Annotated in this window: 72 protein-coding genes and 3 pseudogenes (1 of these 75 only partly in view); 36 read left to right on the top strand and 39 right to left on the bottom strand. The window is 67.2% G+C overall.

Annotated elements, in window-relative coordinates:
• Window positions 1–25 precede the first annotated feature (25 nt).
• Window positions 26–1343: pseudogene (locus ACFQE0_RS26420) on the bottom strand (ATP-binding protein).
• Complete coding sequence (locus ACFQE0_RS26415) at window positions 1340–2002, bottom strand: response regulator (RefSeq protein WP_147025466.1); 663 nt, start codon at window positions 2000–2002, stop codon at window positions 1340–1342. The pseudogene ACFQE0_RS26420 and the gene ACFQE0_RS26415 overlap by 4 nt, the downstream one beginning before the upstream one ends.
• Before the next feature lie 107 nt (window positions 2003–2109).
• Between ACFQE0_RS26415 and dsbD the strand changes: the two genes are divergently transcribed.
• The 4 genes from dsbD to ACFQE0_RS26395 are packed head-to-tail and all read left to right on the top strand — an operon-like array spanning window position 2110 to window position 5847.
• Entirely contained in the window at window positions 2110–3882 is a 1773-nt protein-coding gene (dsbD, locus tag ACFQE0_RS26410; RefSeq protein ID WP_147025467.1) for a protein-disulfide reductase DsbD, read from the top strand.
• 33 nt (window positions 3883–3915) lie between these two features.
• Window positions 3916–4551 (top strand): DsbA family protein, encoded by a 636-nt coding sequence (locus tag ACFQE0_RS26405; RefSeq protein ID WP_147025468.1) that lies wholly within the window; start codon window positions 3916–3918, stop codon window positions 4549–4551.
• The gene (locus ACFQE0_RS26400; RefSeq protein ID WP_147025469.1) at window positions 4551–5399 is read left to right on the top strand and encodes a L,D-transpeptidase; all 849 of its coding nucleotides are present in this window, start codon (window positions 4551–4553) and stop codon (window positions 5397–5399) included. Before ACFQE0_RS26405 ends, ACFQE0_RS26400 begins: the two co-directional genes overlap by 1 nt.
• Entirely contained in the window at window positions 5383–5847 is a 465-nt protein-coding gene (locus tag ACFQE0_RS26395) for a DsrE family protein (protein ID WP_147025470.1), read from the top strand. Before ACFQE0_RS26400 ends, ACFQE0_RS26395 begins: the two co-directional genes overlap by 17 nt.
• 35 nt (window positions 5848–5882) lie before the next feature.
• Here the strand turns inward: ACFQE0_RS26395 and ACFQE0_RS26390 are convergent, their stop codons facing one another.
• Window positions 5883–6341, bottom strand: a complete 459-nt coding sequence (locus ACFQE0_RS26390; RefSeq protein WP_147025471.1) for a DUF2892 domain-containing protein — start codon at window positions 6339–6341, stop codon at window positions 5883–5885.
• 163 nt (window positions 6342–6504) lie between these two features.
• Here ACFQE0_RS26390 and ACFQE0_RS26385 point away from each other — a divergent pair, with 163 nt between their 5' ends.
• The 6 genes and pseudogenes from ACFQE0_RS26385 to ACFQE0_RS26360 all read left to right on the top strand — a co-directional run bounded on the left by ACFQE0_RS26385 (window position 6505) and on the right by ACFQE0_RS26360 (window position 10394).
• A complete protein-coding gene (locus ACFQE0_RS26385) occupies window positions 6505–6930 on the top strand; it encodes a YeeE/YedE family protein (RefSeq protein WP_147025472.1) in 426 nt (141 codons plus the stop codon).
• A 3-nt stretch (window positions 6931–6933) separates the two neighbouring features.
• Window positions 6934–7383 (top strand): YeeE/YedE family protein, encoded by a 450-nt coding sequence (locus ACFQE0_RS26380; RefSeq protein WP_238233863.1) that lies wholly within the window; start codon window positions 6934–6936, stop codon window positions 7381–7383.
• Window positions 7383–8189, top strand: a complete 807-nt coding sequence (locus ACFQE0_RS26375) for a sulfite exporter TauE/SafE family protein (protein ID WP_147025474.1) — start codon at window positions 7383–7385, stop codon at window positions 8187–8189. The genes ACFQE0_RS26380 and ACFQE0_RS26375 overlap by 1 nt, the downstream gene beginning before the upstream one ends.
• A 19-nt stretch (window positions 8190–8208) precedes the next feature.
• Window positions 8209–9120, top strand: a complete 912-nt coding sequence (locus ACFQE0_RS26370) for an MBL fold metallo-hydrolase (RefSeq protein WP_147025475.1) — start codon at window positions 8209–8211, stop codon at window positions 9118–9120.
• A gap of 11 nt (window positions 9121–9131) precedes the next feature.
• Window positions 9132–9519, top strand: a pseudogene (locus tag ACFQE0_RS26365) (rhodanese-like domain-containing protein).
• 653 nt (window positions 9520–10172) lie between these two features.
• Window positions 10173–10394, top strand: coding sequence for a hypothetical protein (locus ACFQE0_RS26360; protein WP_378974979.1), 222 nt, complete (start codon window positions 10173–10175; stop codon window positions 10392–10394).
• Here the strand turns inward: ACFQE0_RS26360 and ACFQE0_RS26355 are convergent.
• The 6 genes and pseudogenes from ACFQE0_RS26355 to ACFQE0_RS26335 form a co-directional block, all read right to left on the bottom strand.
• Window positions 10391–10687 carry a hypothetical protein gene (locus ACFQE0_RS26355; protein WP_147025477.1) on the bottom strand — a complete coding sequence of 99 codons (297 nt, stop codon included), beginning with the start codon at window positions 10685–10687 and terminating at the stop codon, window positions 10391–10393. The genes ACFQE0_RS26360 and ACFQE0_RS26355 overlap by 4 nt on opposite strands.
• 1 nt (window position 10688) lies before the next feature.
• Window positions 10689–11519: a metallophosphoesterase gene (locus tag ACFQE0_RS26350; RefSeq protein WP_238179409.1), complete on the bottom strand. Its 831-nt coding sequence runs from the start codon at window positions 11517–11519 to the stop codon at window positions 10689–10691.
• Window positions 11520–11634: 115 nt separating this feature from the next.
• Window positions 11635–11847: pseudogene (locus tag ACFQE0_RS27705) on the bottom strand (hypothetical protein); the annotation flags it as partial.
• Window positions 11840–12457 (bottom strand): hypothetical protein, encoded by a 618-nt coding sequence (locus ACFQE0_RS26345; RefSeq protein ID WP_147025480.1) that lies wholly within the window; start codon window positions 12455–12457, stop codon window positions 11840–11842. The gene ACFQE0_RS26345 and the pseudogene ACFQE0_RS27705, both read right to left, overlap by 8 nt.
• Complete coding sequence (locus ACFQE0_RS26340) at window positions 12454–12681, bottom strand: hypothetical protein (protein WP_147025481.1); 228 nt, start codon at window positions 12679–12681, stop codon at window positions 12454–12456. The genes ACFQE0_RS26345 and ACFQE0_RS26340 overlap by 4 nt, the downstream gene beginning before the upstream one ends.
• A gap of 64 nt (window positions 12682–12745) precedes the next feature.
• Window positions 12746–14395 (bottom strand): AAA family ATPase, encoded by a 1650-nt coding sequence (locus ACFQE0_RS26335; protein ID WP_378974977.1) that lies wholly within the window; start codon window positions 14393–14395, stop codon window positions 12746–12748.
• Window positions 14396–14667: 272 nt separating this feature from the next.
• Between ACFQE0_RS26335 and ACFQE0_RS26330 the strand changes: the two genes are divergently transcribed.
• Window positions 14668–15078: a hypothetical protein gene (locus tag ACFQE0_RS26330; RefSeq protein ID WP_287741794.1), complete on the top strand. Its 411-nt coding sequence runs from the start codon at window positions 14668–14670 to the stop codon at window positions 15076–15078.
• A gap of 194 nt (window positions 15079–15272) precedes the next feature.
• On the opposite strand, the gene ACFQE0_RS26325 is transcribed toward ACFQE0_RS26330, so the two are convergent.
• From ACFQE0_RS26325 to ACFQE0_RS26300, 6 genes are all read right to left on the bottom strand, one after another.
• Window positions 15273–16337 (bottom strand): Shedu immune nuclease family protein, encoded by a 1065-nt coding sequence (locus ACFQE0_RS26325; protein WP_147025484.1) that lies wholly within the window; start codon window positions 16335–16337, stop codon window positions 15273–15275.
• 84 nt (window positions 16338–16421) lie between these two features.
• Window positions 16422–16580 carry a hypothetical protein gene (locus ACFQE0_RS26320; protein WP_378974974.1) on the bottom strand — a complete coding sequence of 53 codons (159 nt, stop codon included), beginning with the start codon at window positions 16578–16580 and terminating at the stop codon, window positions 16422–16424.
• 44 nt (window positions 16581–16624) lie between these two features.
• Window positions 16625–16789 (bottom strand): hypothetical protein, encoded by a 165-nt coding sequence (locus tag ACFQE0_RS26315; protein WP_170267760.1) that lies wholly within the window; start codon window positions 16787–16789, stop codon window positions 16625–16627.
• Window positions 16790–17260: 471 nt separating this feature from the next.
• Window positions 17261–19228 carry a hypothetical protein gene (locus tag ACFQE0_RS26310; protein WP_378974972.1) on the bottom strand — a complete coding sequence of 656 codons (1968 nt, stop codon included), beginning with the start codon at window positions 19226–19228 and terminating at the stop codon, window positions 17261–17263.
• A gap of 10 nt (window positions 19229–19238) precedes the next feature.
• Window positions 19239–21215, bottom strand: coding sequence for a hypothetical protein (locus ACFQE0_RS26305; RefSeq protein ID WP_378974970.1), 1977 nt, complete (start codon window positions 21213–21215; stop codon window positions 19239–19241).
• Window positions 21212–21889, bottom strand: coding sequence for a hypothetical protein (locus ACFQE0_RS26300; RefSeq protein ID WP_147025487.1), 678 nt, complete (start codon window positions 21887–21889; stop codon window positions 21212–21214). The genes ACFQE0_RS26305 and ACFQE0_RS26300 overlap by 4 nt, the downstream gene beginning before the upstream one ends.
• A gap of 827 nt (window positions 21890–22716) precedes the next feature.
• Here ACFQE0_RS26300 and ACFQE0_RS26295 point away from each other — a divergent pair.
• The gene (locus ACFQE0_RS26295; RefSeq protein ID WP_147025488.1) at window positions 22717–23151 is read left to right on the top strand and encodes a hypothetical protein; all 435 of its coding nucleotides are present in this window, start codon (window positions 22717–22719) and stop codon (window positions 23149–23151) included.
• Here ACFQE0_RS26295 and ACFQE0_RS26290 read toward each other — a convergent pair.
• The 6 genes from ACFQE0_RS26290 to ACFQE0_RS26265 all read right to left on the bottom strand — a co-directional run bounded on the left by ACFQE0_RS26290 (window position 23130) and on the right by ACFQE0_RS26265 (window position 26798).
• Window positions 23130–23327, bottom strand: a complete 198-nt coding sequence (locus ACFQE0_RS26290) for a hypothetical protein (protein ID WP_147025489.1) — start codon at window positions 23325–23327, stop codon at window positions 23130–23132. The two genes, ACFQE0_RS26295 and ACFQE0_RS26290, sit on opposite strands and share 22 nt — an antisense overlap.
• Window positions 23324–24250: a hypothetical protein gene (locus tag ACFQE0_RS26285; RefSeq protein ID WP_378974968.1), complete on the bottom strand. Its 927-nt coding sequence runs from the start codon at window positions 24248–24250 to the stop codon at window positions 23324–23326. Before ACFQE0_RS26285 ends, ACFQE0_RS26290 begins: the two co-directional genes overlap by 4 nt.
• Window positions 24247–24843 carry an integrase arm-type DNA-binding domain-containing protein gene (locus tag ACFQE0_RS26280; RefSeq protein WP_378974967.1) on the bottom strand — a complete coding sequence of 199 codons (597 nt, stop codon included), beginning with the start codon at window positions 24841–24843 and terminating at the stop codon, window positions 24247–24249. Before ACFQE0_RS26280 ends, ACFQE0_RS26285 begins: the two co-directional genes overlap by 4 nt.
• A 288-nt stretch (window positions 24844–25131) precedes the next feature.
• Window positions 25132–26355, bottom strand: a complete 1224-nt coding sequence (locus tag ACFQE0_RS26275; RefSeq protein ID WP_378974966.1) for an integrase — start codon at window positions 26353–26355, stop codon at window positions 25132–25134.
• Window positions 26345–26659: a hypothetical protein gene (locus ACFQE0_RS26270; RefSeq protein WP_378974964.1), complete on the bottom strand. Its 315-nt coding sequence runs from the start codon at window positions 26657–26659 to the stop codon at window positions 26345–26347. The genes ACFQE0_RS26275 and ACFQE0_RS26270 overlap by 11 nt, the downstream gene beginning before the upstream one ends.
• Window positions 26649–26798 carry a hypothetical protein gene (locus ACFQE0_RS26265; protein ID WP_378974962.1) on the bottom strand — a complete coding sequence of 50 codons (150 nt, stop codon included), beginning with the start codon at window positions 26796–26798 and terminating at the stop codon, window positions 26649–26651. Before ACFQE0_RS26265 ends, ACFQE0_RS26270 begins: the two co-directional genes overlap by 11 nt.
• Before the next feature lie 30 nt (window positions 26799–26828).
• Between ACFQE0_RS26265 and ACFQE0_RS26260 the strand changes: the two genes are divergently transcribed.
• Both ACFQE0_RS26260 and ACFQE0_RS26255 read left to right on the top strand, forming a co-directional pair.
• Complete coding sequence (locus ACFQE0_RS26260; RefSeq protein WP_378974960.1) at window positions 26829–27272, top strand: hypothetical protein; 444 nt, start codon at window positions 26829–26831, stop codon at window positions 27270–27272.
• Window positions 27245–28024, top strand: a complete 780-nt coding sequence (locus tag ACFQE0_RS26255; RefSeq protein ID WP_378974958.1) for a hypothetical protein — start codon at window positions 27245–27247, stop codon at window positions 28022–28024. Before ACFQE0_RS26260 ends, ACFQE0_RS26255 begins: the two co-directional genes overlap by 28 nt.
• A gap of 34 nt (window positions 28025–28058) precedes the next feature.
• Here ACFQE0_RS26255 and ACFQE0_RS26250 read toward each other — a convergent pair whose 3' ends face one another.
• The 15 genes from ACFQE0_RS26250 to ACFQE0_RS26180 all read right to left on the bottom strand — a co-directional run bounded on the left by ACFQE0_RS26250 (window position 28059) and on the right by ACFQE0_RS26180 (window position 35010).
• Entirely contained in the window at window positions 28059–28358 is a 300-nt protein-coding gene (locus tag ACFQE0_RS26250) for a hypothetical protein (RefSeq protein ID WP_378974956.1), read from the bottom strand.
• Entirely contained in the window at window positions 28351–28890 is a 540-nt protein-coding gene (locus tag ACFQE0_RS26245; protein ID WP_378975711.1) for an HNH endonuclease, read from the bottom strand. Before ACFQE0_RS26245 ends, ACFQE0_RS26250 begins: the two co-directional genes overlap by 8 nt.
• A 570-nt stretch (window positions 28891–29460) precedes the next feature.
• Window positions 29461–29631: a hypothetical protein gene (locus ACFQE0_RS26240; RefSeq protein ID WP_378974954.1), complete on the bottom strand. Its 171-nt coding sequence runs from the start codon at window positions 29629–29631 to the stop codon at window positions 29461–29463.
• Between the two features lie 11 nt (window positions 29632–29642).
• Window positions 29643–30092, bottom strand: coding sequence for a hypothetical protein (locus ACFQE0_RS26235; protein WP_378974952.1), 450 nt, complete (start codon window positions 30090–30092; stop codon window positions 29643–29645).
• Window positions 30092–30697 (bottom strand): hypothetical protein, encoded by a 606-nt coding sequence (locus ACFQE0_RS26230; RefSeq protein ID WP_378974950.1) that lies wholly within the window; start codon window positions 30695–30697, stop codon window positions 30092–30094. The genes ACFQE0_RS26235 and ACFQE0_RS26230 overlap by 1 nt, the downstream gene beginning before the upstream one ends.
• An 18-nt stretch (window positions 30698–30715) precedes the next feature.
• A complete protein-coding gene (locus tag ACFQE0_RS26225) occupies window positions 30716–31420 on the bottom strand; it encodes a lambda exonuclease family protein (RefSeq protein WP_378974948.1) in 705 nt (234 codons plus the stop codon).
• A gap of 5 nt (window positions 31421–31425) precedes the next feature.
• On the bottom strand, window positions 31426–31932 hold the full coding sequence (locus tag ACFQE0_RS26220) for a hypothetical protein (protein WP_378974946.1): 507 nt from the start codon (window positions 31930–31932) through the stop codon (window positions 31426–31428).
• A gap of 244 nt (window positions 31933–32176) precedes the next feature.
• Window positions 32177–32551: a hypothetical protein gene (locus tag ACFQE0_RS26215; protein WP_378974944.1), complete on the bottom strand. Its 375-nt coding sequence runs from the start codon at window positions 32549–32551 to the stop codon at window positions 32177–32179.
• On the bottom strand, window positions 32548–32676 hold the full coding sequence (locus ACFQE0_RS26210) for a hypothetical protein (protein ID WP_378974942.1): 129 nt from the start codon (window positions 32674–32676) through the stop codon (window positions 32548–32550). Before ACFQE0_RS26210 ends, ACFQE0_RS26215 begins: the two co-directional genes overlap by 4 nt.
• A gap of 10 nt (window positions 32677–32686) precedes the next feature.
• A complete protein-coding gene (locus ACFQE0_RS26205; protein ID WP_378974940.1) occupies window positions 32687–32974 on the bottom strand; it encodes a hypothetical protein in 288 nt (95 codons plus the stop codon).
• A complete protein-coding gene (locus tag ACFQE0_RS26200; protein ID WP_378974938.1) occupies window positions 32971–33189 on the bottom strand; it encodes a hypothetical protein in 219 nt (72 codons plus the stop codon). Before ACFQE0_RS26200 ends, ACFQE0_RS26205 begins: the two co-directional genes overlap by 4 nt.
• Window positions 33190–33248: 59 nt before the next feature.
• The gene (locus ACFQE0_RS26195) at window positions 33249–33584 is read right to left on the bottom strand and encodes a hypothetical protein (protein ID WP_378974936.1); all 336 of its coding nucleotides are present in this window, start codon (window positions 33582–33584) and stop codon (window positions 33249–33251) included.
• On the bottom strand, window positions 33584–33745 hold the full coding sequence (locus ACFQE0_RS26190; protein ID WP_378974934.1) for a hypothetical protein: 162 nt from the start codon (window positions 33743–33745) through the stop codon (window positions 33584–33586). The genes ACFQE0_RS26195 and ACFQE0_RS26190 overlap by 1 nt, the downstream gene beginning before the upstream one ends.
• Window positions 33746–33841: 96 nt before the next feature.
• On the bottom strand, window positions 33842–34102 hold the full coding sequence (locus ACFQE0_RS26185) for a hypothetical protein (protein WP_378974932.1): 261 nt from the start codon (window positions 34100–34102) through the stop codon (window positions 33842–33844).
• 86 nt (window positions 34103–34188) lie between these two features.
• Window positions 34189–35010 carry an XRE family transcriptional regulator gene (locus tag ACFQE0_RS26180; RefSeq protein WP_378974930.1) on the bottom strand — a complete coding sequence of 274 codons (822 nt, stop codon included), beginning with the start codon at window positions 35008–35010 and terminating at the stop codon, window positions 34189–34191.
• Between the two features lie 5 nt (window positions 35011–35015).
• Here ACFQE0_RS26180 and ACFQE0_RS26175 point away from each other — a divergent pair, with 5 nt between their 5' ends.
• The 22 genes from ACFQE0_RS26175 to ACFQE0_RS26070 all read left to right on the top strand — a co-directional run bounded on the left by ACFQE0_RS26175 (window position 35016) and on the right by ACFQE0_RS26070 (window position 47027).
• Window positions 35016–35216 (top strand): helix-turn-helix domain-containing protein, encoded by a 201-nt coding sequence (locus ACFQE0_RS26175; RefSeq protein WP_378974928.1) that lies wholly within the window; start codon window positions 35016–35018, stop codon window positions 35214–35216.
• A gap of 129 nt (window positions 35217–35345) precedes the next feature.
• On the top strand, window positions 35346–35528 hold the full coding sequence (locus ACFQE0_RS26170; protein ID WP_378974926.1) for a hypothetical protein: 183 nt from the start codon (window positions 35346–35348) through the stop codon (window positions 35526–35528).
• A gap of 148 nt (window positions 35529–35676) precedes the next feature.
• Window positions 35677–36144, top strand: a complete 468-nt coding sequence (locus ACFQE0_RS26165) for a hypothetical protein (protein ID WP_378974924.1) — start codon at window positions 35677–35679, stop codon at window positions 36142–36144.
• Between the two features lie 3 nt (window positions 36145–36147).
• The gene (locus tag ACFQE0_RS26160) at window positions 36148–36552 is read left to right on the top strand and encodes a LexA family protein (protein WP_378974922.1); all 405 of its coding nucleotides are present in this window, start codon (window positions 36148–36150) and stop codon (window positions 36550–36552) included.
• Window positions 36553–36598: 46 nt separating this feature from the next.
• On the top strand, window positions 36599–37018 hold the full coding sequence (locus ACFQE0_RS26155) for a hypothetical protein (protein ID WP_378974921.1): 420 nt from the start codon (window positions 36599–36601) through the stop codon (window positions 37016–37018).
• 247 nt (window positions 37019–37265) lie between these two features.
• Complete coding sequence (locus tag ACFQE0_RS26150; protein WP_378974919.1) at window positions 37266–37532, top strand: crossover junction endodeoxyribonuclease RuvC; 267 nt, start codon at window positions 37266–37268, stop codon at window positions 37530–37532.
• Window positions 37529–38797 (top strand): DNA-methyltransferase, encoded by a 1269-nt coding sequence (locus tag ACFQE0_RS26145; RefSeq protein ID WP_378974917.1) that lies wholly within the window; start codon window positions 37529–37531, stop codon window positions 38795–38797. Before ACFQE0_RS26150 ends, ACFQE0_RS26145 begins: the two co-directional genes overlap by 4 nt.
• A 4-nt stretch (window positions 38798–38801) precedes the next feature.
• Entirely contained in the window at window positions 38802–39038 is a 237-nt protein-coding gene (locus ACFQE0_RS26140; protein ID WP_378974915.1) for a hypothetical protein, read from the top strand.
• Window positions 39035–39244: a hypothetical protein gene (locus ACFQE0_RS26135; protein WP_378974913.1), complete on the top strand. Its 210-nt coding sequence runs from the start codon at window positions 39035–39037 to the stop codon at window positions 39242–39244. Before ACFQE0_RS26140 ends, ACFQE0_RS26135 begins: the two co-directional genes overlap by 4 nt.
• Window positions 39231–40700: a replicative DNA helicase gene (locus tag ACFQE0_RS26130; protein ID WP_378974911.1), complete on the top strand. Its 1470-nt coding sequence runs from the start codon at window positions 39231–39233 to the stop codon at window positions 40698–40700. The genes ACFQE0_RS26135 and ACFQE0_RS26130 overlap by 14 nt, the downstream gene beginning before the upstream one ends.
• Window positions 40701–40702: 2 nt before the next feature.
• A complete protein-coding gene (locus tag ACFQE0_RS26125) occupies window positions 40703–41329 on the top strand; it encodes a hypothetical protein (RefSeq protein WP_378974909.1) in 627 nt (208 codons plus the stop codon).
• The gene (locus tag ACFQE0_RS26120; protein ID WP_378974907.1) at window positions 41326–41631 is read left to right on the top strand and encodes a hypothetical protein; all 306 of its coding nucleotides are present in this window, start codon (window positions 41326–41328) and stop codon (window positions 41629–41631) included. Before ACFQE0_RS26125 ends, ACFQE0_RS26120 begins: the two co-directional genes overlap by 4 nt.
• 195 nt (window positions 41632–41826) lie before the next feature.
• A complete protein-coding gene (locus ACFQE0_RS26115; RefSeq protein ID WP_378974905.1) occupies window positions 41827–42183 on the top strand; it encodes a hypothetical protein in 357 nt (118 codons plus the stop codon).
• 57 nt (window positions 42184–42240) lie between these two features.
• Window positions 42241–43077: a transcription termination/antitermination protein NusG gene (nusG, locus tag ACFQE0_RS26110; protein ID WP_378974903.1), complete on the top strand. Its 837-nt coding sequence runs from the start codon at window positions 42241–42243 to the stop codon at window positions 43075–43077.
• Between the two features lie 86 nt (window positions 43078–43163).
• Window positions 43164–43751, top strand: coding sequence for a hypothetical protein (locus ACFQE0_RS26105; RefSeq protein WP_378974901.1), 588 nt, complete (start codon window positions 43164–43166; stop codon window positions 43749–43751).
• Window positions 43752–43965: 214 nt separating this feature from the next.
• Window positions 43966–44343, top strand: coding sequence for an HNH endonuclease (locus ACFQE0_RS26100; RefSeq protein WP_378974899.1), 378 nt, complete (start codon window positions 43966–43968; stop codon window positions 44341–44343).
• Window positions 44344–44948: 605 nt separating this feature from the next.
• Window positions 44949–45158, top strand: coding sequence for a hypothetical protein (locus ACFQE0_RS26095; protein ID WP_378974897.1), 210 nt, complete (start codon window positions 44949–44951; stop codon window positions 45156–45158).
• 7 nt (window positions 45159–45165) lie between these two features.
• The gene (locus tag ACFQE0_RS26090) at window positions 45166–45651 is read left to right on the top strand and encodes a terminase large subunit domain-containing protein (protein ID WP_378974895.1); all 486 of its coding nucleotides are present in this window, start codon (window positions 45166–45168) and stop codon (window positions 45649–45651) included.
• Between the two features lie 98 nt (window positions 45652–45749).
• Window positions 45750–46100 carry a hypothetical protein gene (locus ACFQE0_RS26085; RefSeq protein WP_378974893.1) on the top strand — a complete coding sequence of 117 codons (351 nt, stop codon included), beginning with the start codon at window positions 45750–45752 and terminating at the stop codon, window positions 46098–46100.
• 17 nt (window positions 46101–46117) lie between these two features.
• Entirely contained in the window at window positions 46118–46336 is a 219-nt protein-coding gene (locus tag ACFQE0_RS26080; protein ID WP_378974891.1) for a hypothetical protein, read from the top strand.
• Window positions 46333–46854: a hypothetical protein gene (locus tag ACFQE0_RS26075; protein WP_378974889.1), complete on the top strand. Its 522-nt coding sequence runs from the start codon at window positions 46333–46335 to the stop codon at window positions 46852–46854. The genes ACFQE0_RS26080 and ACFQE0_RS26075 overlap by 4 nt, the downstream gene beginning before the upstream one ends.
• A 23-nt stretch (window positions 46855–46877) precedes the next feature.
• Entirely contained in the window at window positions 46878–47027 is a 150-nt protein-coding gene (locus tag ACFQE0_RS26070) for a hypothetical protein (RefSeq protein ID WP_378974887.1), read from the top strand.
• Window positions 47028–47078: 51 nt separating this feature from the next.
• On the opposite strand, the gene ACFQE0_RS26065 is transcribed toward ACFQE0_RS26070, so the two are convergent.
• The 3 genes from ACFQE0_RS26065 to ACFQE0_RS26055 all read right to left on the bottom strand — a co-directional run.
• Window positions 47079–50279 (bottom strand): hypothetical protein, encoded by a 3201-nt coding sequence (locus ACFQE0_RS26065; RefSeq protein ID WP_378974885.1) that lies wholly within the window; start codon window positions 50277–50279, stop codon window positions 47079–47081.
• Between the two features lie 47 nt (window positions 50280–50326).
• Window positions 50327–50629, bottom strand: coding sequence for a hypothetical protein (locus ACFQE0_RS26060; protein ID WP_378974883.1), 303 nt, complete (start codon window positions 50627–50629; stop codon window positions 50327–50329).
• 368 nt (window positions 50630–50997) lie between these two features.
• A protein-coding gene (locus ACFQE0_RS26055) for a putative nucleotide-diphospho-sugar transferase (RefSeq protein WP_378974881.1) crosses the window boundary here: on the bottom strand, window positions 50998–51484 show its 3' portion. Its footprint extends 737 nt past the window's final position; only the last 487 of its 1224 coding nucleotides appear in the window; its start codon lies off the right edge, out of view — the gene reads right to left on this strand; it ends in the stop codon at window positions 50998–51000.

The following is a 51484-nucleotide window of genomic DNA, read 5'->3' as shown; positions in this document are numbered from 1 at the left end:
TGTCGGTCGGATAGCCGGGGCGGCGTCAGCCTCGCAGGATCTCCGCCTCTAGCCCTCGCCGGTCCGATCGATTGCGGAGGTGCAGGCTCAACCCGCTCCGACGGGAGGCCATCTCCGCGATGGCCAGTCCGAGCCCGCTTCCCGTCGCGCTCTTGTGGCGTCCTCGGAAGAAGCGCTTCGTGACCTGCGGCAACTCCTCCTCGGGGATGCCGGGTCCTTCGTCGCGCACGACGATGCCCCCACCGCCCGGCCGCGCGGCCCATTCCACGAGCCCGGCCTGCATGTGCTGCACGGCGTTCTCGTGCAGGTTGCGGACGGCGAGACGCAGGCTCTCGGGGTCGGCCCGCATCGTGTAGCCATGCAGCTCGGGATCGACGACGGTTCGGATTTCCGCTGGCACGCGCATGCCCGCCACGGTCTCGGCCACCAGCGCGCCCACGTCGATCTCCGTCAGAGGCCGGGTCTCCTCGGCGGCGTCGAGCCGGGCAGCGTCGAGGAGCTGGCGGACGAGGCGTGTCGTACGATCCACGGCTGCGAGAATCTGGCGAAGTGCGGCTCTCGTGATGTCAGGGTCGGTCGCGGCCATGGCGACCTGGGCCTGCGTCTTCAAACCGGCGAGCGGGGTGCGCAGCTCGTGCGCGGCGAACGCCGTCACCTCCCGTTCGTGCCGCCGCGCCGCCTCGACCTTGAGGAACAGCCCGTTGAGGGCATCCGCCAAGGGGCGGACCTCCGTCGGCGCCTGGCCGGCGTCGATGGCGCTCATGTCGTCGGCGTCGCGCGCCGCGAGGTTCCGGGCCATCAGCCGTAAGGGTCGCAGGCCGCGCCCGAGGCTCGCCCAGATCAGCATCCCGAGGAGCGGCACAATGAGGAGCGCGGGGGTGAGCAGGCCCATGATGAGGTCGGTGACGAGGCGCTCGCGCAGGCTGAGACGGTCGCCGACCAGGACACGCACCCCCTTCTCGGCATCCTCCGCCGTGAAAACCCGCCAGGTCTCGCCGTCGACCTCACGCTCGGAGAAGCCCGCCGGCGCGTCGGTCAGGCGTCGCTCCGGGGCTCCGCTCGACCGCGCGACCATGCGACCGTCCAGCGACCAGATCTGGCAGGAGAGCTGCCGCTCGTAGGCCGTCGGCGCCGGAAACGTGCGCGGCGTCCCGTCCGGGGCCGTGCCGCCGACCGCACCCACCAGGGAGCTCGACCATGCGCGCGGCTTCCTGGAGGCGGTTGTCGAGGACCTGCTCCACCTCGCGCTTCGACCCCAGGTAGATCCAGGCGACCGCGCTGAGCCAGATCAGGCCGGTAGCGAGGAGCAGGATGGCGAAGAGCCTGACGCGTAGTGACATCATGCGGTTGCCCTCATGCGGTAGCCGAGGCCGCGCACCGTCTCGATGGCATGCTTGCCGATCTTGGCGCGCAGATTGTGCACGTGCACCTCGACCGTGTTGCTCTCGACCTCCTCCTGCCAGCCGTAGAGGCGCTCCTCCAGCTCCGCCTTCGAGCGCAGCACGTTCGGCCGTTCCATCAGCGCCGTCAGCACCATGAACTCGCGCCGCGACACCGGGACCGGTTCCCCATGGAGCGTGACGGCGAGCTCGGCCGGGTCGAGGCGAATGCCGGCATGCTCCAGGCAGGCCGAGGCCCGCCCTGACGCCCGCCGGACGACGGCGCGGATGCGGGCCGAGAGCTCGTCGAGGTCGAAGGGCTTGCCGAGGTAGTCGTCGGCTCCGCCGTCGAGCCCTGCGATTCGGTCCGCTACCGCATCCCGGGCCGTGAGCAGGACCACCGGCGTGCGGTCGCCCCGCTCGCGTAGCCCACGCAGCACGTCGAGCCCGGAGCCGTCGGGCAGCATCAGGTCGAGCACCACGGCGCCGAAGCCGCTTGCGGCGAGGGCGGCATCGGCGTCCGCGCAGGTCGCGACGCACTCGACGGTCGCGCCGGACAGCCCGAGCCCGGCCCTGAGGCCGTCCGAGAGGATGGGGTCGTCCTCGACGACGAGGATGCGCATGCGTGTCTCCGTTGGCTGCCTGGCATCCTCCGGGCCAGGCTTAAGCCTGGCTTAAGCTACGTTTCCGACCGGCGGCGGACCGATCCGAGCCCGGACCCCGCCCGCTCATGCCGAACGTTCTCGCCAACGTCATCCTCGCCGTCCTGGTCTGGGCGGGGTCATCGCTGTGGTCGCCGGGTCATTGCCGCGAGCCCGCCGCACGGCAGGCGCCGTTCACTCTCGACGTGACCCGCGACGAGGACCTCTCGCTTCGCCTGAGATGGACCACCGCCCCCGGCACCTACCTCTACCGAGACAAGATCGGCGCGTCGGACGGTAGCGGTCGGGAGCTTCCCGTGACGACCGCTGCGGGCGAAACCAAGGACGACCCGAACTTCGGGGCGACCGAGGTCTACCACGGCGCGGCCGAGGCCGTCGTGCCGGGCGCGGCGCTTGTGGGGGTACGCGACGTGCGCGTCACCTACCAGGGCTGTGCCGAGAGGGGCATCTGCTACCCGCCGGTCACCCGGGTCGTCGAGGTGCCTGCGCCCGGTCCACAAGCGGCGGCCGTGCCGGCGAACCCAGCGGTGCCCGCGAGTGCGCCCCCGGTCGATACGAAGGCCGAGACCGGGAGCGGTCTGCTCTCCGGCCATCTCGCGGGCGTCCTGGCGACCTTCCTCGGGCTCGGCCTGCTCCTGGCCTTCACGCCGTGCGTGCTCCCGATGGTTCCGGTGCTAGCCGGCATGCTGACCCGCTCCGGAGAGCAGCTCTCGGCCGGGCGCGGTTTCGTCCTGTCCGGCACCTACGCGCTCGCGATGGCGCTGGCCTACGGCACGCTCGGCGTGGCCGCGGCCTGGTCTGGACGCAACCTCCAGGTCGCGCTCCAGACGCCCGTGGCGCTGGGCCTGCTCGCCGCGACCTTCGCCGCCCTGGCGCTGTCGATGTTCGGTGCGTTCGACCTCGCGCTGCCGACCGGTGCCGCCGCCCGCCTGTCCCGCCTGAGCGGGCGCAGGCTCGGCGCCCTCGGCGGCGCCGCGGTCATGGGCTTCACCTCCGCCCTGATCGTCGGCCCCTGCGTGACGCCGCCGCTCGCCGCGGCCCTGCTCTACGTCGCCCAGACCGGGGACGTGGCGCGCGGCGCCTCGGCCCTGTTCGCGCTTGGCCTCGGCATGGGCTTGCCGCTGGTCGCGTTCGGGACATTTGGGGCGGGGATCCTGCCGAAGTCCGGCCCTTGGCTCGTTTCCGCCAAGCAGGCCTTCGGTGTCGTGTTTCTCGGGTTGACCATCACGATGGTCTCCCGCCTCGTGCCACCCGAGGTTACGCTCGCGCTCTGGGGCCTGTTGGCCGTCGGCGTCGGCGTGTTCGTCGGGGCCTTCGACGCCCTCCCGGCCGGTGCCGGTGCCGTGGGCCGGCTGGGCAAGAGCGTCGGCATCGTCGCGGTGACCTATGGCTGCGCCCTCGTCGTCGGCGCCTCGGCGGGTGGGACCGACCCGCTCCGGCCGCTCGCCGGCTTCGGTCAGGCCCAAGCCGTGCACGCCGCCGACACCCGCGCCGTGGCCTCGCTGCCTGCCTTCGAGACCGCCCTTCAGGCCGCCCGCGCCGCGGGCAAGCCGGTGCTCGTCGAGTTCGCCGCCGACTGGTGCACCGTCTGCAAGACGAACGAGCGGACGGTCCTGGCGGACGCCGGCATCCGGGAGCGCCTGAAGGCCGTCTCCGTCATCAAGGCCGACGTCACCCGCGACGACGCCGACACCCGGGCTCTGATGCAGCGGTTCGGGGTCGTCGGTCCGCCGACCCTCATCCTGATGCGCCCCGACGGTGACGAGGTCCGGGAGGCCCGCACCGAGGGAGAGCTCACGGTCGAGGACCTGACGCGCCGCCTTGCCCTGGTCGGCGCCTGAGCCACCCCCTTCGATAACCCCACGGAGACCGTCATGGACCGCAGGACCCTGCTCGCCCTTCTGCCCGCCGTCGCGCTCGCGCCCGCCCTGCTCTCGCTGGCGCCGCATACGGAGGAGGCCTTCGCTCAAGGCATCGATGCGAACGCCATCCTCAACGACCCGGAAGCGCCGATCTCCGGCAACCCGAAGGGCGACCTGACCATCGTCGCCTTCCTCGATTACAACTGCCCCTTCTGCAAGAAGGCTGAGCCCGACCTCACCCGCCTGGTGAAGGAGGACGGGCGCATCCGCGTCGTCCACAAGGACTGGCCGATCCTCGGCGACGCTTCCGTCTACGGCGCCCAGCTCGCCCTCGCGGCGAAATACCAGGGCCGCTACGACGCCGTGCACAGGGCGCTTATGGGCATCCCCGGCCGCAAGATCCCGAAGGAGCGGATGCTGGAGGCGGTGGCCGCCTCGGGCGTCGACATGGGCCGCCTGGAGGAGGACCGGCGGGCTCACCAAGCCGAGATCGGCGCCTTGCTCCAGCGCAACCTCGACCAGGCCGATGCCCTCGGCCTGCAGGGCACGCCGGTCTTCCTGATCGGCCCGCTGAAGGTCGCCGCGGCGCTTGACTACGACGGCTTCAAGCAGGCTGTGGCCCAGGCGCGCGCCAAGGGTCGCTCGTGATGCGGCGGGTCTCACGTCTATCGGCGCTGGTGGCGCTCGCCTCGGCGCTTGGCGCCTGCACGGCCTCGATGGGGGCGCCGGCCCCGGTCGCGGAGGCCCGGCCGCAGATCGCCCCGGATGCCCTGCGCCGATACGCGGCCATCACGGACGAGCTCTTCCCCGTCGAGGCGATCGATCCGCGCGACCTCAAGGCCCGAAATGTCCGCCAGGTCGTCGATTACCCGACGAAGGAGCCACCCGGCACCCTCGTGGTCGACCCCTACAGGCGCTTCCTCTACCTCGTCATGGAGGGCGGCAAGGCGATGCGCTACGGCGTCGGGGTCGGCAAGGCCGGCTTCGAGTTCACCGGCGAGGCGACGGTCGCCCGCAAGGCATCCTGGCCGCGCTGGACGCCGACGCCCGACATGATCCGGCGTGACCCGGCCCGCAACGGACGCTGGGCCGGCGGCATGCCCGGCGGCGACAGGAACCCGCTCGGGGCGCGTGCGCTCTACCTGTTCAAGGACGGCAAGGACACGCTCTACCGCATCCACGGCACCACGGAGCCCTGGAGCATCGGCGAGGCGGTCTCCTCGGGGTGCATCCGCATGCTGAACCAGGACGTGATCGACCTGCACCGGCGCGTGCCCACCGGCACCAAGGTCGTGGTGCTCGGGTCACGAGGCACCAGCCACGCCACGCGGCAAGTCGCGCCGGAGACGACCGGCAGCCTCGGGAGCGGCGCGTCGGCCGGACCGGAGCCGGACGACGGCCTCGACCATGCGCGGCTCGATAGCCTGTCCGCCCGCGCCTCGGAGGCGCCGGAGCCATTCACCGACGACGGAGAGCCGGATGACGACGGTCTTTAGGAGCCTGGCGCTCGCGGTCCTTCTCGCAACCCTCGGCATGGGGGCCGCCCACGCCGGCTCGAAAGCCCCGGCCGGGTACTACGCCAACCAGAAGGTGATCTATCATAACGGCGGCGGCCCCGACGGAGCCGCCTACTTCAAGCGCCTGCTCGGCAACCTGCGGAACCACGTCGACGCCGTGGGCAAGGATCACGTCGAGATCCGCGTGGTGAGCCTCGGCGACGGGTTGGCTCTGTTCCAGGCCGCCGCCGAGGACAAGGAACTCGCCGGACGCATCGACGCCCTCAAGGCCGCGGGCGTCAGGTTCCTGGTCTGCGCCAATACCTTGAGGGAGCGGAAGATCGACCGCGGCGCTCTCTATGCGGTGGGCGAGGACGACATCGTGCCGAGCGGCGTCGCCGAGTTGGCGCGCCTGCAGGGCATGGGTTTCGCCTACATCCACCCGTAGCGCGGGGAACGGGAAGCCGTTCCGGCGCCCTCTCGTCAGAGCCTAGCTGCCATGAGGGCGTGGCTTGCCCGGCTGTCGTGGTCACCCGGACCCGGTCCGATAGGGCCGAAATCACCTCTGAGCGCCTTCAGGGCGTTGCGCTCGACCTCGATCTCACGAGCCGTACGGAAGCCGAGGCGCCGAAGGACCGGCAAGGGCGGGCACCAGCCCTGCACTGCGTGCTGGAGGAGGAACGCGGTCACCGCCAGGGGCAGGGCAAGCCACCGTCGGTCCGTGGTCAGGCCCAACACCGTTCCGGTGAGCGCCAGCGTCGCGGCGTTGGCCTCCAGCGTCCGCTCGATGTCCCACTCCGCGTCAAGCTCGCGCAGGCGGCGACCGATGTCTTGCGGGCGCTCGGCATGCCAGCGGACGCTCGCATCGAGGTCGGCAGCGATGCGCCGGTTGTCGCGCACGCCTGTGTGAAGCGAAACCCGCTCCGCTGTTCCAGGGATCATCGATCGCCTCCTCTTGACGTTACATTAGATGTCACTAATTAAGCATCATCTAATTCTAGCGCGGTTCGGGGATGGACCCCGTCCATGACAACCCCAGTGGCGGCGTGTGGATCATGCATCGCCCACGGGTGTGCCCCTTGCCGCGCGTCGGGAGTGACTGACCATGGACAGCTTCACGCCATTGAGCGCCCTCCTCGGCGGCGGCCTGATCGGCGCTTCCGCAGCCCTGCTCCTGCTCCTCAACGGACGCATCGCCGGCATCAGCGGCATCCTCGGCGGCCTGCTCGCCTCGCCTTCGCGCGAGACCGGCTGGCGAGCCGCCTTCCTGGCCGGGCTGGTCCTGGCACCGCTAGTCTACGCCGGCTTGGGCGGGAGCCTGCCGGCGGTGACGGTCAGCGCCTCGTTTCCGCTCATCGTGGTCGCAGGTCTGCTCGTCGGCTTCGGTGCACGCCTCGGGGCCGGCTGTACCAGCGGTCACGGCGTCTGCGGCATCGGTCGCGGCTCGCCCCGCTCGCTGATCGCGACCGGCACCTTCATGGCCGTCGCCATCCTGACCGTCCTCGTCACCCGTCACCTGCTCGGAGCCTGAGCCATGGCCAAGACCGTCTCCGCCTTCACCGTCGGCCTGTTGTTCGGGATCGGGCTGCTCGTTTCCGGCATGGCCAACCCGGCGAAAGTCCTGGCCTTCCTCGACGTGACCGGACGCTGGGATCCGAGCCTCGCCTTTGTCATGGCGGGCGCCGTCGCTGTCTCGGCCGCCGGCTACCGCGTCGCGCGACGGCGCGGCCGGCCGGTGCTCGCGCCCCGGTTGGAGATCCCGACCCGGCGCGACCTCGACCCGCGCCTGCTCGTCGGCGCCGCGCTCTTCGGCGTCGGCTGGGGTCTGGTCGGCCTCTGCCCCGGACCCGCCCTGACCATCCTCTCGGTGGTGCCGGCCCCCGCCGCGACCTTCGTGGCCGCCATGGCCGTGGGCATGCTGATGTTCCGCCTCGTGCCATCGTCGACCTCGAACCCGAAGGCAGTCCGGGGAGCCGACGCTTGATGCCCGGCTTGCTCACATCCGGTCTCGCGACCGGCTCGGGCGGGGTCGTCGGCGTGATCCTCGGCCTCGTCGGCGGGGGCGGCTCGATCCTGGCGGTCCCGCTCCTGACCTACGTGGTCGGGGTGAGCTCGCCCCATGTGGCGATCGGCACCAGTGCCCTGGCGGTCTCGGTCAGCGCGGCCGGCAACCTTGTCCCGCAATGGCGGGCCGGGAACGTGAAGTGGCGCTGCGCGGCGGTGTTCTCGGCGGCCGGCGTCCTCGGTGCGCTCGCCGGCTCGACGGCAGCCAAGGCGGTCGATGGGCAGAGCCTGCTGGCGCTGTTCGGGGTGGTGATGCTCGTGGTCGGGGGGCTGATGCTGCGCAAGCGGCGCGGCGAGGGCGACCCGGAGGTGCGCCTGACCAAGGCCAGCGCCCCGGTGCTCCTGCCCTGGCTGCTCGGCATCGGCTTCGCTGTGGGCCTGTTCTCCGGTTTCTTCGGCATCGGCGGGGGATTCCTGATCGTGCCGGGCCTGATGCTGGCGACCTCGATGCCGCTGCCGATGGCCATCGGCACCTCGCTGGTGGCGGTCAGCGCCTTCGGAGCCGCCACCGCGGCAAGCTACGCCGTCTCAGGCCTGATCGACTGGCCGTTGGCCGGCCTGTTCGTCCTGGGCGGCGTGCTCGGCGGCCTCGTCGGTGCCGGCCTCGGCCGACGGCTCAGCCAGCACAAGCGCGCCCTGACCCTCACCTTCGCCGGCCTCGTGATCCTGGTCGGCCTCTACGTGGTCGCCCGCGGAGCCCTGCCGCTCCTCGGAGCCACAACCTGAACTCGGAAGGAGGAGATCCATGTCCGACCAGACCATCCCGTCGTTGCGCGGTCGACCCATCGTGACCGGCTTCCACGATGAGACGACCGGCAGCATCCAGTACGTCGTCGCCGATCCCGAGACGAAGCGCTGCGCCATCATCGACCCGGTGCTCGACTTCGACCCGAAGTCCGGGGCGACCGCCACCCGCTCCGCCGACGCCCTGCTCGCCCATATCGAGCGCGAGGGCTACGAGTTGGAGTGGATCCTCGACACCCACCCGCACGCCGACCACTTCTCGGCGGCCGGCCACCTGCACGACAAGACCGGCGTCCCGACCGCCATCGGCGAGAAGGTGGTCGAGGTGCAGCGGCTCTGGAAGGGGCTCTACAACCTACCCGACACGTTCCGGACGGACGGCTCGCAGTGGGACCGGCTCTTCGCCGACGGCGAGCGCTTCCGGATCGGCAACCTCGACGCCGAGGTGATGTTCACGCCGGGCCATACCCTGGCCTCCATCGCCTACCGGGTGGGCGACGCCGCCTTCATCCACGACACCCTGTTCATGCCCGACAGCGGCTCGGCGCGGGCCGACTTCCCGGGCGGCAGCGCGCACGCACTCTGGCGCAGCATCCAGCGCATCCTGGCTCTGCCGGAGGAGACCCGGCTGTTCACCGGGCACGATTACCGCCCGGGTGGGCGCGAGGCGGCCTGGGAGAGCACGGTCGCCCGGCAACGGGCGGAGAACCCACACCTCGTCGAGACCCCGAGCGAGGAGGCGTTCGTCCGCATGCGCGAGGCCCGCGACCGCGAACTGCCGATGCCCAAGCTCATCCTGCATTCCCTGCAGGTAAACATCCGTGGCGGCCGCCTGCCCGAGCCCGAGGCGAACGGCCGGCGTTACCTGAAGATCCCGCTGGACGCCCTCGACGGCGCGGCCTGGGGCGCGTGACGGAGATGACCATGACCACGAAGAGCGCGAAGGACTTGGTGGCGGAAGCCAACCGCGAGGTGGAGACTCTATCGGCCGAGGAGGCGCTCGCACGCCTCGGCCAGACCGACACGGTGCTCGTCGACGTTCGGGAAGGCGAAGAATTGGCCAAGACCGGCAGGATCGCCGGCGCGGTCCATGTGCCGCGCGGCTTCCTAGAGTTCCAGGCCGATCCGAAGAGCCCGACCCACAAGGCCGAGTCTCGGGGATGGCAGGAGGCTGGTTCTCTACTGCGGCTCGGGCAACCGATCGGCCTTGGCCGCCAAGACCCTCAAGGACATGGGGCTCAGGTCCGTCGCCCATGTCGCCGGGGGCTTCACCGCATTGGAGAAGGCGGGCGCGCCAGTCGACCGGGGGTGAAAAAGGCCGCCACGACCGGCGCCTGATCTACCGGAACGGATCAAGCTGGGGCGAAAGCGGCTCCTTACACGGGCAAGCTGATCGGATTTTCCCTCATCGCCCCGGAGACCTGTGTTCGCCCGACCGCGGCTATACCTTGACCGCATCGGTCGGGTGTTTCCCTTGACCAGTCGGCACCCTTACCGGATGCCTATCGTTCCGCCCCTGCGCGCCGCCATGCATGCTGCCCGGACAAACCTCGTTGCGGATGCGATCTGATTAGCCGCCGCGCCGTCGCGGCGCCCTTCACCGAAGACCGTACCAAGCCGCCCGCGAAGGATGACTTGACCGCGCACGGCAGTCCAAGGTGTCTCGGATGATCCTGCGATCGGCCCGGATCGAGCCGCACCCGGTCAAGTCATCCTTCGCGGGCTTGATAACCGTGTCCCAAATTATGGGGTCTGACAGGGCTTCGCTTGCCGCTTTATGGGTTTGCATCGTCGCGAATTATGGGGCCAGAGGGGCTCGAAAAAGGCAATCGCATCTGGAGTGCCAGCTCATTTTATGGGTATCTGCACAGCGAACGCCGGATCGCGCGGGCCCGGGCCGAGGCGCGCCCGACTGCGCAGGCCCTCGTCGGGCAGGCGGCCGTACTGGCAACGGGGGGCCAACCCATGCTCGCGGCCGTCGCCGAGATCCGGGCGATCGGCGAGCCGCTCTACGGGACCCGGTGGACCGCGGAGCTCGCCTGGGACGTCGGCAAGGACACCCGTCAGGTCCGACGCTGGCTCTCCGGCGAAGCCGCCGTCTCGGAGCGGGCGCTCTCGTGGGCACGCAAGCTGGCCCGGCGCCGGGCCCGCCAGATCGACGCCCTCGGCGGCCGGGACGACGACTAGCGGCAGCGCCGGAAGACCGCGCCGTCGTGCTCCAGGCTGCCGTCGGGGCACACGACGAGGTCGGTGTCGTACGGGACCTCCGCGCCGCCCATGCCGAAACACCTCGGGGCCCGGACGCGGCCGTCGGCGATCGTGGCGGTCGCGCAGTCCATCAAATCGATGCCGACCCCGCGCCCGGGCCCGATTGAGATGTCGGGGAGGTCCTGGCCGACCGCGCAGTAGCGGCCCGGCGCGGGCCGGGGCTCCGCAGCCGCCGGGGCGACGGCGAGGACGAGGGCGAGGAAGGTGCGCATCTCAGATCTCCATGACGAGGAAGGGGTCGAAGGCGGGGTTCTCCAGCTCGACGGCCCACATGCCGTCCCGGCGCCGGTGCGAGGTGTCGTGCCCGCGGGCGTTGGCGATCACCCTCGTGCGCCCGATGCGGTAGTCGGCCGACCGATGCACGTGCCCATGGATCCAGATGTTCGGGGCGCCGGGGCCCTCCATCAGCGGCGTCAGGTCGCTCGCGTAGGCGGCGTCGATCGGCTCGCGGACCTCGCCGTGCAGGAGGCTGCGCGGGTGTGGAGCGTGGTGCGTGACGACGATCCGTGGTCCGTTCCAAGGCTCCGCGAGCCGCCCCTCGATGCACGCCCGGTGCTGCCGGTGCAGCGCGAGCGCGGCCGGCGGCCGGAACGGCGCGGGGGTGCCGTTTCGATCCCGGATCTGCACCAGCCTGTGATCCCTCATGCCGACTTGGCGGTCCCCGGCGACGCGCATCGCGAGCTCGCGACGCTCCTCGCCCGCGATCGCGTAGTCCGTCCAGAGCGTCGCCCCGGTGATCTCGACGCCGTCGACGAGGCAGGCCTGCCCGCTGTCGAGGAGCGTGATCCCTGCGGCCTCGGCGAGGTCCCGGGCGCTGGCGAGCTCGTCCGGGTAGCGCGCGCGCCACATGTCGTGATTGCCCGGCACATAGACGACCTCCCGCGCCCGGGGGACGACGTGCTCCGCCAGCCACGGGAGCGCCCTCCGGGTGAGGCCGTCGGCCACATCTCCGGCGACGATCGCAATGTCCACGCGCGGGCCCGGCGGCGGCGTCCACGGCGTCGCGTCGACGTGCAGGTCGGACAGGATCCAGACCGTGACCATCACTCTCCCCCTCGCACCAGGCGGTGCCGTCTGCCTCGAACCACGCGGCCGCCGCTCGTACGACGACCCGCCCCTCGATCCGGAAGCCGCTCTCCGTGAGCCGGTACCTGAGCCGGCGCGCGCCCGGCGGCCGGGGCAGGTCGGCGAGTTCGCCGGAGGCCCACGCATGGACGTCGCGCGCGCCCGCCCGCAGGCACCGGAGGCGGGCCACCTCGGATGCCCGGAAGGCGACACCGATGAGGACGACCCCGAGCCGGTGGCCGACCACGCGTCCGGAAATGCGGACGCTCCACCGGCAGCGGGTGCGGTTGCGGTAGACGTCAGCCACCGCCGACCACCCGCCTGCCGTTGGCGTGCTCCGGGCACAGGCACCGGAGCCAGCCTCCCTGGCGTACGCGGCCGGGCTTCCCGCATTCCTCGCAGATGTAGGCGGATAGATGCTCGACGGCATCGACAGTATTCGCCGTGTATTCGCAGTCTTCGTTGGCGTCGTAGTACCAGCGCGCCGAGCCGAACTTCTCCTTCATCTGCGTGGTGTGGAAGCCGTCGGCGATGCCGTGCTCGCGCAGGAGTTCGGCCGCGCCTTCCCACAGCCACTTCCATCCCGGGCCGCACTCGAAGCAGCCCTGGCCGAACACGCGCCGGTGCCGCCTGGCCAGGCGCTGCTGCCAGTCCGGCGGGCACCGGGGCGCGCCGTCTCGCCATCGGCACGCGAGGACGCGTGCGAGCAGGTCGAGCAGGAAGGGCCTCGGAAGGGGACCGACGAACGTGCTGGGTCCGTCGGCCCTGCGCTCCCGCTCGACGGCGAGGAGCGGCCCCTGCCACCGGACGAGCGGCCCGTGCGGCGAAGGCTCGACCGCGAGGACGGTGACGCTGTCGGCGCCCCGGTGGTGGCGCAGGGCGGGCCCGGCGATGCTCAGAAATTCCTCGGCGATCACGGCATGGGCTCCGGCGGCAGGGGGGCGAAACAGAAAGCCAGGGCCTCGACCTCGCGGGCAAGCCGCAGGCCGAGGGCGGGATCGAGCCGGCCGGCCTCGACGAGCCGGCCGATGCGGACGACGCGGGCGCGGCAGCCGCGGCCGACGAGGGAGCAGACCCGGCCGCTCTCCCAGGCGGCGCGGATCCGCGACGCGATGACGTCGAGCGTGTCGGAGCTCTCCACGGCACGCCCCCTCAGTTCGGGAGGCGGCGCGCGAAGAGCTCGCGGCTGGCCACCACCGCCTCGATCATCCGGCGCAGGGGGCGCAGGCTGCCGCCGCGCCATGCCGAGAGGACGTCGGCTCGCCCCCATCGAGGGCGGGGCACCACGCCTCGTCGAAGCCGCGCTCGCGCCGGAGCTCGTCGAGGATCGCCGCGGCGACGACCGGCAGGTCCTCCGCGCGCGGAGCCTTCCACTCCAGGGCCTGGCAACGGTCGCGCAGCGGGGCGGAGAGCCCGTCGAGCGAGTTGGCGGTCAGGACATAGGAGACGGGCGAGAGGTCGAGGGCGCACTCGAACGCTGGATCGTGGATCGCCCGGGCCGTGCTGCCCCTCTCCAGGAACGGGAGGAGCGTCTCGTCGAGGCGGCCCCATCGGCGGCTGTCGCCCGCCTTCTCGACCTCGTCGACGACGATGCCGTGGGAGGCCTTCCCGAAGCGGAGGCATGCCTGGGCCGGCACGGACGGGCGCCAGGATCCCCACATTCTGCTGGTACCAGCCCAGCTGCCGCCATCCATCTGGCCTGCACCGGCGTAGACGGTGACGTCGAGCCCGGCCGCCTCAAGCACGGCCCGCGCGAACGCCGTCTTCCCGCAGCCGGCTGGGCCGACGAGGATCCGCGGGGAAAACCGGGCGTAGGGGGCACCGACAAGGTCGGCCGCGTAGGCCTCGACCGCCTCGACCGCCCACGGGAAGCGGGCGCGCAGGCGCTTGACGAAGGCTGCCGGATCCGGCGCCGACACGAGCGGCATGGGCTTGCCGGCCCACGGCTCGGCGAGCGCGCGCGGGCTGTCGCCCCGGTCGCGGATGCTCTTCGACGGCTCCGGCAGGTGCGTCATCACGGGGAAGACGACGAGCGACAGGGCTGGCCGGGCCGCCCGACGGCGTGCGCCCTCGTCGAGGATCCGGCGCGCGTTAGCAACGGCGAGGATCTCTTCCGCGGAGAGCTGCCCCGGCGGCACATCCGGCAGATCGAGGGCGAGGTCGCCGTCCTGCACGACGGGGGGCTCGACCCGCTGCCCGGCGCCCCCGCGCAGGATCGTGTCCTCGTCCTCTACCATGCGGAGCGCCGACCCGAACGTCGTCCAAGCCTGCACCCACGCGGCCGCCTCCACGTCGAAGCTCTCAAGCCTCGGATAGCTGGGGCCGGGCACGTATGGCACGTCCCGGAACGTGGCTTGGGCGTCCTCGGCGCGCAGCAGCGCGTGCCGCACGACAAGGAAGGCGCGGTCGAGCTGGGCGGCCCGGACTTGCGCGGCCGCAGTCGAGAGGAGCTCGGCCGCCAGCCTGGCCGAGGCGAGCTCGCAGCCCAGCTCGGCGAGGTGGAACACGAGCACCCCGCCCACGTCCCGCACGAGCGCGAGCGTCGGCGTCGGCAGGCTGTTGCGGAGGGCCTCGCTCGCGAGCATGCGCTCCAGCGTGGAGATCCTGCCGACGGTGGCCTCCTCGAATGCGGCGGTCAGCGCGGCGTGCGTGCGGTCGCGCAGGCCCGGCGCGCCGAGGAGCGGCTGAAGGCGGGCGCGCAGATCCGTGACGGCGTCGTGGCCGAGCATCCCTCCGCCGTAGAGAAGCTGCACGCGGGTGCGGGTGCCCTGACCGTCACGGGGCCCGGCGAACGGGCGCGGGTCGAGGATGGCGGCGCGCACGGCGGCGGCCGACGAGGCAGCATGCTTGGTCACGGGAGGAGCTCGCAGGTACGGGATCAGGATGCGCGAAGAGGCGCGCCGAGCAGGGCTCAGGCGGCGGCTATCCGTTTCCGTAACAAGCGAGCTGCGAACACGAGGGCGATCCCTGCGGTGAGGCGGTTACCCTGGCAGGCGGGGACTCCCGAGGCAACGCGCGATCGGGGGGCGTGGTGAAGATATCCCTGGACGTTGGGGGCCGGCCCCTTCCCATCGCGAATCGTTCGCCGATGCTACACTTGGTCGGAGGGGTAGCGGAGGGGCGAACGATGGCGAGCGCGAGCGAAGAGCACCGGGCGGCGTGGGATTTCTATCGGCTCCCAAAACCGGCGCAGACGGTGTTCCGGGGCCGGGTCGTCGGCGCCAGGTGCGGAGAGCCCGACGTCGTCGCCGCCTTTGCGGCAGTCGGGGTGACGAACTCAATGAGGCCCCCCGTCATGGTCTACGACGACGTAGCGGCCGCGCTCGTCGCACTGCCGGTGGACGGCCGCCCGGCGATCGAGGTCGCCATGTTCGGGCAGGCTCTCACCCCACAGGAACCGGCCGCCCTCGTCCAGGAGACCCTCGCCCGCGGGCGCGCCATCGGCCACGACGACCGCCAGCTCGCCGGGGCGATCACGGTCGTCCTGAAGAGCCATGGGCACCTCGCGAGCAAAGCGGCCTTGTGGACATGCTCTTGATCTAAGGCGCCTGCGGGCCTCGTCGCGACCGCGACGTTCGTCTCTGCCACGGCAGTCCTCGGGACCCTGGCCCGGGCCGACCGGGCGCTTGCCGACCTGCGCGACACCGTGCACCCCGGGCGCCGCTGATCTCTGCGTCAGCGCTTGGTCCCGCTCCTCTTCCCCTTGGGCTCTGTGCTGTGCCGGGCGCAACCTCAGACTTTCTGGGCTTCCTCGAAGTGCCGCAGAACCCGCCGGGCGATCGCGAGCAGCGCGTCAAAGGTCAGGATCTCGATGCGATGGAGGTGGCCGTTGTGCCGCCGCAGGGCCGACCGCTGGTCGTCGTTCAGGTCTCTGCCGATGATGATGCGGGCCCGCATCTTGGTAACGTCCTCCCCGTCGTTGGCGAGGATCGAGTCCCGGTTCCGGTCGAGCTTTTCCAAATAGTTTTCGGCCTGGGCCACCACCCGCGTCAGGTCGCTGCCGGGCGCCCAGACCTTGTGCGAGGTGTCGAAGGTGAAGAGTGCCTTCCCCTTCAGGGGGGTCTTGATCTCGATGAGCTCGACCCGGCCGTCCGTCGTCCGCCGCGGCACGAAGTCGGCGATCTCGTCGCGCGTCCACCGGCGCCGGTCGAGGATGCAGCTGTACTCGCTCCCGAACAGCCAGGGGTGCCGTTCGAGCAGCGCCTGGAAGTCGCCTTCGCTCGTGTCGGGAGCCTCGATCATAGCCTCGAACCGGTCGACCACCTCACGGTAGACGGCGAGGTTCATGGCGGCGGCCGCCTTCTCGATGAACCCATCGTCCCGGGCGAGCCGGGAGACGAGAGCGCCGAGGACGTCGGGCTTCTCCGAGGCCTCCCGCAGGAGCATGGTCAGCGCGTCGAGCCGATCCGGCGCGGCGAGGTCGCGCAGCGCCTGCATCACGTCCTTGGGCCCGCCTCGCGTCGGCATCACGATGTAGCCGCCGGTGGAGGGCGGGAGGGCCCCGCTGCGCGCCGCCGCGAGGAAGTCCGCGAGCCGATTGGTCTCCTCACCATCGAGTTGGACGGAGCGGGTCAGGTCGACCGTGCACGCCTCCTTCGAGAGGGCGATCGTCTTGATGCTCAGCGCGTCGTGATGGTGCTCACCGGTGTGCCGGTCGCGGACGCTCGTCAGGCGCGCGATCCGTCGAACCTTCGAGCGATCCTTCTGCCCGTCTTTGAGGACGACCTCCTTGCGGCCGAGAACGTTTGGATTGATCGTGGGGTCGCGCTCATCGACGTAAACCTTCGTGGGCTCCACGATCCGCTCCGGCGGCATGCTGCCCAGCTAACCTGGACCAAACCAAGAACGTCGTCCAGGGATTCCGAAGCACCACGTACGCCCTCATCCGCGCCCCTGTGCCTGCAGGGCTTCCTCGACGAGTTCGGCGACCCGCTGCCCCGCGGCGCGGCCCCGCGCTTCGCCCGTATGGCGACGACCCGGTGCAGATGCATCCCAGGCGACGCGACGACCAGGCTCGCTGTCGGCGCTCAGGCGGACCATCAGCACCAAGTCCTCCTCGTGGCAGGCCGGCCGCCGTGGCGGGGTCATCCCCGCAAGACGCGCAGGGCGGTCTCGGCATCGTAGCCTGCCCCGTCCGCGAGCGCCTCCGCGCGAGCGGGCTCCCACGCCTCGGGATCGCCGAGGGCATGCCGGCGCTCCCGCAGCGCGCGGGACAGCGCGGGCTCGGGGTGGTCGTGATAGTCGGGCATGCCGAGAGGGTCGCGCAGGCCCCACCCGCGGGCAAGCCCGCGTGCAGAGGCGTATAACGAGAAGAGCCCCGGCATCGCCCCGGGGCCCTCTGAACACCTCGCCCACTAGGGCGGGTAAATCTCGATCACTTGAAGGCTGTAAAAGACACGCTGTCATCCCTGCGCACGAGGACAGGGGCTAGGTCATCTCACCGGCAGTATCGCTCACGATGTGTCATCCCTGAGTACTAGGTCAGGGGGCGTCTTGTGCACGCCCTGAAAATTAGGCCCAGGCACCAGCCGAGGGAAGGCCCGATTGGAGGCATGGTAAACGGTCGGCGTTTGCCTCTGTCAGCTTTGGTTGAGACGTTGGTGATGATAGCCGGAGCCATTGTTTTGCTCCCACGCATCGAAGCTCCGCACTGAAGCAACCTAGAGTGATTAGGGGCCGCCATATCGGTTTGCGCTACCCAATACCTCATGCACGAGCGGCTACTCGTCGCTCGCTTGGTTGGCCCCTGATGGTGTTAGGGCGGCTTCCGGGACATCCGACGGGGTATGCCGCTTCCCTTGAACCCGGAAAAGGACGACTGCGGTCTCCACCGAGCTGTCCGCAACGGTTCGATGATGGACGCCAATCTGGTCGCGTATGTCGGGCTGGGCTCCGGCTCGGTCATGCAGGTCGAGGACCATCAGCATGGAAAGCGCGATGTTCGTGCCCTGATACGAGATGGCTTGCGGGCCGTATCGGTCGACCAAGTCGCTAAGCGTCAGCTTCGGGAAGGAGCGCTTCAGTTCGGACGTCGTCTTCATCCATCTGTAGGTGAACAGGACATCAACGCGCCCGCCGCCGAGGTCCCGGGCCTCGGGTCGGCAGATCTCCGCGAGCCGCGAACCCATGAGGAAGTTGACGAAGTCATGCTGGAGATCGGCTTCCAGCGGCGGGTTGTCCGCGTCACGATTGAAGAGATAGGCGACGCCGGGATACGTTGCCTTGCTGAGGTTGTACCGCGAGACGACGAAGCGTGTGACCTCTAGGAGCAGTACATCGACGAAGCTCCGGACATCCTCTCGCCCCCCGTAGTCGACATTCCCGGCGAGGGCGGCAAGGGCTGTCCCAAGCACCTCGTCGACGGTCCTGGATACGGTCTCGTCGTACAGGATGACGGCATCGGCCTCGATGCGGGCCGAGACGGTCTCGCGTACCTGCGCCGGGAGGTGCTCAATGATGGCGGCGGTCGGTGAGCTCCCGTCCGCCGCCCCGGAAGGGCGGTGGGTGACGAGGTCTACCCGGGCTTGGCCCACGAGGTCCCCGAGGGACATCGCCTCCGGCAGGTAAGCGGACCCGGCGTTCTCCTCTATCCAGTGCTCCAGGATGTCCAGGGAACGAAGCTCGCGCTGCATCGCGCCCACGATCATCGGGCGCACGACCTGCTCTAGCCCGCCGTCGGACCCTCGCCGGAACATGGTACGGCTCGCGGCATAGACGGACAGAAGCTCCTCCTCCATGACCGCGGCGACTTTGAGCCACGCCGAGCGGGAGATCTTGTCCGTGACCGCCCCGAGGCGGAGCGCGAGCGAAGTCCAGTGGACGCGTTCGAGGTCCTTCGCCGTGAGCCAGGACGACGTCTCGGGCTCGCGGTCATTCGCGGTGAGGTAGGCGGTGTACTCGAAGGCCGATCGCGTGACGGTGTCGATCCGCTCTGGGAGATCCTCGCCGGTACGGCCTTCCTGGAAGGCCACCAGCATGTCGAGGCAGTTCCGGTAAAGCCGGGCATCGAGGCGCGTCTCGGTCGCGTCCTCGGCACGCGCAAACCAGCCCCGGGCCCGCCCGAAGGCGTCGAGCGCCGTTTTCGGCGTGGTGGCGCCGAGCCCCGTTCTCAGCGCATCGAGGCCGAGCTCGACCGCGGCTTCGTCCTCCGCGTCCTCGACATCCGCGAGTTCCGTCAGCTTGTGGCGCAAGTCGTCGGCGGGCTCGTGGGCCAGCACGGCCCCGGCAACCCTGGCCGCATGGCGGAGATAGATGCCGTCGTCCGACGGGTCGAGATCGAGGAGGTCGGCTTGGAGGCGCCGGAGCAGCGACCGCTCCGACTGGGCCATGATCATCGCCGCCTTCAGCGCCTGGGAGCGGGTGCCATAGTGGGCCGACCTGTCGGCGGCCCGTTCCAGGAAAACCCGGCCGAGCCCTTGGCGGTGCGTCGGCGGAACCTGCCCGCCGCGCCCAAGCCAAGACGCAATCTCCATCATGGCGAGCACGTCGGCGTTCTCCGCCACCGCGACCAGGGCCTTCGTGGTTGCCTCGGCTCGCGGATGTTCGGCGAGGATGACGAAGAGGCGCGCGCCCTCGACTTCCGCCGCATGATCGGCGGCCGCCGCGGCGAGCTCGTCGACCGGGATGTCGCCGAGGTCTTGCGCGTCGCCGTCGTCGAGAAGGCGTCTGATCAGGTCGGACGGCGCCACGGAGCCAGGCTCAGAAAAGGAATCGCTCGCCATGAGCGTGGGTCACGTGATCGCATGGGACAACGTCGAGGAGCGTCGGGTCCGCACGGGCGCCGACGATGATCTGGATGTCCCCCGCGCTCTGGATAGCCTCGTGCACGCGCGACAGCAACGCGGCGAAGTCGGCGGGCGCCATCTCCTGCGCGCCCGGGCTATCCAGGACCAGCAGGCCCGGGTGCCGGCCGTACATGCGTTGCCGGGCCACCTCGATCACGGCGAGCGCCGCCGCGATGCGCACGCGCAGGTTCTCTCCCGGGGACAGCCTCCCGAAGCTGGTCGGAGCCTTGCCCTGCACGATCCGCATCGCCCCCCCGGTGCCCCAGTCCATGCTCTCGATGTTCTGGACGCCGAACGAACGGGACAGCGTGGTGATCTCCCTCGACACGTCGGCGAGGATCTCGCGCGCGAGCCCGTCGTAGAGATCCTTGGTCACCTCCTCGGCGGCCTGGAGCACTGCCTCGTCATGAGCGCCGGTGGCAGCCTCTTCCTTCTCCTCCTCTTCCTCCTCGGCCGCGATCAGCGCGAGGAGTTGCTCGCGCTGGGCCTCAAGGCCCCGGATCTCCATCTCTAGGTCGGCGGAGCCCTCGGCCCGCAAGGCGGCTTCGGTGGCGCGCGACGCCTCGATGGCCTTGGAAAGCTCCGCCTCGGCCCCCCGCTGCGACGCCTGCGCCTTGGTCGCCTGGGCGCTCAGCTCCGCGACATTGACCTCAACGTCGTCGACGTCCCGCTGCAACTCCTCCAGCCGCAACGCGTCCTCGTCCTCGTCCGGTGCCTGGCGCGTGCCGCATAAGGCGCAGGTAGAACCCTCGTCCGCCCGCGAATGCCGGTTGTGGTCGATGCCGGCATCGCACGAGGGGCAGCAGACGGGGCGCAAGGTCCGGAGCACCACGCCGGCTGCCCGCTCGTCCCTGAGTTGCTGCAAGGCCCTCCGCGTTTCGAGGAGCAGGGTCGTCGCGCCCTGCAACTGGCGGTCCACCCTGACCGCCTCCTGCCGCGTCTCCTCGATCCCCTCGCGCAGGGCCAGCAGCCGACGGTCCTGCTCAAGCATCGTGGCCCGCAGGACGGCACGGTCGGGCCCGGGGCGGACCCGGCCGCGCGCGGACGAAAGGGAGGCGTCGACCGCTTCGAGCCTAGTCCGGAGCCTGTCCCCGAGGCCGCGGGAGGCGGTGGGACGCTCGGCCTTCGTCGCCCTCAGCCGCTTCAGCGCCGTTGCGGCAGCCGTGTAGGTGCTGACCCACGGCAGGCCCATGAACATCTGCAGCAGCCTCAGCGGGATGGCATCGACCAGCAGCTCGCCGAACACGGCCTTGCCCGGACCGTCGACGAACAGCGCCGACGCGATGACCGGCCAGCCATGGGTATGGCTGCCGTCCTTCTCGTTGTGGGCATGGAACCTGGCGAAGCCGAACTCCGCCAGCATGGCGTCCTCGACGGCCCGTTCGAGAGGCTTCCCGACCGTGCCCTCGTACAGGGTGAACCACCCGCCCTCCTGTTCGCGGCTGAAGCTGCCGGCCGCGCCCTTGTCGGGGTCGCCCGCCTCCTTCGTGACGAGGAGCCGGTGGCCGATGCCGTTAGCCTCGAAGACGACCTCCGCCTTGCTCAGCCATCGCCACACGTCCGGCTTCACGCGTTCGTGGATGTCGCCGCGGATGCCCCCCTGGATCACGCCCAGCAGGGTCGACTTGCCCCTGAAGTTCTGGTCCGAAACGATGGCCCAGAGCCCGGGACCGAAAGTGAAAGTCTGGCCGAACGGGCCGTCGGCGACGGTGCCCTCCTTGATACCCTTCAGCGTGACAGAGCGGATGCGGAGGCTCTTCCTACGGGGCAAGGTGGATTGAGGCTCGACGGCGTGCCGGTCGAGCACCTCCTGCACGACCGGCATCGGCAGGGATGCCTTGCCGGCGATGGCCTCGATCCACTCCGCTGCCGTGGCTTGCGTGCTCATCATCGTCCCCTGAGGCTCCGGAGCCGGGCCAGGACGCGCTCCTTGATGGACGGGATTTCGGTCCCGTGGCGGGCGTCGCGGTACTCGGGATGGAGATACTGGTCGCCCTTCAGGTCAGAGCCGCTCCGGAAGCCGGCCAGCGTCATCACGAGCTCGACCCGCGACCTATACCAGCCAAGGCTCGGCTGCTCGCGCTCGATCCGCTCGATGAACGCGAACGAGGTCGGAAGGACGATGAAGTCGTGCCGGCGCTGGCCGGTGGTCTGCTTCAGCGGACGCACCAGGCCATGCGCCGCGAGGATCGAGAGCGGCATCTCGATGTTCTGGAAGGCCCCGCGGCGCCAGCGGACCATCGCGACCGTGCGAAGGTCCGGCTCGTCGGCGTCGAAGATGTCGGACGCAGCATCCAGGGCGGCAGGATCGCCCTCGGTCTCGAAGCGGGTCAGGAGTTCGTCGGCCAAGTAATCCGGGTAGCGGACGAGGAAGTCGATAGCCATCGCCCGCTTCTCGCCGCGGAAGATGCGCCCATCGTGTGCGGCCTCCTCGCTCCCGAGTGCCAGGATGTACAGGAGGCGCACCGCGTCGCGATGGTGGAACCCGATCTGCGGCTTGGCCGGTCCGCCCCGCGCAGGACGGGTCGTGTCAGGGCTCGTGGTCGTCTCGGGCTGCCCGTCCATCGTGGTCGCTCAAGGTCGTGGAGGCCAAGTCACGTCGGTGACGAGGCGTGCGCCGGCCGGCGCCGAGTTCGTGTCGCCGGAAGGCTAGCCCGCCGAAGCACCGGCTTCCAAGCCGCCTCGCGGCCATCGACGCTCGACGGGGTCAGACCGGGCCGGTGACATAACGGCTTGGCAGTGGCCCGGTTCGTTCGCGCGCAGGGTATTGGGTTAGCGCTACCCGATACCCTGCCGCCGAGTTGTGTTTCCCGGCCCCCAGGGGTCACCCGGTCGGGACGGCCTCTGGCGCCGTTTTGGATCCGGGCACCTCGGGCTTGCGCAGGCTTCCAGGCCGGGACAGGTTCGCGGCCGCTCAGGAGATACCGTCATGAAACCCGTCGGCGAGCACCCAACCAACTGACGGCCGGAGTGCCGCCATGGCCGAGCCTCCGCGCCCTTAGGGATAGGGCGAGCCACGTCGGGTCCGGGACGTCCTCGACGTGCCTAGCGGGCCGGGGCCGGGACTGCTCCCTCCCAGTGAGGACGCGCAGGATCGTGGCGGGATCGTAGGCGTTGTTGGGCATGCCGGGATGCTCCCGCCGGCAGGCCTCGTTAGCCGCCCCAGTTCAAAAAATTCTCGTCCGCCGGCGATGATCGCGGACGTCCAGGCCACGATGGTCTGGCTACCACATGAAAAAAACGGGAATGTTCAAACCCGAAAATTTGTCGATCCAGACAATTTGTGGCCGCCCGCTAAGCTATTATGAACCAAATCTGATTCAGGTTCCAACAGGTATTTGCGATTACATCAACAGGCCTCCCGGCGATGGCGTCGGCATGAGGCAGGACAGATGGCTCCTTACACCACGCAGACCGCGCTTGAGCTCGTAAAGGAACTCCAGGGGAAGGCCCGCTGGTCCGACAAGAGTTTATCGATGCGGCTTCGCCGCGGCGAGCCGCTAAGAATCTTCATCGAGCGGAGCATGATGGGCGGAAGCGTCGTCTATGCAATCTGGAGGGACGACGGCGCCATCGGCGGCTTCGCTCACCGCATTGTGTCGGGCCTAGCTACGGCTGAGGCCCAGGCTGTCAGCGTCGAGGACAGCCTCGTCTACAGAGTCCCAGACGAGAGAGGGGCGCGGTTCCTCGCGGCCGGGTTTGGTGACGGCCGGGTACCCGGTCCGGAGGAGGAATACGTCATCTCCATGGAAATCTGGGATCCGGACGGCCGCCTGGACGAGAATGGCCGACTAGTGGCGACGACCTATCTGGAAGTCGGTCCCTGACGGGCATGGTCACGGGTCTGCAGGGCCTCTTCGACGAGCTCGGCGACCCGCTGCCCCGCGGCCCGGGCGCGCTTCTCGCGGATGGCGACGATGCGGGTCGGGGGCGTCCCCGGCGACGAGACGACGAGCTCGCCGTCGGCGTGGAGGCGGACTGTAATCGTGATGGGGTCGCTCATGGCAGGGGAAGGGGCTTGAAGCGGGCGCGCTCGCGCTCGTAGTGCTCCAGGACGTGGTCGACCCAGGGGGCCATGCCGCTCGCCTTAAGCTTCAGGCGCTGAGCCCGAGCGTACACCTTGCGGGTCACGTCCTCGATGCGTGCCTCCTCGCGGTTCTCGGTCTTGTCCCGCGCGTGCGCCAGGATCGCCGAGCCAGCGCCCCCGAGCTGCTCCTCGTCGAGGAAGGTCCCGAGCGTGCGCCGGGCATCGTGCGGGGTCCAGACCCTGATGCCGTAGCGCTCGAACAGGTTGCCGTGGGGACGCTTGAACAGCGGCCCCTTCTTGCCCTTCCTCGTCTTGCCGGCCTTCGTCTTGCCCTCCAACCGATGGAAGAGGCCGGTGAACCCGGCCGGGGTCACGTGCTTACCGTCGACCCGACTGGGGAAGCGCCACGGCGATGACGGGTCCGCCCCGAGCCGATCGATCGCCGCGATCGCGGCCGGCGGGATCGGCAGGGCGTGCGGGCGGCCTCCCTTCCGGCCGCTCTTCATTTCCTTCGCGGTCCAAGTCCAAACCTCCCAGCCGGGCATGTCGGGCATGGGGATGATGCCGTCGCGCCGGGTGCGTCCGAGGCTGCCCGTCCTCTGCCCGGTCAGGACGACTGCCCAGACGGCTGCCAGCATGCCGTTCTCGGTCTCCTGGTCAGTCGAGCTGAGGGTACGGTGATGCTCGATGACGAGCAGCGTTCGGACGAGCTCCTGGATCGTCGGCGTGTGCTCGCGAGCCTTCGAGCTGTACTCGATGTGCCAGCGCTCCTGCCACCACGCGTGCTTTTCGTCCGCGAGCCCCGAGCGCGTCGCATGACTGCGCCACCCCCAGGTCAGCGCTTCCTTGCACTGCGCGACGACGCGGGCCGCGGCGGAGAGGGTGCGGGATTCAATCACGCGGTCGCGCAACTCCTCCAGATCCGAGATCTCAATCGAGGCCAGCCCAGCCTCTCGATTGGCTCGAACTCGGGGCCGGTGTGGTAGGCCGAGTAGCTGCGCCGGTAGCTCTCCTTTAGGTCAGGCAGCTTCGATGCGAGGAACTCGGCCATGAGGTCCTGCCACTGCCATGGCCCGCGCCGGCGGCGGTCCTCGTCGGACTGCACCTCGACAGTCTCCGCGAACGCGGCGTCCGCGGCGAGCTCGACCGGCTTGCCCTTGGCCAGCACCGCCTCGAACACGTGCAGATCCTCGCGCGGGTTGACCCCGGCCTCGACGTCCCGGCGCGCGCGGTCGGCGGCGAGCCGGGCCGCCGGCAGGGTCAGGGCGTCCATGGAGCCGAGGCGGAACGTCCCCTTGCGGTGGCGGAGGTACCACGTGCCCGCCGCACGCGTGATCCGCAGGGTGAGGCCCGGGGTGTCCGCGTCGGCGATCTCCGCGCCGCGGCCGACGAGCTTCCCCTCCTGGATCATGCGGGCCGCGCGCTCGACGGTCGCCGCCGTCATTCTCACGCGCTCGCGCTCGTAGCTGCCCCTGCCTGCCGCCTTCGCCATGGCCCATCCCCCGGGATACAACGGGGATACAACATGGGTATTCGGGCCGTGGCAACGAAGATGTCACCCCTCTAAACGAGGAAAACCACGCAACATCAATGGCTTCTGAGGAGATGGTTAACTGAATATCGGGAGGGGTTCACTTGGGCCATATAGCTTCCCAAGCTGAATGTCGTCGGTTCGATCCCGATCGCCCGCTCCACTTATCTCATTGAAGCGTCAGTCGGTTTGGCGCTCTACCGCAGATCTCGCGTTCCCCACGTTCCCCAGGACGTTCCTTAAGCCCGTTCAGGCCTCGTTCCGCGGCGTCCGGTGGGCCTGCCGCGCGGATGCGACTGCCCGGGACTTTCCGACCGCTCCGCGCGAGTAGCGCAACGTGGTCGATAGCTGCGCATGCGCGGCCGACGAGCGGATGTGATCAAGGTCAGCCCCCGCGTCCTCGGCTTCGGTAATGGCGCCCGCCCGGGCATCCATGTTCCAGACCGCATCGGGTATACCGGCGGCCCGGGCGATGATTCGCCACTCCCGTCCGTAAGCGGATTCGGCGTATGGGCGCCCGGCCGTCTCGTCGAGGATTAACGGGCCGATCCGACGAGAGGCCGGCACCCTGGCGATCAGCGAGACGACGAGCGGTGAGAGCTTGAGATCGTGGGCCACGAACGCCCCGGTCTTCGTCGTCGCCTTCCGCACAATGAGGTCGGCCGACAGATCGGACCAGGTGAGGCCGTTCTTCCAGCGGCGGCCGTTGAGTACGATCCCGGTCGCCTCCTCGCCTTCCGGGATCGGCTCCCATTCCCCAATGACGTCCTTCTGTCGGAGCACGGCCTCGAACTGGATTGCCGTGCCTAGGGCGAGCGACAGCCGATCACGCTCCAGCGCAGTCGCGACGAACGCCTCGACGTGGGCGAGCTCCATGGCGATCCGGCGCCGCTCGGGCTGCTTGAACTTGGCCCGCTGAAGGATCTCGTAGAGCCGGGCGCATTCCGGCAGTTCGGCCATGACACCGAAGGCGAACAGCTCCCGGAGCTTCTTGATGATGCCGTAGGCGCGGCGCACGCGCTCGGGACCGCCTGGGGTCTTCGGCTTCTTGGCCGCATCGTACCAGCGATAGAAGTCGGCGATCTTGAGCGCCGCCAGCGAGCGCGAGCCGAACGCTTTCTCGATCAGCACGAGGGTGTAGGTGTCCTTCCGGCGGGTCGTGTGCTTGAGACGCTGGTAGGGGCTGGCCTCGTCAATCTGGTAGCGGCGCGACAGGCTGAGGATCGTGCCGTCGAACCGCGCCTCCGGCCGTTTGAGCCGGCCGGACCATTCCAGCATCTCGGCCTGAAGCCGCATGCATGCCGCCTTGATCAGGATGCGCTGCGAGGGCTCGTCAAGAGAGTAGGGGAGGCGGACCGTCTCCGGCCGGTAGCCGGCCTTCACTAAGTCCGTGCGGGCGCACCAGTAGAGGCGCCGCGTCCCGTCGCGATTCGGCCTTGTCTTGAGACCGGGGGCGTTGAGGTCAGAGGGCATTGAGGTTCTCCACCCCATCGAGCGCGGACGCCTCGATGGTGGAGAGACCGTAGCGCCTGTGCCAGAATGCTTCGACTGCCGGCCAGAAGCGACCGCCCATCACCGGGTCGATCCGAGGTAGGCCGTCCCGTTCGAGCACCAGGGCCTTCGCGGGCCACTCGACGGGCGACTGGCTTAATCGGCGGGCGACCTCCGACTCGCAGGGGAAGAGGCCCTGGCGTCGGTGAACGTCGCGACGGGCCGGAGGCGCGGTGGCCGGGGGGCTGCTCTGAGCCCGCTCGGGGATTCGCGCGCTACGGGGCATCGGCGCCTCCCCCGGCATTCTCGCCTCCATGCAGGGCGGCTTGGGTTTTTCCGGCGGCGATGATGGCCATGTAATCGGGGCCACCCAATTCGATGCTGAGCGCCTTCGCGGCGGCAGAACAGATGTCGGCGGCATCCATCTCCGGCTCGGTCGGCGCGGCGAGGTAGACGTGTCCTTCGCCAGCGGCGTGATTCACAAAAGGCAGGAGGAGGCAGACCGCAGCGGTAAGGCGGGCGATCTCGACGCACTGCTCGCGCCGTATGCCGGTCTGGCCGACAACCTCGCGGACCGCCTCGCCCGCAGCTGCGACCGCGACCGGCTCGCCGTGCTCGAACATCGCGTGATGCGCTTCGACGGCGAAGACTGGACGCGTGTAAGGGCCCATGCGGTGGCCCCACGCGACAAGGAGCTGGTTCAGGTCAGCGCGGCTGATGGCGTCGATGTGGAGGATGGGGGCGACGAGCATCAGGCGACGAGCTCCATCTGCTCGGGCCAGATCGCCCAGGCGCCGGGCGTCTGCGTCGCATTCCACTGGTTGGCCATCGCACTTGCGGAGTGGCGCAGCTTCTGGCCAGAGATCTGCACATGGATTGGCGATTCTCTTCCTTTTTGATCTTTCTTTTTGCGCTGCTCTTCGCGGTGCCATGGGCCACTTCGGACACCGGACTCTGCGGGATCGCGATTGCTCAGAAAGCCATGACAGGTGAAGACGCAACGACATGCTTTGAGTTTTGGCTCAATCGCTACCAGACTCTCGTCGGAACGCTGATTGCCCTCTCTGCAGCTCTTTTGGCCCTGCTCCCAGCAAGGGGCCAGCTTCAAGAGATGAGAAGGCAATCTGCTATTTCTGCCCGACAATCTAGCATCGAAGTCGCCAAAGACTTGGAAGCTGAAATCTCGACATATAAGAGCCTCGAATGGATAAAATTCAGATTGATGCGCCTTCTGAAAGAATACGATGAGGAATCTTTCGAAAGGATATATCAACACTGGCCAGATCAAATCTGGGAGCTTCACCACGATCTCAAGATCGGATGTGAAAAAGCATTCTTCTTCTTTGACCGTTATCCAGGCACGAGTGATTTGTTCTTCGTGCGTCAGACTTTCAAAGCCGCTGCTATCGACCTTGATAATTGCTTTTGGGCACTTCAGGACTCTTTCCGGAGACAAACCTTTGGGGCCGATTATGAAGAAGGCGAGGAAGACATTACCACGTCGGAAGCCGAAATCATTCGGCGCAAAGTAGAGGGATCCATTCTGCTTTTTGAAGAATGTCGTCAGAAGGCCTCTAAAGAAGTTAATCTCGCAAAAGATGAAGCCTGGAGGAGCGCCCGCCATTTTGAAGGTCGCGCTATTCGGTATTGAATGCGTGTGAATAACAAGCGCAGCCATCACACCCTCACTGCACCCGAGCCGGCGCGGGATGCGCCCCGGCCGCCGCGACACCGTTCATCGTCATCTGCCGCAGGGCCGTCGCCTCATCGATCTCGGCCACCACCCGGCGGAAGCGGTCGATCTTGCGGGCCGTGTCGAGGCCGAGCGCGGCGTTCACCGCGTCGTTGATCCGCCGCCAGTCGCGCGGGTCGATCTGCTCGCCCGCCGCCATCAGGAGCGCGTAGAGCACCGCCAGCGACCGGGCCGTGGCCTTGCCGCACTCGGCCTCGGCCAGGAACAGCGAGAGGCTTGGGTGCTCAGCCATGACGATCCTCCTGACGAAGCTGATCCCGAAGGCGGATCTTCTCGGCGAGCGACATGTGCCCAGCGCGCCGGTTGCACGGGCCGCAGGCGAGCGCTTGGTTCGCGATGTGGTCAGGGCCACCGTGCGTGCGGCTCAGCAGATGCTCGCGCGTCGGCGGCAAGGCTTCGCAGAACGGAGAGCCGCAGTAGAAGCAGGCGCCGCCATCGCGGTCGATCAGGGTCCGAACAACCGGCTCGTATTTCGCCTGGATCTGGACCGCCTGTGTGAAGCGCATGTTGCGCCCCTGACAGAACGCAGCCCAAGCATCTCCGGCCTGCCCGGTCATCTTGTGCGGCCGCGCGCCGTCGTTCCGGTAGACGATCGACACCCCCGCATCGCCGCGGAAGCGGACGACCTCGTAAGGGTTGGTCGTGACCAGAACCTCGGCGCCATTGGCGGTGAGCCACTTCTGGAAGGCCGTGATGCTGGCAGGCTGCCGAAGGGAATGAGACGCCCGGCGCTGCTTCTTCGTCGGAGGCGAGACGGCGATCATCACGAGCGCCCTCCAACTTCACGCAGGAGCCAGCCAGCGTCTCGGTCGACCCACTTTTGGGCTCGACCTTCGCATGCCCGGCAACCTTCTCGTGCGGGGCGGCCTGATAGCCGGGCACGTAGGTCGCGACGAACTCGGGCGACATGATCGCGATCTGCGCGCGATGCCGTGTCACCTGCCGGATCGCCACCGTTCCAGCAGCGACGTCACGCTTCAGAGACGGGCAATGTCGCAGACTGACCGCCGCGCACTCGCGATGCAGCAGCGGCTCGACCTGCAGGACGGCAATGCCCTCGGCCGCATTCATGCGGGGCCGCGCGTGAGAGAGCGAAACTTTCGTCCGGTTGCGCAGAGTGCGTCCGCACAGGTCGCACAGGTTGTCGGAGATGGCTTCGCGTTGGCGCTGGCTATGCGGCTTGCCGAACTGCGGCTTGCCCTGCCCTGGAGCGACCTCCTGGCAGATAGCCGGGCCCCCGGCATATTGGCAGCGATCAACGCGGAATACTTCTTCCGCCGACCACGACACGGTGTAGGGGACGGGCACGCCGCCGTAGGTATGAGCCGCCGCCATCACGAGTGCCCTCCCGAATCCTGCGTCTTCGCCATCCCCCGCAGCTGCACCAGCGTGACGGGCCGCTGCCGCCGCTTGGCCCCGGCGAGGGCTTCGCGCAGGTCGCGCTGGAACTGCGTGGTCTTCGGAGCGGCCGCGGCCGGGCGGAATGGAGAGCGGTGGACGATCATCGGCTCGGCCCTCAGAACGGGATGGGGTCGGCGTCATCTTCCTCACGACGCGGCAGGGCGAGCAGAGCGGGCCGCTCGTAGGGCTTGTTCGTCTTCAGTGCGGCCTCACGGGTGCAGGGCGAGACGCTGAACAGTGCCGACCCGGCGTAGAAGTGCGTGCGCCAGCCTTTCGCGACCGGGTCGCCGTCAATCGGCACGTCCACCCGGATCATCTTGGCGCCGAAGCGCTCCTCCTCTCGGATGCGGCCGACGTGGCGGCGGTGGCCCATCACCTCGACGATGGCCCATTCCCAGCCGTCGGATTGCTCCTCGGCCTGGTAGGCGGCTTCCATCGCTGCGATCGCACGGGTGGCCGCCAGTTCGGCGGGCTTCATCGCTTGCTCGGCCTCGGTCAGGGTCGAGCGGTCCTCGTAGGCATCGAAGATCGCCTCGGCGGCGGCTTGCTGCGGGGTGCGAGTCATCAGACGACCTCCCCTTCGAGATCGGCGCCGCTGTTGCCGCCCGCGTTGTCCGCCTCGGCATCTGCGGCCTCGGCAGTGGCCTGGAGTTCGGCGGCGATCTCATCCAGGGCGGCGCGAGCGCGATCCGGCAGGCCAGCGCGCCACTCGTCGAGCGCAAATGACCCCTCGCGCGCCTTGGCTCGGGCATCGGCGAACAAGTCGGCCTTGGTCCGCTTCGGCGCGGCCGCCTGCTCGACGCGAAGCGGCTTCACCACGTAAGGGGCGCGCCGGGCCTTTGTGACCGTCAGCGCCAGCGTCATCTCGCGCTCGAGGTCGGTCATGTGGCTGATGCGGATGCCGCCGACCGCGATGCCGCCGAACAGGACCTTGTCGTCCCGATAGAGCGTCATGCTGCGGCCGACGTAGGCGTTGCCGTCGTTGCCCCACACCGTCACGAGGACGCGGCGCATCGACTTGCACGGCAGGTACGGCTTGCCGCCGTCGCCCTCGAAGTTGATCGCGATCGGCTGGTCCGGTTCGGTGGACCGCGCGACCTTCGTGATCCGGATCGTGCGGGGGCCGCCGATCAGGTCGTCGGCGTTCGAGCTGCGTGCTCTTGGGAGCAATGGTCTGGGATAGGTCGGTCACAGGATGATCTCGCGGTTGATGCGCTTGGTGGGGACGGCGCGGGTGTTGGCGAGCACGAGCTCGTAGCGGTCGCGCGCCTCGGCCAGCCGCTCCTCGAAAGCGGTGGCGGCGGTGATGATCGCGTCCTGCACGGCGGCGTCGGGGAAGACCCGGATGACGGCCATCGGCAGGCCGCCCGAGTACGAGACGAAGTCGCACCACTTCCGCTCGGACACGAGCAGGCCGGTCTGGATCTGGATGACGAAGTCGCTCGGAATCGTGCCCGCGACCGCGTGGGTGACGAAGGTCTCGATCTGGAATTTCTGGCGCCGGGATTTCACCTCGACGAGGCCATCGCGGCCGACGAGCGCGTCCGGCGAGTAGCCGATCCGGAAGCCCCACTTGTCGTTGACGATGAAGCCGACGTGCTCGGTCGGCGCGTAGTGCTGGGCGTAGATGCCGAGGGCTTCGACCTCGTCGTCGTGCCCGCGCAGCATGTCGTCGCTGATGTAATGGGGCTCGACAAAACCGGTGATGCGCTGGGCCAGAAGCTCGTAGAGGTGCGCACGCTCCTTCTCGTTCTTCGCCGCTTTGAAGGTCGGCGTGACGATCAGGTGCATCTCGCTCGCGGTGAGCATCCCGCACCGGGCGGCGACCCACTCGTCGCTGCCCTGGTACAGGTCCTCGTGAATCTGGATGTTGGAGGCGATTGCGGTCTGCATGACGGTCACTCCGCCGACGCGACCGGCGTCGGGAAGCGCTTCAGCACCTCAGCGCGCCAGAACTCGCGGGCCTCGGTCCAGCTGCGACCGCCGATCTGAAAATCGCCGAGCACTGCCGTGCCGTCGTCCTTACGGACGGCATGACAGCGGTCGTCGAATTGCAGCAGGACCATCTGCGTGGTCCGCTCGCCATCATCGCCGCGAACCGATCGAAGGACTCTGACGTCCTTCTCGCGCAGCGTCTCATTGATGCGCCAAACCTCATCAACGTGGTGGGCGCGGCGCGTCAGTTCGTACTCGGCTTCCGCCATCTGCTTAGCGAGGCGATCAAGCGCTGCGCCGTGAACCGCTTCCTGAACGCGGGCGAGAAAGGCCCGACGATCTTTGTCATCAATGCCGCCCTCGCACCAACGGTCAGCGAGGCAGTCCATGAAGGCCGCCTTGACCTCGTCGTTCGCCCAAAGCGCCCGAGCGATTTCGGCGGGCTCGATGCGCGACAGAACGGTGTCCACCAGATCGGAAATCGGAAACCGGGCTCGCCGTCGCAGACCTCCATGTTCGGGAAGGTGTGGCGCGGATCGCGACCGCGATTGTCGGTTGGCACGCGGTACGTGACGGCGGGCTCGTCCTCCTCGGAGGCGACCGGAACCGTGACCTCGTACTTTCCGATCGTGTAGACCACCGCAGGCGCAACGCCGGCTATGTGGTGGCGGACGTCGGCCTTGGTCGGGCGCTCAAACCAGTTGTACATCTCGATTACTCCGCGGCTTCGGCAGGCCGCGCCTGCGTCTGGAACCGCGCGGACTCGGCGCGCACGTCGTCGATGTGCTCTGGGTCGAGCTTGTCCTCGACGGCGACGAACCCGCAGAGCCGGTTCAGGGCGAGCGCCGTGATCTCGGCCGCCTCCCGCCGCGCCGGGCCTCCGCTGATCGTCGGCATGACGTGCTCGATGGGATGCCGGGCCCGGTCGAGGATGAGGCCGGGATTGCTCGGGCTGGACTGGTAGGGGCCGGGATGGCCGAGCAGCGCCATGCGCGCCGCGAACGAGTTGGGAGCCTGCACAAGCGCCTCCTGGGCACGCAGCGCCGCGATGGGTGCGAGTTGATCGGGATCGAAGGGGCAGAGGATCACAGCCGCCTCCGCTGCTCGGCGCGCCGGGCGCGGATCGCGTGGCCTTCACGGATGTCCGTGACACCGGTCGGCAGATCGCGGGCGGGCAGGAAGGCGGACCAGAAGGCGGCGCAGAGCCGAACCAAAGGAAGGGGCTCACGCGCGCCTCCCGGGCCGGTTGGCCAGTTCGGCGAGCCCGGCATCGATCTTGAGAGTGGCCTCGCGCAGCAGTTCGCGATGGCGCTCGACGCGCTCGACGTCGCTGGCGTATCCGCCACCGCGCTGGGCGGCGCGCTCGAAGAAGTAGGCGGCCGAGCGCATGGCCTCGACGGCATGCCCGAAGGCGTCGGCGGCGACCGTCAGTTCACCGTGAGCGATCAGGCGCTCGGTGGGCGAATGCGGTTCGGTCGGGGCCGGGACGAAGGAGAGGACAGGCGCGTTCACAACGAGCCCCCGGTGAGACAGGCAGGACGCGATCCGGCCGACAGGTCGAGGCGCGTATCGCGGACAGGGGCCGGGCCACCGATCCCCAGAGCTTCGACGCGAGCGGCCACCCAGCGCCGGGCGTGATCCTCGAAGGCCGCAAGGGCGGCGCGCATCGCAGGCGACGGGCCTCGGGTGCGAGTGGTAAAGCGCAGCACGTAGCGGGCGCGGCGCACGCGGCGGCGAGTCCAGATGGGCCAGGATGGGCCGCGGCATGGGTCGTATGGGCGCTCCATCACCGCACCCCCTCAGCCGAGAGGCACCGACCGGTCCGCGCGAAGTGCTCACCGGCCATCAGGTGCGCGGCCATCGCCTCGCCACCAGTCAGGTCGCGAGCGGTCGTCGTGCGCGGGTAGAGATCCGGCCGCAGGTCGTGCCGGGAGACGCCCGAGGCGTCAGCGACGACCTCGACGTGCTCGGCCGGGCAGAAGTTCCAGGCTGGCAGCGAGGTGACGCGCACACCCAATCGGGCGGCGAGGCGCGCGGCGCCGGCAGCGGTGACTGCCCGGCGGATAGCGGCTGAGGCGCGAATGGCCTGGGCCGGGCTGGCGAAGCGCGGGCGGGCGGCCATCACTGGGCCCACGACTTGGCGGCGGCGCGGTCAGCGGCGCGGCAGGCTTCGAACCCGGCGGCGAAGAGAACGAGGGCCGGGACCAGCGCGACGAGGACGGAGGCGATCAGCGCGTCGTCGGCGGGCAGACTGGCGAGGTAGGTGTGAAGGGTGCTGAGCACTTGACGCTCCATCGCGGGGTGGCGATGTAGCAATTTAGCCAAATGGCAAAATCGGCGTCAAGAGATTTTTGCCATTTGGCGAAACGAGCGCCCGAGCTACTCGGGCCGCGTGTGAAGCTCTTCCTGTTTCACCGCCACCAGGGTAGCAATGTTATTCTCGCACTCGCCGCATCCGAAATTCTGACGCTGGAGCCATGCGCTTTCCAGCAGTTCCTCGACGGTCGCGGGAGCGTCCTCAAGATCGGGCGACTCGATCAGCCGCTTCGTCATGTGGTGGCAGTTATGGCAGCGCAGCCGCATAGTGAAGCGCGCTCGGATTGTCGGAACTTCTTGGAACATCGGCATCCACACCGCCACGATGTTCGCATTCTGTTCCCCTCGGCCTCAGGGAGTCGAGCCGTTCTGCACGCCCGAAGCGCTGCCTGTGGATTACGGGGAAACTATCACGCTGGCGTAGGTGATTGTCTGCGCCGCGGGCTTCTTCGAACGCGCATTGATACATCCCGCACAAGTCCAATGACTTCCAGCGAGTTCCACTCATTCGCTTCGGGAGAGAATGGCACTTTGATTGGGCGATGCTTCTTATTTGCTGAGCGCGGACAGAACCAAACCTCGTCGTCGTGAAGTTCAACTTCTTTCACGGACCATTCTCGCAGGTGACCGCCTTCGCGCGTCCGCTGAATCACGACTACCAAACCATCAGTGATCGGCTGGCCGGTTTGCTCAAAATCTACGCAGATCACCCGGCAGCCATCAGGCATTGGTGGATCGGCGGCATCCATGCTGTCGCCTTCGACCGTCAGGGCAAATCGACGTGCTTTTGGATAATCTTCATCCTCTAATTCAAAAACATACTCAGGCTCGGCATCGTCAAATTCGACGATTTCACGAAACACACCCGCCGCCGTCGTCCCGATCACCGGAACCGGAAGCAGCATTTTCTTCGCAGAACCCGATGTCCATGAATATAGAGTAGGTTGTATCTTCCTTTCACCTATCAAATCCTCAACACTACAATCAAGAGCTTCGGCAAGCTTGAATATTTCGCTAATTTTTGGCTCTCGCTCCCCGCTTTCGAAGCGAGAAACTTGCGACACGGATAGATCAACCATCGAGGCGACCTGTTCCAGCGTAAGGCCTTTGGCTTTTCTGCGAAGTTTTATTTCAGGGAGATCCATCTGGCGAAAATCCCCGGCGCCCGCTCCGCAATCCAGAGCCAATCGGCAAACTTCTGGTTGACTTTTTTCGCCAAATGGCAAATCCATGAGGAATGGACCTCGCTGCATACCTCGCGAAGCGCAAGATTAAGGCTGCGGTCTTCGCGGCGGAGATCGGCGTGCCGCCGTCGACGATAACGCGGATCCTTAAGGGTGAGCGTGATCCCCGAGGTGCGACTATCCGAAAGATTGTCGAGGGATCCGGCGGCGAGATCACCGCTGCTGATTTTATCTGTCAGCCAGAGGCCGCTTGATGGCCGGCCTCATCCCCATACCGGCGGCTTGCCGAACCGGGGCCCCGTGCGGGCACGCCCTCCATGGCGTTTTTCTCCCTGCACTGGCCGGGGCCTTTGGGCTCCGGCCTTTTTCGGGGCGCGCCTGAAATGGCCGCGCAAATCGTCTTTCTCAGCCTCGCTGTGATGTGCCTGTTCAGCGCCGGATTTGTCGGCGGCCTGGGCTGGGGCGTGCGCGCGAGCGACGGGTTGCTGGATCGATCTGTCGTTCGCGCCACCGCGACCATGCTTGGCCTCGGCCTCGCCTGCCTCATAGCCGGAGCGGTCGCGTGAGCACCGCCCGGCTTCCTCCTCCCGCACCTCTGCCTTCCCGCCTGCCAGCTGTCGGCCGGGGTGCCTGTGTTGCCGTGCGTAGCCGTCGCTCTGTCCATCTCGGTCGCTCCGCTCCGGTGCAATCACATTGCACTGGAGCATTCCCGAGATGTCGGAGACCCGTACCGAGCATTCGGAAAAATCGTCCGAGGGCTTTCGCCTGATGCCGACCGACGTCGCCTCACGCCTGCTGCACGAAATCGCCGAGCCACGACCGGTCGGCGACACCGTGAAGGCCGCGATCACACGCGCGGCCAACGCAATGAACCAGTTTCTGCCGAAGGAGAGGCGGGTCAGCTATGGTCGTGCCGAAGATATCTGGCGGCGCGAAGCTCGCCGGATCGATGCCGCCGAGATGGACGCCATCCGCTCGGCCCATGAGCATCGAAACCGCACGCTTCGTGAGGAACTTCGAGCGGCTGCGGCTCTGGCGGATCGCCTTGAACGCTTGGCCGCTCAAGCCATTCCGTCGACCGATCTTGCGGCACTTGATGAGGTCGTCAGTACGGCTCGGCAGGCGAAGCGAACGGCGCGCGCGCTTCGCGACCTTGCTGCGGCAGAGCGGCGAGGACTCTGACCGATGGCCGCCTCGCACATGGGCCTGACCGGCAAGGCGCGCGAACTGCTCGACTTCATCGAGCACTCCGTCCGTCAGCATCGCGTCCCACCCTCATACGAAGAGATGCGGTGCGCTCTCGACCTGAAGAGCAAATCGGGGATCGCCCGGCTGATCGCTCAGCTTGAGGAGCGCGGGCATATCCGCACGCTCCCCGGCCGCGCCCGCGCAATCGAACTGCAATCCACCGCGTCCGATGCCGTGATGCTCCCGGCCGATCTCTATGCCCGCCTGTCGGCCGAGGCGGCCCGGTGTGGGCGAACTGTCGAAGACGTGGCCATCCTCGCGGTCCGTGCCTTCGTCGACGGGCTGCCTGCCGTGCGCGCTGACGTCGATGCGCCACCGCGCGTCCACCGCTTCCCCGGCTGACCAGCCCGCCTACGCGGGGCGCTCCCGCGCGACATGGAGGCCCGCGATGGCCGAGAAGCTGAAAAGCACGAAGAGCAAGAAGCAGACGGGCGTCGCGGCGCCGGTCCTGCAGAGCCTCATCGGGGTCTGCAACGGGCACAAGTCCAACATGGACGCCGCCCGCGGCGAACTCGGCGCCGCGGTCAAGAAGGCCGAGGACGTCCATGGCGTCCACCGGAAGGCCTTCAACGACTGCCGGAAGCTCTCGCGCATGGAGGACGCGGCCCGCGCCGATTACCTTCGCGCCTTCGACGACTACCGCGCGAAGCTTCAGCTTAATTCGCCGCCGGATCTGTTCGAGTCCGCCGAGGAGGGCGACGAGGAAAAGCGCCGCTCCGAGCAGTCCGCGAAGGCGAAAGCCGACGACGAGGCAGTCGAGCGCAACACCAAGGCCCTGCGCGGCGGCATTCAGCAGCTGGCGCACTGACCATGGCCCTGCCGAAGATCCTGACCCTGGACTTGGCGACCCGTCTCGGCTGGGCCTGCGGGGCGCCTGACGCGGAGCCGCACTACGGCTCGTATCGGCTCCCGTCGACCGGGAACGGGATCGGGCGCTTCGGCGACGCCTACGATCAATGGCTCCTCGACATGATCACGCTGGAGAACCCGGCGCTGGTCATGTTCGAGGCCCCTTCGTCAGTGGGACCGGCAACGCGAACACGGCCCGCAAGCTCATGGGGCTTTGCTGGCAGACCGAAATCGCCTGCTACCGCCGGGACGTGCAGTGCCTCGAGCACGGCAACTCCAGCGTGAAGAAGACCTTCGCCGGGCACGGGCACGCCACCAAGGGCGACATGATCGCCATGTGCCAGCGGTTCGGGTGGGACCCCAAAGACGACAACGCGGCCGACGCTCTCGCGCTCTGGGCCTGTGTCGTTGATGAGAAGGCGCCTCGCTTCTCGCGGCTGCGGCTCGGGCCGCTCGGCGGGAGGGCGGCATGACCGTCCGCATACTCGTCGGCGACGTGCGCGAGCAGCTTCGCGCTCTTCCCGACGCCTACTTCGACAGCGTCGTGACCTCGCCACCCTATTGGGGGCTGCGCGACTACGGCGTCGTTGGCCAGATCGGGCTTGAGCGGACGCTGGGCGAGCACATCGCCGTCATGGTGTCCGTCTTCCGCGAGGTTCGGCGTGTGCTGAAACCTCGAGGCACGCTCTGGCTGAACTACGGCGATTGCTACGCCGCGTCGCCAAACGGCCGGGCCGCTGCCGACGTGGTCGGTGATGATCGGACGTTTCGAGACAAGCCCTTCTCGACGGTGGGGCCGATCTTCGACCCGGCATACGCGCGCACGCTGCGGGTCGGCTCGTCGAACAACATGGGCAACGGCGCGAGCGACCACGGCGGACGCATCGTGGCCGGCGGCTACCTTAAGCCCAAAGACCTCTGCATGATCCCGAACCGGCTCGCCATCGCCCTCCAGGATGATGGGTGGTGGGTCCGCTCAGAGATCATCTGGCATAAGCCGAATCCGATGCCGGAATCGGTCTACGACCGTCCGACCTCGTCGCACGAGAAGGTCTGGCTGCTCTCAAAGAGCGAGGACTACTTCTACAATCACGAGGCGATCAGGGAGCCGGTCACCGGTGGCGCGCATGTCCGCGCGGCGGCCCGCGGTACCGACACCGGGGTTGGCTGGGGTCGCCTAGACCGCCTTGACCCTGATCAATCCGACCGAGGGCGAAACCGGATCAAGCGGCCTGGGCCGAACTCGCGCCAGAACGTCGACCGTGTACCGGTCTCGCGGAAGCTTGCGCGGCCCGGCAGCGGCACGAAGAACAACGCGAGCATGGATGCAGCGCTCGCAGAACTGAGCCTGTCGCCGCTTGCTACCCGCAATGCGCGGAACGTCTGGACGATCGCTCCTCGAGCTTATCGCGAAGCGCACTTCGCGACCTTCCCGCCTGCACTCGCCGAGCGCTGCATAAAGGCGGGCGTTCCATCTCAGGCCTGCGGTCTCTGCGGTCATGCGCTTCCCCATCCCGGGTGCCACGGCCTGTGCAGCGTCACGCCGCCCGTCCCAGGGCGCGTCCTCGATCCATTCGGCGGTGCCGGGACAGTTGGGCTCGTCGCGGATGCACGCGGCCTCGACGCCACGCTGATCGAGCTCAATCCAGAATATGCGGCGATGTCGGCCAGACGCATCGGCTCGGCCGCGATGATCGTTGGCGCGCCCGCCGCCGCCCTCCCGATAGCTGCGGAGTGAGCCGATGCGCTGGGCTCTCATCCGCTCCGGCACCGTCGCCTACGCCGGCACCTACGAGCAGGTACTCGAGGCGGCCGAGCGCTACGGCCTGATCTCGCACGTGCTCGACGACCCCCGCGATCCCGAGCCGGGCCGCGGCTTCTACGCCGACGGTGTCGAGATCCCGCCGCGCCTGTCACGGGACGCGATCATCATGCCGGAGGACATGCTTCCAGCTCGGCTGAAGAGGCGTGCGGCATGAGCGAGCGTGTCAGCATCGACGAGCAGATCTCCGAGGTCAGCCTCGTCATCGTCAACCGGAAGGCTTGGCTCGGCCGCCGTGAGGAGCTGACGCGGCAAGGCAAGACCCTGCCACCCGACACCGGCTGTACGGCGGCCACGCTGCCCGGCCTGGAAGCAGCCCTGCGCACTCTGGAATGGGTTCGGGATCACCATGCCAAGCGGTAGCAACCCCGTTGCGCTTCTCGACGACTTCCGCGTCGGCCGTGCCGCGGCGCCTTCCGCGCAGACCAACCCGATCGCCGATGTTGATGTCGAGCAGGCCCTCATCGGCACCATTCTCGGACACCCAGAGGTCTATCCGCGCGTCGAAGCCCTGGTCGCCGTCGAGCACTTTTACGAGCAGCCTCACAAGATAGTGTGGGCCGCCATCGCCGATGTTGTTGCGGCGGGCGACACACCGAACCTGATGCGAGTGCGCGCCGCGATCGGCGCCGAGGTGTGGGGCCAGGATTTCGGAGGCAAGACCTTCGGATCCTACCTGACCGGTTTGGCCATCGACGGCCTGCCAGCCCAAGCGGTCGAATACGCCCGCATCGTCCAGCAGATCTGGCAGCTACGCGAGCTTCACGCCGCGACGGGCTCGGTGACGCCGGGCACCGGGTTCGTTCCGGGCCCAGCGCTGGATCGGATCTACGCCCGCATCGACGCGATCCGCTCGGCGTTCGTCGACCGCAAGGTGACCTCGGTCAGCCTGGACGAGGCGAGCCACGCGCTCGTGACGGACATTCAGGCAAGCCTGCAAGGCGAGGACCGGCCGCCGCCGTCCTGCGGAATCGCGGCGCTGGATGAGGAGATCGGAGGAGGCCTGCTCCCGTCCTTCCTCCTGACCATCGGCGCCAGGACCTCGGTCGGCAAATCGGTCGTCGGGGTCGAAATGGGCCGTTGCGTGGCCAGCGGCGGTCACGCTGCGATCTACCACTCCCTGGAGATGTCGCGGAAGCAGATCGCCGCTCGCATCGCAGCCAGCCACCTGTTCGACCTCGGCGTCGAGATCTCCTTCTCGCAAATCCAGAAGCGTCGGGCGCTGAACGACCGGGACGCCTACCAAGTCGCGATGGCCGCCCGGGATACGCGCGATCTACCGTTCCACATCGAGGACGGCGGCGGGCGCACCATCGGCGACATTGCGGCGTCGACCGATCGGCTGGCCAACTTTTACGCCCGCCGCAACATCCCGCTCGGCCTCGTCGTCATCGACCACGCGCACATCGTGAAGTTCTCCCGCAACTTTAACCGCGAGGACGAGGGCTTCAAGGAAGTTGCCGACGGCGCGCTCGCCCTAGCCAAACACCTCGACACGACGGTGCTGCTTTTGGCGCAGCTGAACCGCGGGCCCGAAACCCGCGAGGACAAACGCCCCGGCCTTGCCGATCTGCGCGGCGCAGGAGCGTTCGAGGAGGACTCGGACGCGGTAATCTTCCTCTACCGGCCCGCCTATTACATCGAGCGCTCCCCGGCATTCCGGAACGGCGAAGCGAAGGCGATCGAGGACCATCGCGCCAATCGCCACGGGCTCGAATTCATCATCGACAAGAACCGGGCCGGCCGCTCGAACCACATCGTGCGGGCCTGGATCGATCCGGCGCTGAACGCCGTCCGCGACCTTCATTTCCGAGGCTGATCATGGCGCGTATCCGCAGCATCCATCCCGGCTGGTTCACGGACGAGGCCTGGGTCTCCGTCTCTTTCGAGGCGCGGCTCCTTGGCATCGGCTTGTGGACCGAATGCGACGATCAGGGCGTGTTCGAGTGGAAGCCGATCACCATCAAGATGCGGCTCTTCCCCGCCGATAACCTCGATATGGCGGCGCTGCTGGCGGAACTGGCCGACGCTGATCTGATCCGGCAGTTCTCCGCAGGCGGCAAGAAGTACGGCGCGGTTCGGAACTTCTGTCGCTTTCAGCGCCCCAAAAAGCCGCGCCCGGTGCATCCCATCAATGGTGAGTTCCGAACCTACGTCGGCTCAGACAAGCCGAGTGGGGAACTCGACGACATTGAAGATGAGGCTGGTGGGGAACTCGAAGAGGTTCAACCGGTCCCGATTCCGCAAAAGGCGGAAAAGTCAAAACAGATGGAGGTGGAGGAGGAGGGGGAGAGGAATAGGAGGGAGAAGATACCAGCGCCGGTCGTACGCGCGATCGTACGCGAGGCGAGCTCGCTTCCGAGGCCTCGGCGCCCCTGCCCGACGAGCCCGAACTCGGCCTATGGCTGCGAAGCCAGGTCGGCACAGAGCCCGTCGTCACCGACTTGAACATCCGACCGATCCAGGCGCTGCTCGACGAGGGGCTGACCCGGGCCGACATCGCCGCGGGCATCGCAGCCGCCATGGACGATCGGGAGTTCCGGCCCCGCAACTGGCGCTCGCTGGTCGGCTGGATCCGGCGGGCCGCGAAGGATCGGCTCGAGGCGGCGCCCAAGGCTCGGCGAACGCACCGGCAAGCGCCCGACGAACCGACCCGCTTGCCGACGCCCGACGACGTCCGAAAGCATCAGCTCACCATGGCGGTCGACCACTTCCGGGGTCGCTGGCACCCTGCTGGCCGACGACCCTGAAGCCCGATCACCCCGACTGCACGACGCCGGAAGAGGTGCTGGACGAGGCGCGGTCGATCGTCGACGCCGAGCGGGCGATGAGCCCTGCCGAGCGGGCGGCAGCCAACGGCTACGCCATGGCGCGGCACTGAGGGGGCAGGCCATGGCCATCAGCGTTGCCAAGCCCAGATTCGGATCGGCTCACAGGAGGTCTGAATGCCCGAATCCCGAATACCGGCAAGGTTCGCCGAGATCTGCTGGAACGACGATCCGACGCGGCCAGATCGTGCCGGCGGCAGTGACGTCCTGGTTCTCGACCGGCGGATGCGGCCCGATCGTCGCGTCGGCGATCCGAAATACCTGTCGTGCTCAGCAGGTGCCATGTCGGCCGAATGGACGACCGGAAGCCATGCGCTGGATCACCCTGCGGGCGTTTTCGCGTCGGTCTGGCTCTGCCGAGACGCTTCGCCGGACGCGATCCGCGCTGCGCTGGTCCAGTTCGCTCACGTCGCGGAATGCGACTGGGCCCGCCAGATGCTTGCAGCCTTCGATCACCGCGACGGGCTGGAATAGCCCCGCGCTGCTTTGCGCTCGTCGCTCTTTGACCCAGACGGCGACGGGAGCACAGCGATGACGCGCAGACTGACCCGGAAGCAGCGGTTGCGGCTGAAGCGCGAGCAGGAGGCCGCCCGCAAGCGGTTCGATCGCCGGGGCTACATCGGCCCGGCCGGGAACGGCGACCGCCCGGTGCGCGGCGACGGTCAATCCGAGAGCCCCCGTGAGCGGCACCAGCGCGAGATGCGGGAACGCGAGGCCGAGCGCATCGCTGCTCGCCGCGCCGAGCACGATCTACCCGAGGGCAAGGTCTGGATCATGGTCGAGGCCTGTGTCGGTCACGCCCACGACCTGACCGAGCGGCTGCGCAAGGCTGAGATTCCATTCTTCCGGCCGACCGACGACGTCGAGCAGAGGCTGGCCTCAGGACAGGTCCGCAAGATCCGGATGCCGCTCTTCGACCGGACCGTGTTCGTCGGGCTGGCCTACCGCGAGCAGCTGGAGGAGCTTGCCGCCGAGCATCCCTGGCTGATGGAGCGGCGGGTCTTCGGCACGCTTGGCCTGCGTGACGACCGCGAATGGGCCTGGACGGTCGAGCACGTCGAGCGGACGGAATCGCTGATCGACGGCGCAGGCCACGAGCGACGCGTCCCAGCCATCCTGCCGGTCGCGCTGCCCGATGCCGAGATGCGGCGCTTCGCCAATGCGCTGATCGGTGCGGTTCCAATCCTCGACGACCACGACCGGATCGAGATCGGAGAGCACGTCATGGTGGTCGATGGCCCCTTCGCCAGCTTCCCCGGCATCGTCGAGGAGGCCGACGATCGGCTGAACCGGTTCAAGGTCGCCGTGTCGATCTTCGGGCGGGCCACCCCGGTCGAGTTGGAGCGGGCGCAGTTCGAGCGGGCGTGAGTCTTACGCATCCTTAAACACGTAACTTTAGAGATATTACATGTTTCTACCGCATCAATACACTTACTGTCGACACGGAAGGTACTATGGGAAAGAAAAGCGTCTCAGTTACTGGCCTTAAGAAGCCGACGAGAGATTTGGAAGATTTGAAATGGTTAGTAAAAAGCAGATCTCAGAATCAAGCTTCGTCTGTGGAGTTATATAAGCTTTTTCAAATCCATAAAGAGATATTTGTCGATCATAAGATTTTTAGAAACACCGCACAATCATTACTCGGTGTCAATTTTTCGTTGTGGCGCGCAGTTTTCTTGACCGACATCGACCGCCAGCAAGGAATGATGATGGCGGATGCAGAGATTTTCCTAAAAAATCTCATCGAGAATAACACGATTGCTTATCAGCAGGACAAAAACGCCAATTACTGGACCTTTCGATTTTATCTGAACAACGCAAGAACGACACTAAAAGGCCTGAAAAGATATACTGAAGAATATAAGATTGTAAGATATCTTCCAGATGAAGATCGGGGGATGAATGCGCAAGATTGGTGGTCCGTGCATCAAAATGCCCTCGACTCGGCCATAGTTAACTTCGAAAAGGCGCTGCTCAAGGAAGAGGAAGAAGAGGACAAAGTTGACGATGAAGATGTTGAGGAGGATGGCGGCGAAGACTGAGATTGGGCCGTCATGCCTTGACTCCCTTATTCGGTTCTGAATCTATGCGGTCCGCGTCGTCATCGGCGCTGGACCGTCTCTGCCTGTACTCCCCGCTCAGCGGGTCGAAGGATGGGATGAGGCCGAGGGAGGCACAGAGCCCCCTCTTTGATCGGACTCTGCCTTCAGCGATCTTGGCCTAAGCCCTAGCGGCATGTGGCCCCGATGAGGCCACATGCCCCGCCTGAACAGCCTCAAGCCCCGCATTGCCACCCTCGACACCCGGGTAGGCTACGGCAACGCCACGATGGGCCTGACACCTGACCAGGCCTACGGCCGCGTCCGTCGCCGCGAGAGCCCCGTTGATCGCCTCTACACCTCGACGAGGTGGCGTGCCCTTAGGCGAGAGCAGCTGACCCGCGAGCCGCTGTGTCGGCTCTGCATGGACGAGGATGGGCGCGCGGTGAGTGCCACCGTCTGTGACCACGTCACGCCACACCGTGGCGATGTGCAGGCCTTCTGGGCCGGTCCCTTCCAGTCTCTGTGCGCCCATCACCACAACTCGGCGAAGCAGCGCGAAGAGAACGAGGCCTTACGATCTGATGGAGGCTGATCTGATGCGTGATGTTCTCGACGTGGCTACTGTGTCAGAGCATGAGGTGTCCGAAACGCGATCCATGTGGATTGGGCGCGCAATCCAAGACGATAGAGACATCATCGACATCAGGGACAACCATCAGCGCTGCTTGGATGCCGCTTGTTGGGAACTGCGCAAAGATGAACTGGGCCGCTACTTGCACCGAGGTGAAGCACCGCAGGTCGCGCTAACAAATCGTTTTTGGCCACCCCAGTAGGGGGTAAGAAGTCGCCAGCGTCGCGGCTTCGTCGGCGGATGCCAACCCATTCGCAGAATTAATTTTGGACGGTCACAAATCATGTCCGATAATGGCCCCCGGAAAAGGGGTCGGCCCGCGAAGCCGGGCGCTCGCGAGGCGAACGGCCGACTTAAGCGGACGCCGAAGTCCCCATTCGTGAAGGCGCCGCCGCAGGGCTTGCCGGACGAGCTCGCCCTCGAGGTCGAGCAGCTTGTCGCTCTCGGTGAGCCCCAGGCAGTGATCGCCGACGCGATCGGATGCACTCTCGAACAGCTCGACGGCCCGGTTCGGCGTCGAACTCCTGCACGGCCACGCGCGCCGACGCCGTGAAGTGGTTGGGCTGATGTTCGCGAAGGCCAGGACGGGCAACGCGACCCTGATCAAGGAACTGCACGACCTCACCCGACTTGTTGGCGCCCAGCGCGCGGTCGAGGCGGAACCGGATATGCCGATGCGCCGAGGCAAGAAGGAGGAGGCGCAGGAAGCGGCGCAGACCGCTGGCGTCGGCACCGAATGGGGCGACGATCTCGGTCAGGCCCCGGCGCTGAACTGAAGCCGCGATGTGGAACACCGCCTGCCCTGACTGGGAAGAACGGCTCCTCGCGCGGCGACCGCTGGTCCCCGATCTTCCGCTCTTCACCGATCAGGCCGACAAGGCCGAGCGCATCTTCAACCGGTTGCGCATCCCCGATGTGATCGGCACGCCGACAATGGCCGAGGCCGCCGGGGACTGGATGCGCGCCATCGTGCGAGCGCTGTTCGGCGCCTACGATGCGCAGACGCACCGCCGGATGATCCAAGAGATCTTCCTCCTCGTTCCTAAGAAGAACTCCAAGTCGTCCAGCGCCGCATCGATCATGGTGACGGCGCTGATCATGAATGAGCGGCCCGCCGCCGAGTTTCTGCTGATCGCGCCGACCAAGGAGATCGCAGACATCGCCTTCAAGCAGGCGGCCGGGCTGATTGCGCTCGACAAGGAGCCGCGAAGCTCTTCCACCCGCAGCGGCACATCCGGACGATCACGCATCGTCGGACCGGTGCCATGATGCAGGTCAAGGCCGCCGACACCGACGTGATCACCGGCTCGAAGAGCACCGGCAACCAGATCACGGCCCTGCTGCCAGGTGTGATCAGGCGCTGACCCGTGACTAGCCTGGAGATCGCCAACCTCCTCAAGGACTACGGCCCTTGGGGTATCTGCGCGCTGCTGATCCTCGCCGTCGTCTACCTGCACAAGGGCTGGCAGGCATGCCAGGAGGCGCGCGTCACGGATGGTCGCCTCGCAACTGAAGCGCTGACCCGGCAGGCCAGCACCAACACTGAGATCGCGACCATCACGGCCAGCCTGCGCGAGGGGCAGGTCGAGATGATGCGGGTCATCGCGCTGCTCTCAAAAGACAGCGAGCATGGGGACGAAAGCACACAGGCAACAATCAAAGGCTTGGCGGACGCTGTAGGGCGCTTGGAACAGGCCTATCGCGCGGGGGCGCGCTGATGCTGCGGAGGCTCAAAATGCTGTTCGGCCGGCTCATCCCCTCGCGGTGCAGCGTGGAGAACGAAGCGCTGAAGCGCGCCTCCGAACTCCACGCGATCTCGTCCCTCGCGGTGGGTAACGAGGCGCGCAAGGTCGAGCGCCGCGTGAACGACCTTCGCGTCACCGCCAACGCGGCAGAGCGACGACGAAACGAACGGATTGACACCCTCAACCAGTTGCTGGAACGGGACCGATGAAGGCGCTTCTTCAGACGAGGCTGGTGACGCTGTTCGTCGTCCCCAATCTGCTCTTCGCCCTCGGGCTTTGGGCTCTTGGCCCCGAAGACATGATCGAGTGGCTGAATGCGGCCATCGTGGCGCTCGCGGCTGGTGTGTGCGTCGCCTACTTCACCACCACCCGGGATATCCTTCTGGGCCGCCTGCCGCTCCATAAAGTCCACTGGCTCGCACTCGGCATATTCGTGTCATGGGGCGGCACGCAGATCGGGCGGTGGTGGTCGATCGCATGGCGCTGGCTCGGGATGCCGCCCTGGCTCGCGAACTCGTGGATCGTCGCCTATGGCCTCTTTCTCGTGGCCTGTGGCGCTTACTTCCACCTCATCGCGGACGAGGCGATCGGCGATGAACGGGTGCCCCCTCGGCGGTGGATCCGATGGGGCGTTATCGTCGCCTGTGCAGTCTTCATGATGGTCTGCGCCAGCTTCATCGTTGATAGCTACTCGCAGGCCGGGTTCACGCCGCACCTGTTCGGCTGACGATGCCCTGCCCACCGCCCCGCGTGGATTGGAGTCTCAGCTTCCTGATCGGCTTGCTGATGTCGGCGGTCACGTTCACCGCCGGGGTGATCTGGGGACAGAAGACCGGTCCCCCGAAGAACTGGAGCGAGGCCGAGGAACCGCCTGATCGTCCTCCATCACCGACCGAATGACAGAGCCCGCCCGGCAGACGCCGAGGCGGGCTTCTTTGTGTCTGGGCCACGTCAGCGCGACGGGAGCGGGGTCGCCGAGAACGAGACGAGGTCCTTAAGATTTTTCCAGGCCCAGCCAGAGATCGAAGCGCGGCCATCGCGGATGACGAGCCGAGCAGCTTGCGCCACTCGCATGCCGGGCAGCCCGAACAAGAGAATGCGGCCCGGGAGGCTGAACCACCCACCGACCGTTCGCCCGGCCTCGTCCTGAAGCCGCCCGTCCTCGGCCAGCGTCACCTCCATGCCGCCAGCCAGCGTCTGGAATCTGTAGGCGCCGACCAGATGCGCCCGCGAAAAACAGATCTGGCCGCTACCCGGCTTGGCAGCCTCCCAAGCCCGATGATCGTCCGCGCACGCGACTTGGAAGACGCACCTGATCCGTGCGTCTGCAATCCACACGTTGCTCAGTCGGATCAGCGTGGGGAAGCCGTCGACGCTCGCAAGGCATAGGGTGTCACCGGACGCCGCAACCCTCGCCTCATGCACCGTCACCAGATGGCGCTGGGCCGACGTGGGATAGTGCTCCAGGGCTTGCCGGTCGAACGACACCAGGGCGCTCGCTTCCGAAAGATGGCTGCCGACCCATTCGTACTGCCCTACCTCGATCCCGAGGTCAGGCACGTCGATGATGCTCGACTGCATGTCGTCGGTCGCGCAGATGCTCTCGATCTCGAACCGGAGGAACAAGCTCCAATTATTTGCGGCCTCGGCGACTTCAGCCGGCACGAGCACCAGGGACGTTCCGTCGGTAGTCATGCGGCGGTAGTTCTTCGCCCCCCACGACCACACAACCGAAAGCGTACCGTTGTTGAAGGCCCACCGTGCCGCCTCCGTGCCATCCTCGCCTTGAGCCACGCCGCCCGGCATCAAGAAGAACACGCCGAGCAGGACGCCATGCAGGTTGTGAAGCATGCATCGCCGACCCAGCAAACGATCAACGATGGCCTGATCCAGCGAGGGGAAGGTCGATGGCGGCAGGGAAGAGGGCGAGGCGACTGACCCGCTGAGATAGTAGCTACGCGCATCCCAATCCGCAGACGCACGCTCGTTGAAATATTCGATGAAATCCTTGCTATGCTCACCGAGCATCTTGCGCATGTAGTAGCGCTTCTTTGCATCGGCCGCGAATGCAGCGGGTTCGATGTCGACCGCAGTCGCCGCCTGCGATTGCTCGTTCCGGTGATAGACGTGTCCTGCTTCACCGGACACACCATAGGCCGGCGTCGCGATGACAGTATCAAAGAAGTTCATTTCCGGCGCGAAGCCGGGGTTCATCGCGGCGAACAACTCCTTAGCATCGTCGTTCGTCAGCACCGTTTCAACGAACCGCTGATTCATCAGCAAAAATGGATCGCCGGTCATCATCTGGTGGCGTCGGAACACCTTTGAGATGTGCTCCACTACAATCGGGTGCATCCGCCTTGTGTAGGTGGCGCCGGACTCAGTCGCGACATCAACGAACTCGGTAAGGCGTCCGAGCGAAGGCCACCGCAGGTCGCCGGACATCGCGGAGATTGCATAGTCATGGGCATCGGTACGGGAGTCCCCAATAGAACTGTGCACCTCGTCGCCGAAGTTAAAGCGGCATCCGCCCTGCCGCCACTGATCGGGAATGAGTTCTCGGAAGTTACGGCTTGATCCGGTCTCGAAGATCTCGTCCATCGCGCGGCCGAAACGCGCATCGAGATCGGTGACGACGTCGTCGGGCCATTCGATCTGCCAAGCGTGCGATGGGCGCGTGCCGATGAAGGTCTTCAGGATACCGGTGTCAGACAGTTCCTTGCGCAGTTTCGTTTGGTTCACGAGCGGGAAGCTGCGGTGACAGAGAACCTGCACCCAGGCCGGGTCTTCCGCCTGTTCGCTGAATGCTTGCAGGACTTCGAAAAGGTTGTGGAAGAACAGCTTCTGCCCGCCCCAGGTCACCGATGGGCGATAGAGCAAGTGGAAGTTGGGCAGGCTAAGCAAAATCGACAGATGGCTGAGGCTCGGGGGCGCTCGAAGTCCACCAATCGACACGACGTAAACGTTCTTGGGATGGTAGATCGCGAGGATCTGCCGAACCAGCTGTTCGACGTTGTCCTGCCAAGTGATGAAGTACCAGACCGTTGCCGCGTTACGGCCATCGTCAGCCACGCTGGGCTGGGTTCTGGCATAGTAGGCTTCGCGCCGCGAGGTGGCCTCGGCCTCGTCGGTATCACGCTGGCCAGTCGGCCCGACGAGCCTGAAGGCTTCCAGATCAGATCTTGCGCGAGCAGCCGAGGTCCAAAATTTTTGCAGATTTGGCAGCGATGGGGCCGAATGGAAACTCGAAAGGGCGTGCGTGAAATCGTTGAAGTGGCGCTCGGTCACCGGCTCACGGAAGTCGAGGGCACGCGCATCTAGCCCCTCCTGCCGCCAGATCTTCGTCGCATCAACGCTCGGCGATGCATCGGAAACCTGACGCATGAGATCGGCAGCCAGGCGGTAAGCCTGTCGCCAGTTTTCCGTTAGAGCGCTACGCGCGACCTTGGCGACGAGCGTCGCGAAACGTTCGCTCGGCTCAAACGGCTGCCCGAGCTGCGCTTCAAGGGCCGACAGGCAATCGTACTCGCAGAGCGACCGGAGCGCCTTGCTGATTGGGGCGCTGACGTTCGTTGAGGCATCGTCACCGGAGGACAGGGTATGCTCGACGCGCTGCCGGATAAGCGCAGCGGCGCGAGTATCGGTGATCCGCTCGTAGGCACGGAGGCCGACCGCGATGTCGTTCCGATCGCCCTCAAGCAGCGCAACGCGGCAGAAGCTCGCGAGGACATCGCGGTAGACCGCCGACCGCTCGACGAAAATATCAACGGCTGGCGAAAGGATCCTGAGCAGCCGCGCCGGCTCCTCATGGGCCGACATGTACTCCGAGAGCGCCGCCCGCACGTTGAAGTCGTGGGGAGTGATCTCGAGGACCCTCTCGAACCACGAGATCGCGACCGCCTTCTCATTCGCGTTTCTGGCGTTATTCGCGAACTGATGCAGTAGGCAGATAACAGTCGGCGTGAGCTCGACTTTGCGCCCACTCGCCACCAGTTCGGTCAGAGAAATCAGGCGCTCCCCCGATAGCTGCTGGGAGAGTTCGACAGCCAGCGGCGTAAACGGCTGGATCTGGCTCAGCGCACCGGGGATCTCTCGCGAAAGGTCGCCTTCGGAAATCGCTGTAAGGATTCCGAGCGCGTCTGAGGTCAGCATCTTGAGGCTACCGTAGCTGGCTGTGCACTGTCAGAGGATGCCCGGGGCTACTTAGCGTCCGCCGATCCGCTCGCGATCATTGAGCCGACGCAGGCATTCCAGATCGTCCTTGCATCCTGTTCGTTGCAGTTGATGCGCTCTTGGATGGAGGCCAGCACGTTCCGCGGAGGCTCCTGCATGTCCTCCAAGACCGTCTTGGCGACCTCGAGAAGATTCACACCATCGAGGTTAAGGCCCGTGCGACCTGCGCCATTGTCCGGTGCGAACGGCCAAATGCTCCGGCGAATGGACCACGCGATGATGTCGGCCACGGAACGGTTGTCGAGAGCGTCGCGGAGAGGATCAGCCATGTAGCTCGTTCTTTCTATGCGATCGGCTTGGGCCGTCGGGCACCGCGTCGGGGTTTGCCATCCACCCCGCGCGAACTCAACGGTCAAGCGCCAACGAAGGCGATTTGGGAGGTTGCGGCCGGATTCGATAGCCGCCGCCGCGCTGTTGGCCCTTGTCCATTTAGCCTCGGCTACCCTGCAACTCAGAGCGCGTCGGGCGTCGCCGGTGATCCTGCTGAGACAACCTTCTGCCCGTCCGGCTTCGCTGCGGTGGGCTCGTTTGTGTCTGTACCTGGGCGAGACGACATGAGCCGCGGCCGGACGCACCCGCCCATCGTGCCGGTGGGGAGATGAGCACACGCGTGGATGAAGCGGTCCGCGCTCCTGCTTCAATGTGTTGGGGGTCGGTGACTTGGCCCTTGCACGTTTTCTGTGACCCCTTGGCCTTCCAACTCTCTGATCCTCGCTTTCAGGGTCTCATTTTCCTGCAGAAGGCTGAACGCGTGATGTGTACGCGTGTCTAATTCCCTAAGAGCCACCAGCAGGTGATCGTGCGTTTCTTCGAACCTAGTACTTTGCTTGATAACCGGCGGCTGACGTTGCACGAATGCATAACTGCCATCTTCCAGAGCACTACACGCAAAGGGATCTTCATTCGGATCGTATACGGATTGGCGAAACTTCTCTCGCGTGCCATCCGGTATCGCCGCTCCAGAATAGAATGAGCCGAAGGCATAAGGTGCAGGAACATATGAGTCTGCCGAAAAACTCCTTAGCTTATCTGCGTACCATAGGATGAGCGCTTCCAATCCTCGGGTTTCCTCCGGCTCGACCCTCGCCCCATACTTCGAGAGGTGCCCTAAATCATGAATATCG

Origin of the sequence: Methylobacterium komagatae (assembly GCF_042661665.1) — a bacterium.
Lineage (GTDB): Bacteria > Pseudomonadota > Alphaproteobacteria > Rhizobiales > Beijerinckiaceae > Methylobacterium > Methylobacterium komagatae.
This window is presented reverse-complemented; position numbering and strand designations above follow the sequence as displayed.

Coding starts and splice junctions, on each gene's coding strand:
- ACFQE0_RS26415 (WP_147025466.1), bottom strand. CDS start 2,002: ATGCGCATCCTCGTCGTCGAGGACGACCCCATCCTCTCGGACGGCCTC.
- dsbD (WP_147025467.1), top strand. CDS start 2,110: ATGCCGAACGTTCTCGCCAACGTCATCCTCGCCGTCCTGGTCTGGGCG.
- ACFQE0_RS26405 (WP_147025468.1), top strand. CDS start 3,916: ATGGACCGCAGGACCCTGCTCGCCCTTCTGCCCGCCGTCGCGCTCGCG.
- ACFQE0_RS26400 (WP_147025469.1), top strand. CDS start 4,551: ATGCGGCGGGTCTCACGTCTATCGGCGCTGGTGGCGCTCGCCTCGGCG.
- ACFQE0_RS26395 (WP_147025470.1), top strand. CDS start 5,383: ATGACGACGGTCTTTAGGAGCCTGGCGCTCGCGGTCCTTCTCGCAACC.
- ACFQE0_RS26390 (WP_147025471.1), bottom strand. CDS start 6,341: ATGATCCCTGGAACAGCGGAGCGGGTTTCGCTTCACACAGGCGTGCGC.
- ACFQE0_RS26385 (WP_147025472.1), top strand. CDS start 6,505: ATGGACAGCTTCACGCCATTGAGCGCCCTCCTCGGCGGCGGCCTGATC.
- ACFQE0_RS26380 (WP_238233863.1), top strand. CDS start 6,934: ATGGCCAAGACCGTCTCCGCCTTCACCGTCGGCCTGTTGTTCGGGATC.
- ACFQE0_RS26375 (WP_147025474.1), top strand. CDS start 7,383: ATGCCCGGCTTGCTCACATCCGGTCTCGCGACCGGCTCGGGCGGGGTC.
- ACFQE0_RS26370 (WP_147025475.1), top strand. CDS start 8,209: ATGTCCGACCAGACCATCCCGTCGTTGCGCGGTCGACCCATCGTGACC.
- ACFQE0_RS26360 (WP_378974979.1), top strand. CDS start 10,173: ATGCTCGCGGCCGTCGCCGAGATCCGGGCGATCGGCGAGCCGCTCTAC.
- ACFQE0_RS26355 (WP_147025477.1), bottom strand. CDS start 10,687: ATGCGCACCTTCCTCGCCCTCGTCCTCGCCGTCGCCCCGGCGGCTGCG.
- ACFQE0_RS26350 (WP_238179409.1), bottom strand. CDS start 11,519: ATGGTCACGGTCTGGATCCTGTCCGACCTGCACGTCGACGCGACGCCG.
- ACFQE0_RS26330 (WP_287741794.1), top strand. CDS start 14,668: ATGGCGAGCGCGAGCGAAGAGCACCGGGCGGCGTGGGATTTCTATCGG.
- ACFQE0_RS26320 (WP_378974974.1), bottom strand. CDS start 16,580: ATGGTCCGCCTGAGCGCCGACAGCGAGCCTGGTCGTCGCGTCGCCTGG.
- ACFQE0_RS26315 (WP_170267760.1), bottom strand. CDS start 16,789: ATGCCCGACTATCACGACCACCCCGAGCCCGCGCTGTCCCGCGCGCTG.
- ACFQE0_RS26305 (WP_378974970.1), bottom strand. CDS start 21,215: ATGATGAGCACGCAAGCCACGGCAGCGGAGTGGATCGAGGCCATCGCC.
- ACFQE0_RS26300 (WP_147025487.1), bottom strand. CDS start 21,889: ATGGACGGGCAGCCCGAGACGACCACGAGCCCTGACACGACCCGTCCT.
- ACFQE0_RS26295 (WP_147025488.1), top strand. CDS start 22,717: ATGGCTCCTTACACCACGCAGACCGCGCTTGAGCTCGTAAAGGAACTC.
- ACFQE0_RS26290 (WP_147025489.1), bottom strand. CDS start 23,327: ATGAGCGACCCCATCACGATTACAGTCCGCCTCCACGCCGACGGCGAG.
- ACFQE0_RS26280 (WP_378974967.1), bottom strand. CDS start 24,843: ATGGCGAAGGCGGCAGGCAGGGGCAGCTACGAGCGCGAGCGCGTGAGA.
- ACFQE0_RS26275 (WP_378974966.1), bottom strand. CDS start 26,355: ATGCCCTCTGACCTCAACGCCCCCGGTCTCAAGACAAGGCCGAATCGC.
- ACFQE0_RS26270 (WP_378974964.1), bottom strand. CDS start 26,659: ATGCCCCGTAGCGCGCGAATCCCCGAGCGGGCTCAGAGCAGCCCCCCG.
- ACFQE0_RS26265 (WP_378974962.1), bottom strand. CDS start 26,798: ATGGATGCCGCCGACATCTGTTCTGCCGCCGCGAAGGCGCTCAGCATC.
- ACFQE0_RS26255 (WP_378974958.1), top strand. CDS start 27,245: ATGGATTGGCGATTCTCTTCCTTTTTGATCTTTCTTTTTGCGCTGCTC.
- ACFQE0_RS26250 (WP_378974956.1), bottom strand. CDS start 28,358: ATGGCTGAGCACCCAAGCCTCTCGCTGTTCCTGGCCGAGGCCGAGTGC.
- ACFQE0_RS26245 (WP_378975711.1), bottom strand. CDS start 28,890: ATGATCGCCGTCTCGCCTCCGACGAAGAAGCAGCGCCGGGCGTCTCAT.
- ACFQE0_RS26240 (WP_378974954.1), bottom strand. CDS start 29,631: ATGATCGTCCACCGCTCTCCATTCCGCCCGGCCGCGGCCGCTCCGAAG.
- ACFQE0_RS26235 (WP_378974952.1), bottom strand. CDS start 30,092: ATGACTCGCACCCCGCAGCAAGCCGCCGCCGAGGCGATCTTCGATGCC.
- ACFQE0_RS26225 (WP_378974948.1), bottom strand. CDS start 31,420: ATGCAGACCGCAATCGCCTCCAACATCCAGATTCACGAGGACCTGTAC.
- ACFQE0_RS26195 (WP_378974936.1), bottom strand. CDS start 33,584: ATGGCCGCCCGCCCGCGCTTCGCCAGCCCGGCCCAGGCCATTCGCGCC.
- ACFQE0_RS26180 (WP_378974930.1), bottom strand. CDS start 35,010: ATGGATTTGCCATTTGGCGAAAAAAGTCAACCAGAAGTTTGCCGATTG.
- ACFQE0_RS26175 (WP_378974928.1), top strand. CDS start 35,016: ATGGACCTCGCTGCATACCTCGCGAAGCGCAAGATTAAGGCTGCGGTC.
- ACFQE0_RS26170 (WP_378974926.1), top strand. CDS start 35,346: ATGGCCGCGCAAATCGTCTTTCTCAGCCTCGCTGTGATGTGCCTGTTC.
- ACFQE0_RS26165 (WP_378974924.1), top strand. CDS start 35,677: ATGTCGGAGACCCGTACCGAGCATTCGGAAAAATCGTCCGAGGGCTTT.
- ACFQE0_RS26160 (WP_378974922.1), top strand. CDS start 36,148: ATGGCCGCCTCGCACATGGGCCTGACCGGCAAGGCGCGCGAACTGCTC.
- ACFQE0_RS26155 (WP_378974921.1), top strand. CDS start 36,599: ATGGCCGAGAAGCTGAAAAGCACGAAGAGCAAGAAGCAGACGGGCGTC.
- ACFQE0_RS26150 (WP_378974919.1), top strand. CDS start 37,266: ATGGGGCTTTGCTGGCAGACCGAAATCGCCTGCTACCGCCGGGACGTG.
- ACFQE0_RS26145 (WP_378974917.1), top strand. CDS start 37,529: ATGACCGTCCGCATACTCGTCGGCGACGTGCGCGAGCAGCTTCGCGCT.
- ACFQE0_RS26140 (WP_378974915.1), top strand. CDS start 38,802: ATGCGCTGGGCTCTCATCCGCTCCGGCACCGTCGCCTACGCCGGCACC.
- ACFQE0_RS26135 (WP_378974913.1), top strand. CDS start 39,035: ATGAGCGAGCGTGTCAGCATCGACGAGCAGATCTCCGAGGTCAGCCTC.
- ACFQE0_RS26130 (WP_378974911.1), top strand. CDS start 39,231: ATGCCAAGCGGTAGCAACCCCGTTGCGCTTCTCGACGACTTCCGCGTC.
- ACFQE0_RS26125 (WP_378974909.1), top strand. CDS start 40,703: ATGGCGCGTATCCGCAGCATCCATCCCGGCTGGTTCACGGACGAGGCC.
- ACFQE0_RS26115 (WP_378974905.1), top strand. CDS start 41,827: ATGCCCGAATCCCGAATACCGGCAAGGTTCGCCGAGATCTGCTGGAAC.
- nusG (WP_378974903.1), top strand. CDS start 42,241: ATGACGCGCAGACTGACCCGGAAGCAGCGGTTGCGGCTGAAGCGCGAG.
- ACFQE0_RS26105 (WP_378974901.1), top strand. CDS start 43,164: ATGGGAAAGAAAAGCGTCTCAGTTACTGGCCTTAAGAAGCCGACGAGA.
- ACFQE0_RS26100 (WP_378974899.1), top strand. CDS start 43,966: ATGCCCCGCCTGAACAGCCTCAAGCCCCGCATTGCCACCCTCGACACC.
- ACFQE0_RS26095 (WP_378974897.1), top strand. CDS start 44,949: ATGTTCGCGAAGGCCAGGACGGGCAACGCGACCCTGATCAAGGAACTG.
- ACFQE0_RS26090 (WP_378974895.1), top strand. CDS start 45,166: ATGTGGAACACCGCCTGCCCTGACTGGGAAGAACGGCTCCTCGCGCGG.
- ACFQE0_RS26080 (WP_378974891.1), top strand. CDS start 46,118: ATGCTGTTCGGCCGGCTCATCCCCTCGCGGTGCAGCGTGGAGAACGAA.
- ACFQE0_RS26075 (WP_378974889.1), top strand. CDS start 46,333: ATGAAGGCGCTTCTTCAGACGAGGCTGGTGACGCTGTTCGTCGTCCCC.
- ACFQE0_RS26065 (WP_378974885.1), bottom strand. CDS start 50,279: ATGCTGACCTCAGACGCGCTCGGAATCCTTACAGCGATTTCCGAAGGC.
- ACFQE0_RS26060 (WP_378974883.1), bottom strand. CDS start 50,629: ATGGCTGATCCTCTCCGCGACGCTCTCGACAACCGTTCCGTGGCCGAC.